Here is a 57513-nt window from a genome sequence, read left to right on the forward strand (position 1 = left end):
TGCTCACGGTGTCCTACAGCGGCCGCACGATCCAGTGCCGCGTCAATGATCGCGGCCCGTTCATCCGCGGCCGCATCGTCGATCTCTCGGTGCCGGCCGCCCGCGAGCTCGGCATGATGCGCGCCGGCGTGGTGCGGGTCTTGGTGGATTAGGCCTCGAGGCGCGCTATAGTGCCGCCCAATGCAAAGGGGGCGCTATGGCAGGGATCAGGGTGGGACTCGTCGGCTGCGGCTTCGTGTCGGAGCTGCACATGTATGCGTTCCGGCGCGTCTATGGCGTCGACGTCGAGGTCGCGGCGGTTGCTGCCCGCGGTGACAGGGTTGTCGCGTTTGCCCGGCATCACAATATCCCGCGAGTTTACCGGAGCTTCGCCGACCTGATCACCGACCGCGATCTCGACGTCGTCGACATCTGCACCCCGCCCAATCTTCACGCCGAGATGATCATTGCCGCCATGCAGGCCGGCAAGCATGTCATCTGCGAAAAGCCGTTCGCCGGCTATTTCGGCCGCGAAGGCGATCAGCAGCCGATCGGCAAGCACGTGCCGAAGGCGCTGATGTATGAGCGCGTGATCGAAGAGATGGACAGGACGCGCGCCGCAATCGAGCGCACGGACAAGCTCTTCATGTATGCCGAGGACTGGATCTACGCGCCGGCGGTGACCAAGACCGCCGAGATCATCAAGGCGACCAAGGACAAGATCCTGTTCATGAAGGGCGAGGAGAGCCATTCCGGCTCGCACGCCGCGCATGCCGCGCAATGGGCGATGACCGGCGGCGGCTCGCTGATCCGCATGGGCTGCCATCCGCTCTCGGCCGTGCTGTATCTGAAGCAGGTCGAAGCCAGGGCGCGCGGCGAGCGCATCCGCGTCGCCAGCGTCACTGGCGATGTCGGCAACGTCACCGCCGGGCTCAAGCCGGAGGAGCGCAGCTACATCAAGGCCAATCCCCTCGATGTCGAGGACTGGGGCACGCTCACCGCCACTTTCTCGGACGGCACCAAGGCGACCGTGTTCTCCGGCGACATGATCATGGGCGGCGTGCGCAATCTGATCGAGACCTATACGAGCGGCGGCTCCCTGTTCGCCAACATCACGCCGAACGATCATCTGATGAGCTATCAGACCAGCGAGGAGAAGCTCGCGGGCGTCTACATCACCGAGAAGGTCGACCGCAAAACCGGCTGGCAATATGTCTGCCTCGAGGAGGAATGGACTCGCGGCTATTTGCAGGAGATCCAGGACTTCATGGAATGCGTCGCGACGGGCCGCCAGCCGCTGTCGGACCTCGCGCTGGCCTATGAGACGATCAAGGTGAACTACGCGGGATATTGGGCGGCGGAGGAGGGGAGAAGGGTGGTGTTGTAGGCGTGGATGAAGTCACCGAATTGACCTCAGGCACGCTGCTAATCCTTCGCCCCTTGTGGGAGAAGGTGGCGCGAAGCGCCGGGTGAGGGGTCTCTCTCCGCGGGCTCAAATGTGAAAGAACGTTCGCGGAGAGAGACCCCTCACCCGTCTCGCCGCTTTCGCGGCGAGCCACCCTCTCCCACAGGGGGAGAGGGTGCACCGCTCGTGGAGCGTGACTTCGCTACGCCCCGTAGGTCGAGCCCTTCGGCAGCGGGAAGACTGGGTCCTGCGTGCGGATGTTGGTCGGCCACACCACGGAGATGTGCGCGCCGGCGTTCTGCATCACGACCGGTGTCGAACGTTCGTTCTGGCCGGAGAGCGGCGTGCCCGGCGGGAAGAATTTCACGCCATAGCCCTGGATCGTGCCGCCCGCGGGGATGTCGACGTCGAGCGCCGCTTTCCGGATCGCCTCGGGCTCGAAGCTGCCGTACTTCTCCTTGGCGACCGGCAGCACGTTGTTGAGCAGCACCCAGGTCTGGTTGAAGCCCATCGAGCAATGCGGCGGCACGTCGGTGGCGCCGGTCTTGGCCTGGTAGCGACTGACCATGGTCTTGATCAGATCGCCCATGCCGGGCGCGAGCTTGGCGGGATCGAGCAGCTGCGCCGGCACCGGGTCGATGTTGCAGAAATTGTCGATGTCGGCGCCGAAAGTGGCGCGCAGCTTGTCGAGCTGGCTGTAGCCGGCGCCGGCGCCGAACAGCATCTTGAAGCGCAACCCGCTCTCGCGCGCCTGGCGCAGGAACAAGGTGATGTCAGGGTTGTAGCCCGCATGCGAGATCACGTCGGCCTTGGCGCGCTTGATCTTGGTCACCAGCACCGACAGGTCGGGCGCCGAGGCCGAATAGCCCTCGCGCAGCACGACCGGGATGCCGGCCTCCTTGGCATAAGTTTCATCTGCAGACGCAACGCCGACGCCATAGGGGCCGTCCTCGTGGATCAACGCGACCTTGACCTCCTTCGGGTCCATGCCGAGCTTGGCTTTGGCATGCTCGGTGAGGAAGCTCGCAAAGGCCTGGCCGTATTGATCCGAATGGATCTGCGCGCGAAACACGTATTGCAGGTTCTTGTCCTTGAACACGGCGGTCGAGACCGCGGTCGTGATCCATAGGATCTTCTTCTGCTGCTCGACCTTGGCCGCGAGCGGCACCGCATGCGAGCTCGCATAGACGCCGTTGAGGATGTCGATCTTCTCCTGGTTGATCAGGCGTTCGGCCTCGTTGATCGCAACGTCGGGCTTGCTCTGCGAATCCGCGGCGATCGGAGCGACCTTGTATTTGCCGCCGACACCGCCTTTCTCGTTGACGAGATCGATGGCGATCTGAGCGCCGATCGACGAGGCGACGGAACCGCCGGCGGCGAACGGGCCGGTGAGGTCGTAGATCAGGCCAATGCGTATGTTCTCGGCTTGTGCCTGGGCGCGTGTCCAATCGAGGCTGAGTGCGGCGGCGGCAGCCGCCGAGGTCTTCAGCAGCTGCCTGCGTGAAGTCGGCATCCTATCCTCCCTCAAAACCGTCGTTCGATCTTGTTGTTGTTCGCGAAGTATGGGGAGCGGGACGGCGGAAAGTCAACAGCGCGAAAGTCGAGGTCCGTCCTCCGCGGGCCGGGAGTGCAATTGCGAAAGGGACCCCCCGCACACCCGCGATCACTGCTCCAAGCGCCGCGCCAGATAGCGCGCGGTCTTTCCAACGGCCTTGGCCAGCTGATGCGGCGTCCCCGATGCGACGATATTGCCGCCTTCGTCACCGGCGCCGGGCCCGAGATCGATGATCCAGTCGCTGTGCGCCACGACGTCCATGTCATGCTCGACCACGATCACGCTGTTGCCACCGTCCACGATCCGTTCGAGCTGCGCGATCAGGCGCTCGACGTCGCGCGGGTGAAGGCCGGTGGTCGGCTCGTCCAGGACATAGAGCGTGTGGCCGCGTTGCGGACGCATCAGCTCGGTCGCGAGCTTGATGCGCTGGGCTTCCCCGCCCGACAGTTCGGTCGCGGACTGGCCGAGACGGATATAGCCGAGCCCGACCTCGCGGACGACCGACAGCGACCGGTTCAGCGTGGAATCGCCCGCGAAGAACGCGAAGGCCTCGTCGACGCGCATCGCCAGCACGTCCGCAATGGATTTGCCGTTGATCTTCACCTCCAGCGTCTTGTCGTTGTAGCGCGCGCCCTTGCAGGTCGGGCAGGGCGCGTAGACGCTGGGCAGGAACAAGAGCTCGACGCAGACGAAGCCCTCGCCCTCGCAGGTCGCACAGCGGCCCTTGGCGACGTTGAAGGAGAACCGGCCGGCGTCGTAGCGGCGCGACTTTGCCTGCGGCGTCGCCGCGAACAGTTTTCGCACGTGATCGAACAGGCCGGTATAGGTCGCAAGGTTGGAGCGCGGCGTGCGGCCGATCGGCTTCTGGTCGACGACGACGAGGCGGCTGACCTGGTCGAGACCGGCAACGATCTTGCCGCCGAGAGTCTCGACCGCCGGAGCCAGGCTGTCGTCCTCAGTGTCAGTGGCAAGCGTATGGCCGAGATGCGCGGCCAAGGTGTCGACGAGGAATTGGCTGATCAGGCTCGACTTGCCGGAGCCCGACACGCCGGTGATGCTGGCGATGACGCCCAGCGGAATATCGACGTCGAGGCCGCTAAGGTTGTTGCGGGTCACGCCCCTGAGCTTCAGATGCCCCCTAGGCTCGCGGCGGACCGTCGGCAGCTTCTTTCGTGGATGGGCGAGATAGCGGGCGGTGCGCGATTGCTCGATGTCACCGAGCCCCGCCGGCGGCCCGCTATAGAGGATGAGCCCGCCGCCGTCGCCGGCGTCGGGGCCGACGTCCACCAGCCAGTCCGCATGCTTGATCACCTCGATCTCGTGCTCGACGACGAAGATCGAGTTGCCCGCGCGCTTCAGTCGGTCCAGCGCCCGCAGCAGCGCCTCGGTATCGGCGGGGTGTAGTCCTGCGGACGGCTCGTCGAGCACGTAGACGACGCCGAACAAATTGGAGCGGACCTGCGTCGCCAGGCGCAACCGTTGCAACTCCCCCGGCGACAGCGTCGGCGTGCTGCGCTCGCAGGCGAGATAGCCGAGGCCAAGGTCGAGCAGGACGGCGAGACGCGCCGACAGATCCTCGCAGATGCGCCTGGCGACAACGGTCTTCTCGGATTTGTCCGTTGATGCTCTTGCGAAGGGCTTGATCAGTTCGTGCAACTGCTTGAGCGGCAGGTGCGACATCTCGGCGATGTTGAGCCCAGCGAACTTCACCTTGAGCGCCTCCGGCTTCAACCTTGCGCCGTGGCAGGTTGGGCAGTCCCGCGTGACCATGAATTGCGCGACGCGGCGCTTCATCATCGCGCTCTCAGACTTGGCATAGGTCTGCATCACGTAGCGCTTGGCGCCGGTGAACGTGCCCTGGTAGCTCGGCTCCTCCTTGCGGCGCAGCGCCCGCTTGACCTCGGCTGCGTCGTAGCCGGCATAAACAGGCACGGTCGGCTGCTCCTCGGTGAACAGGATCCAGTCACGGTCCTTCTTCGGCAGCTCGCGCCAGGGCTTGTCGACGTCGTAGCCGAGCGTCGTCAGGATGTCGCGCAGGTTCTGGCCCTGCCAGGCACTCGGCCAGGCAGCGACAGCGCGCTCGCGGATCGTCTTGGTGTCGTCCGGCACCATCGACTTCTCGGTGACGTCGAGCATCCGGCCGATGCCATGGCAGGTCGGGCAGGCGCCCTCCGGCGTGTTCGGCGAGAACGCCTCCGCATACAGCATCGGCTGTCCGCGCGGGTAATCGCCGGCGCGGGAATAGAGCATCCTGAGCAGGTTCGAGATGGTGGTGACGCTGCCGACCGATGATCGCGTCGTCGGCGCCCCGCGCTGCTGCTGGAGAGCCACCGCGGGCGGCAGGCCTTCGATGTCGTCGACCTCCGGAATTTGCATCTGATGGAACAGCCGCCGGGCATAGGGCGACACGGATTCGAGATAGCGCCGCTGCGCCTCGGCGTAGATCGTTCCAAAGGCGAGCGAGGATTTCCCCGAGCCGGAGACACCGGTGAACACGACGAGGGCATTGCGCGGGATCTTGACGTCGACATTCCCAAGATTGTGCTCGCGCGCGCCCCGGACGCGGACGAAGCCGTCATCCTGCATCAGGTCGGGTTGTCTTGGCCGATCGTCCATCTGGCTGCTCCGGGCCGCGTCGGGGATAACGGCAGGATCGCAGGATGGGTCCGTTGATGCCGGCGGGACGGTTATGATCTGACGAAGCCGAAAGCGTTCAGATTTCGATGGGCATGCGCTCACAACGCAGGGAGCGAGTCCTTATGACCACTGCCTCCGCGGCACATCAAGTGGCGGAAGGCGGGCCGGATCGAACGGCGCGAGGTCGACGTTGCGTGTCGCGCCTTCGACAATCAACTCCGCGAGTGCTTCGCCGGTTGCAGGGGCATTGAGGATACCCCAGACCCCATGGCCAGTCGCAACGTAGAGCGCTTCTTCCTGCGGCACGCGGCCAATCAACGGGGAGCCATCCGCTGTCACGGGGCGGTAGCACGCTTGTTGGGCGATGATCTTCTCCGGTCGGAACAGCGGCGAAAGTCGCTCTGAGATCTGTTGCAGCCTGTGCATGAGATTTGGCCCGGGCTCCACACGGGCCGGATCCGTAGGGAAGGTGTCTGTGTCGGGACAAGCGGTCACATAGGTGGTGCCGTCCGGGCGGGGGAACACCTCGATAGGGGTGACTTGGCCGCGAATCTCCATCTCGAGAAACAGGGCGTCTGCGGATACATGTGTGCCCGTGTCGTAGACAATGCTGGGGCTGCGTTGCGCATACAGGGCGGGCAGACTCATCCACTTCGTGGCGAGCAGGGACCATGGACCCATTGCGATCACCACGGCGTCGGCCTCGATGATGCTATCGCCCACCCCGATGCCCTTGACGGTCGTGCAACCCGCCTCGCGCAGGATGCCCGTGAAGAGGCCATGGCGCAGCTCGGCGCCTTGCGCGATCGCCGCATTCATCATGGCCGATGTGAACTTCTGGGGATGAACGATGGCAGTCGTCTCGGTCGTGCCGATGCGCTGCGCGATGTCGATGCCGTTGCTGAGCCAGTCGAATGTGGAGCGCGTGTTCCGGCGCGGATCACCTTCGGGAACGACCCGGCCGCTGTATGCGCTCATCGGCCGGTAGTCCCAATGCCCGGGAAGCTCCAGGGGCAGTTGCGCGTGAAGCTTAAAACTGTGACGTGCCAAGGCGTCGAGGGGCGTGCCCGCGCACCAGTCGCGCGCCAGAAAGCCGCCGGCTTTGCCGGAGGCTGCAGCCGCCACGGCGGTCCGTTCGACGACGATGACATCGACACCATGCCGGCGGAGGAAATAAGCAGTGCAAGCTCCGATGACGCCGCCGCCACAGATTACAACACGCATCGCCTACTTCCTCACGGAGCCGATCGTTGCGGCCACAATCCGGCTCGCATAGCATACAGCCGCTGCTATTGCGATGCCTGCGGCGGCAGCATGGGATCGAAGGCCTCGTCGCTGTTCTTGTGAATGACTGCTTCTCATGCGAAGGCGTCGACGCCGGCGCCTCTCGCAATTTCACGTAAATCTCTCAGGGTCGTAGGGTGAGCACCATCTCGTTCCATATCGGAGGGAGGGGTGGGCGCGCTTCGCTTGCCCACCCTACGCTAGCGGTGCACTCTTCGCTCAGCCCGGCCCTGCGCCCTGCGTCGCCGTATACACGGCGTAGAGCGATTGGCTCGCCGCCATGAACAGGCGGTTGCGCTTGGGGCCGCCGAAGCAGACGTTGCCGCACACTTCCGGCAGACGGATGCGGCCGAGCAGCTTGCCCTCCGGCGACCATACCGTGACGCCGCTGTAGCCGACGGCGCGTCCGGCGTTGCTGGAGGCCCAGAGATTGCCGTTGACGTCGCAGCGCAGACCATCCGGTCCGCACTTTACGCCGTCGATCACGCAATCGGTGAACTTCTTCAGGTTCGAGAGCTTGTTGTCGCTGCCGACGTCGAACACGAAGATCTCGCCCTTGCCGCCGGGGCCGGTGTCGCCCGGTCCCTTGCCCGTCGAGGCGATGTAGAGCTTCTTGTAGTCGGGCGAGAAGCAGAGCCCGTTCGGGTCGGGCACCTGGTCTTCGGTGACGACGAGGTCGATGCGGCCGGAGGGATCGATGCGATAGCAATTGGTCGGAAGCTCGCGCTTGCCCGGCACGAAGCCGGCCGGCTGTCCGATCCGCGGATTGAGCTTGCCGCCGGCGTTGCTCGGGCCACCCGCGACGTCGGGCTCGCCTTCGTAGAGCTGGCCGCCATAGGGCGGATCCGTGAACCAATAGCTGCCGTCGGGATGCGCGGCGACGTCGTTCGGCGAGTTCAGCTTCTTGCCCTGGTAGGACTCGGCGAGCACCGTGGCGGTGCCGTCGTGCTCGTAGCGCGTCACCCGCCGCGTCAGGTGCTCGCAGGAGAGCTGGCGGCCCTGGAAGTCGAACGAGTTGCCGTTGGAATTGTTGGAGGGCGAGCGGAACACGCTGACGCGGCCGTCGTCCTCGGTCCAGCGCATTTGCCGGTTGTTGGGAATGTCGCTCCACAAGAGATAGCGGCCCTGTGCACTCCACGCCGGGCCTTCGGCCCAGAGCAGCCCGGTGTAGAGACGCTTGATCGCGGTGTTGGGCTGCGCGAGATCGTTGAAGGACGGATCGACCGCGATGATGTCGGGGTCCCAGAAATAGGTTGTCGGCGCGCCGCCCGGACCGAAATCGCGCGGCGGCGTCGTGATCGTCGTCGGCGGTGCGGCGGGCCCGGTCTGGGCCAGCGCGGGGCCCGCCATCGTGGCTGCGGCGCCGAGCGCCAGCCCCCGGACCAGTGTTCGTCGTGAAAGCGCAGCATCGTGCGCACGCTGCTCCTGCTCAGGAGCCTCCTGGCGTGTCATCGTATCCTCCCGGTCATCTTCGGCTGGCCGGTTGATCCGGCCAAGCGAGGCGAAGGTTAGTCCGGTCCGCGTCCGGTTGCGAGGGGCAGACTTGAAACCGCGGCGTGATCGCGGGCCGCAATTTCGTCACCTTCGGGTGCGTTTGGATTGCAGGGGCGCTAGCGGGGATAAAGCCGGAGCTCATTGTGCAAGTCGTCATCCTGGTCATCCTTCTCTTGTTTGCCTTTGCGGCTGGCTATTTCACGCGAGATTACGTCTCCCGGAAAAGGCGCGCGGAGGCACGCCGCTGGCGCGAGTACACGGAGCCGGACTGGCTCTCGGCCAATACAGCGGCGAACACCAACGAGATCGCGAAGACCGGCACCGCCGCGCCCACCGGCGAGCTCGGCCAAATGCTGAACCGTTGGGAGAACAGGGCGCGCGCCCGCCGCACCGGCACGGGATAGGTGTGTCCCCATAGATCTCGGCTGGAGTGGACGCGAAACCCACGCGGCGAGGATCGATCCAGAGGTCTATAGGTCACGTATGTTGACCATCTTTTGGCGTTGCAGTTGCGGCCATTTCTCGTCTAGAAACGGCCGCATCGAGCTTCCCGGAAACCAACCGTCAACGGTTTTGACCGAGGATTTGAGGCTCAACAGGGTCCGGCAATGCTGATTCGCGGCCAAATCGAGGGGATTTCGGGGGAGGTGGCTCTGGCCGCCGCCGCGATCCCGGCTGCCCTGCTGCCCACCCTCCTTATTGGCGGCCTTCTTCTTACTTGCCCCTGAGGGCCGGCTGGGCGCCATGCGCCTGGGCGCTCAGGGGTTGGTCGAGATCACCGGACACCTCAAGCGCCAAGAGACTGAAACGGCTCTGAACGGCGCCAACGCTCAAAAGGAAATCTAGTCATGGCTACCGCGAACAAGTCCGAGAAGGACCGCGTCATCATTTTCGACACCACGCTGCGCGACGGCGAGCAGTGCCCCGGCGCCACCATGACCTTCGAGGAGAAGCTCGAGGTCGCCGAGCTCCTGGACGAAATGGGCGTCGACGTCATCGAGGCCGGCTTCCCGATCACCTCCGAAGGCGACTTCCAGGCGGTCAGCGAGATCGCCCGCCGCTCCAAGAACGCCGTCATCGCCGGTCTGTCGCGCGCCCATCCCGCCGACATCGACCGCTGCGCCGAGGCGGTGAAGTTCGCCAAGCGCGGCCGTGTCCACACCGTGATCGCGACCTCGCCGCTGCACATGCGCGTGAAGCTGAACAAGACCCCGGAGCAGGTGATCGAGACCTCGGTCGCCATGGTCGCGCGCGCCCGCAACCAGATCGACGACGTCGAATGGTCGGCCGAGGACGGCACCCGCAGCGAGATGGACTTTTTGTGCCGCATCGTCGAGGCCGTGATCAAGGCCGGCGCCACAACGGTGAACATCCCCGACACCGTCGGTTATACGGTGCCGGAGGAATACACCCACTTCATGAGGACGCTGATCGAGCGCGTGCCGAACTCGGACAAGGCGGTGTTCTCCGTGCACTGCCATAACGATCTCGGCATGGCGGTCGCCAACTCGCTGGCCGGCATCACCGGCGGCGCGCGCCAGGTCGAGTGCACCATCAACGGCATCGGCGAGCGCGCCGGCAACGCCGCGCTCGAAGAGATCGTGATGGCGATCAACGTGCGCAACGACAAATTCCCCTACTGGAACAAGATCGACACGACGCAGCTGACCCGCGCCTCGAAGCTGGTGTCGGCGGCGACGTCATTTCCGGTGCAGTACAACAAGGCGATCGTCGGCCGGAATGCCTTCGCGCATGAGAGCGGCATTCACCAGGACGGCGTGCTGAAGGACGCTTCGACCTACGAGATCATGCGCCCCGAGATGGTCGGCCTGAAGCAGTCCTCGCTGGTGCTGGGCAAGCATTCCGGTCGCCATGCCTTCGTGCACAAGCTGGAGGAGATGGGCTACAAGCTCGGCCCGAACCAGCTGGAAGATGCATTCACGCGGATGAAGGCGCTGGCCGACCGCAAGAAGGACATCTACGACGAGGACATCGAGGCGCTGGTCGACGAGGAGATGGCGGCCTCCCACGACCGCATCAAGCTGACCTCGCTGACCGTGATCGCCGGCACCCATGGCCCGCAGCGCGCGACCATGAAGCTCGACGTCGACGGCCAGATCAAGATCGAGGAAGCCGAGGGCAACGGCCCGGTCGATGCCGTGTTCAACTGCATCAAGCGCCTGGTGCCGCACGAGGCCAAGCTCGAGCTGTACCAGGTGCACGCGGTCACCGAGGGCACCGACGCGCAGGCGGAAGTGTCGGTGCGGCTGGCGCAGGACGGCCGCTCGATGACGGCGCGCGCGGCGGATCCGGATACGCTGGTCGCTTCCGCGAAGGCCTATCTCGGCGCGCTCAACAAGATCGTCATGAAGCGCCAGCGCGACACGGTGACGACGGCGGCGGCGAGCTGACGCCGTTTGCTTCGCCTCTCCCGCTTGCGGGAGAGGGAGAGCGCAGTGGTGCGGGCAGCGTTCATCATGAACAGCTGCCCTGCTAAGGGCCAATAGCGGCGGTGTCGGCGAGCCGCTATTGATGCAGCCGGCATAAGATTGGCCACCCGGCGCCGCCGGCTGGCTCAAACAAACGATAGGGAGAGACTATGCGCACCTTGGCGATCGCCGCGTCCATCGCGGCTCTGGCACTTGGTTTGACCGGGCCGGCACTGGCTCAATCACCGATCATCATCAAGTTCAGCCACGTCGTCACCACCGACACGCCGAAGGGCAAGGGCGCGGAGAAGTTCAAGGAGCTCGCCGAGAAATATACCGGCGGCAAGGTGAAGGTCGAGGTTTATCCGAATTCGACCCTCTACAAGGACAAGGAAGAGCTCGAGGCGCTCCAGCTCGGCAGCGTGCAGATGCTGGCGCCGTCCAACTCCAAGTTCGGCCCGCTCGGCATCCGCGAGTTCGAGGTGTTCGATCTGCCCTACATCCTGCCCGACCTGAAGACGCTGCGGAAGGTGACGGAAGGGCCGCTCGGCACGAAGCTGCTCAAGCTGCTGGATGCCAAGGGCATCACCGGCCTTGCCTATTGGGACAACGGCTTCAAGCAGATGAGCGCGAACAAGAAGCTGATCACGCCGGCCGACTATCAGGGCGTGAAATTCCGCATCCAATCCTCGCGCGTGATCCAGGCCCAGTTCAAGTCGCTCGGCTCGCTGCCGCAGGTGATGGCGTTCTCGGAAGTCTACCAGGCACTCCAGACCGGCGTCGTGGACGGCCAGGAGAACACCTGGTCGAACATCTACACCCAGAAGATGCACGAGGTGCAGAAGTACATCACCGAAACCAATCACGGCTATATCGGCTACGTCGTGATCGTGAACAAGAAGTTCTGGGACGATCTGCCGGCCGACATCCGTGACCCATTGTCGAAGGCGATGAAAGAGGCGACCGAGTTCAGCAACGCGCAGTCGCAGAAGGAGAACGACGACGCGCTGGCCGAGATCAAGAAGAGCGGCAAGAGCGAGATCATCAAGCTGACGGCCGATCAGGACGAGGCGATGCGCAAGGCGATGGAGCCGGTCTACAAGGAGGCCGCGGGCCGCATCGGCCAGGGGCTGATTGACGAGTTCCTGAAGGAAGCCAAGAGCCCGACGAACTGACCGCCACGGGCGACCAGCGAAGGGCTTCCGCGCACCGCACGGAAGCCCTTTCTGTTGCAAATCATTTCAGTTTGCATCTGAACGGGCATTCACGGCGGTTACATCTCGGCAAGAGCGCGCTTCCTGTCCAAGTTGTAAGTTGCGCGTCAGCCCCCTCGCGCTCATCCTCACGGGCATCGCTTCCAGAGGAGGTCAGGATGAAGAAATTCACCATCGCCGCCATTGCCGCGCTCAGCATCGCCGGCTCGGGCGCGGTCTATGCCCAATATCATCGCCCGTGGATGGAGCACGTCCGCCACATCCGCATGAACCCCGAGGACCGCGCCGCTTTCGTCGATGCGCGAATCGCCGCCGTCCATGCCGGCTTGAGGCTCAACGCCGATCAGGAGAAGCTGTGGCCGCCGGTCGAGGCGGCCGTGCGGGAGTTCGCCAAGCTGCGCATCGACCGTGCCAATGCGCGGATGAATGCGGGTCCAGGTGACATGTCGAGGGATGCCGACAGACCGGAGGATCCGGTCGCCCGCCTGCGCCAGCGCGCCGAGGACATGGGTGCGACTTCCGCGGCCCTGAAGAAGATCGCCGATGCCGCCGATCCGCTGTACAAGACCCTCGATGAGGGCCAGAAACGGCGCCTCGCCGTGCTGACCCGGCACCGCGGCCCGTTCGGTGGCGGCGAGGACGGCCCGCGCCACCACCACTTCATGGAGCGCATGGACCGCATGATGGAACGGGGCATGGACCACTTCCACCATGACCGCTTCGACCGTGACCGCGGTCCCGACCGGGACCGGGAGGGCCGGCTCTGAACTGGCCGGTTCTCGCGCCGCGGGCCCTGGCGAAGCCGCTGGAATCCAGCGGCTTTTCGCATTTCCGGGCCTGTGGACGAGACCTTGGAAAACTTGCGTCCGATCGCTTGCCAGACCCGGATCGCTTTGCTAAACGACCGGCCTCGCAAGGCCTTGACCGCCTTTCGGGCGCATAGCTCAGTTGGTAGAGCAGCTGACTCTTAATCAGCGGGTCCCAGGTTCGAGCCCTGGTGCGCCCACCAATAACACCGCAGAATCATAAACTTAGAGACGGTTATGACCCGGCAGCGGCGTCCGTGGGCCGCTTGGGTCACACCTGGGTCTCGCAATTGCCGAGCATCCTGCGGATCCTTGCATCGCTCGACCTTTCCACCGGGTATTCGGAATCCTCGGGCGTGCGTTCGTCAAAATGCTCGCGATCATGCGAGGGTTCGAAGATAGCATCATCAACTCTGACCGAATGCTTCCTTCACATAGCCCTCGTGACCGGTGAAACGGCCCGGCGACCACGTGCTGAAATCTCGAACTCTCCGTGGCTCACGCGGTGGCAGGCCGCATTTCGCCGCACCGAATGCCTCTCGTTCTTTGAGCTGAGGCTGCGCTTCGTGAGCAGCATCGTCGGTGGAAGGAGCAGCAATCCCAGCACGTGCCGAGCCACATCTGAGCGCGTTCCAAGGGCATGGCTTGACCGTGCGATAGCGCGGCGAAGGCATAGCATCGAGCCGTCCGAGAAACGATCAAGGTCAAACAATTGCTATTCGGATTCCGGTATTGAGCAGGTCCAATTATTCGCTTGGCTGCGCGCGCCTGACGGCGGGATCGGCATGCCGCGGCGCCGCGGCGGCATCGAAGGGCAGATGCGCGCCGAGAACAGGTCCAACGTCGTCGCGCGTAGCTGTCGAAATCCTGCGCTATCTCAAGTCGCGAGAAACTGCCACTCAAAAGCTGATTGCGGTGGCGGCCGCCACCACCAGCGGCGCAACCCGACGTTCGAAGTCGTCGAGTTGCCACTCACCCAGAGAGCCGGCAACATGTATGGCGCCAAACGGCCGCCCATCCTTATCTGTAAGAGCTGCCGCGACCGCCAGCTCACCTACATAGACTTGCTCGAGTGAGGTCGCGTATCCCTTTTCGCGCGCGCGCTTCACGTGGTCCAAAATCTTTGGGATTTCTGTCGTAGTTCGCGGCGTCAGCTTCCTTCGGTCGGAACGGCTGAGGATGTCGCGGGCTTCCTCATCGGAAAGAAAGGCCATGACGGCGCGCCCCCCAGCCGTGCAGTAGGTGGGAATGCGGCGCCCAATTAGGTGCGCATAAAAGGAATCCCGCTTGCTTTGAAGTCGGACTGCGTACAGCAAAGTCAGATCCTCGAAGAAGCTCATGTCGACCCTCTCCGTCACGTTCCGGCGCAGTTCGGTGAGGATCGGCATTGCGCGGCCGACGAGCGGATTGGCCCGCAGGTAGTCGAAAGTGCGGTCCAAAACGCGGCTGCCTGGGACGTAACCGCCGGCTTTATGCTCGAGATAACCGAGATTACGCAAAGTGTGTGCGATGCGCTGAGCGGCACTCTTGTCCAAACCGCTCGCAGCAGCCAGCTGTGCAAGCGACCGTGGTTCGGCCGTCTCCGAGTACGTCTCAAAATGCGCGGCCAATGGCCTCCACGAAGAGGCGGTCTTTCTTTGAGGATTGCTTCGATTCTTCGGTCTGATTCATCCGCGATTTCGTTTCTCCCGGGGGCACGAGTTTTACCACCCTTCGCAGTTGACAACGCATCCTCTCCGAAAATAGTCTAAAGAGAAATTCATTCGTATTGCAATACGATACGAATGAAGCTTTTCTGTGAGGCGCGCAATGTCGAAGAACCCGCTGTTCAACTCCAACAAGCTGAAGCTTGGAATTTTTGGCACGAACGGCAAGGGCGGCGCCCAGACCTTGGCCCCCGAACAGTACAAACCGACGTGGAAGAACTCCGTCGACACCGCAACGATGGCCGATCGTGCGGGCTTCGAGGCGATCGTCGCCTATGCGAGATGGAAAGGGTACATTCCGGGGCGTCCGAACCACGCGAGCGGAATCGTTCTCGATCCCTTCACTTGGGCCGCGGGCGTCGCCCAAGCCACGAGTTACTCCGCGGTATTCGCTACATCACACGCGCCGACCATTCATCCGATCACATGTGCCAAGCAGTGCGCCACCATCGATATTATTTCGGGTGGGCGGTTCGGATTGAATGTAGTCGGGGGATGGAATCGCCCGGAGCTCGAAATGTTCGGCGCTCCTCTGAAGGAGCATGATGCCCGATACGACCATTTGGGGGAATGGCTCGAAGTCATCCAGCGGATGTGGAACGAAGAGGAAGAATTCGACTTCAACGGCGAGTTTTACAAGGTTATCCGTGGTGCCTCGATGCCAAAGCCTCTGCAGCGTCCACGGCCACCGATCATGAACGCCGGTGGCTCGCCGCGTGGAATGCGCTTCGCGTGCGAACACGCCGATATGGCTTTCGTGATTTTGCGTTCGAACGACCCCGAGGTGTGCCGCAAGCAAATTGACGAATACAAGAAGTTGGCCAGGGAGGAGTTCGGACGGGAGATCCAAGTCTGGACTTATTGTCCGGTTGTACAACGCGACACGCGGAACGAGGCCGAGGCCTATCTACGGCACTATGCCGTCGATCTCGAGGACAAGGAAAGCGTCGACGCGTGGTCGAGAGGTCTCGCCACCGAAACGAAGATCGTCTCACCCGAACAGATGCGTGACTTCCGGATTCGTTTCGCTGCGGGCGCCGGCGGAAACATTCTGTTGGGCACCGCTGACGAAATCTCCGATCAGCTCCAGGTCTTCAATCAAGCGGGACTTGATGGTGTTCTCTGTACTTGGGTCGATTTTCACGACGGAATCGCGCGATTCGTCCGCGACGTCCTTCCGCTTCTGGAAAGCCGCGGACTTCGTAAGCCCCATATCCAAGCCGTGCAATCATAGGCGGATTGCGAAGTAGCAACTTTACGAAGTTCTGCTGTCGATAAGTTGCTACGAGTTGCGACCAGATGGCGCTCGACTGCTCAATCAGTGATCTTGGCAGCTCGTACGGTGCCAGATATCGTCCAGCCTTCGCTTGGCCGTGAGCCAAGGCTAAATTTGTGAGGACATCATGATCGAGCTCACGGTCAATGGGACCAAACACCGGGTCGACGTCGTCCCGGAGATGCCATTGCTTTGGGTGCTCCGCGACGAGCTTGGTATCACCAGTCCTAAATACGGCTGCGGCGTCGCGCAATGCGGCGCCTGCACCGTCCAGATCGACGGAATGGCGGTCCGATCCTGCCAGGCGCATATCGGCGAGATCGCGGGCAAGTCGGTCGTGACGCTCGAAGGGCTCGAGAAGCGAGACGAGCACCCTGTCGTGCAGGCATGGCTCGAGCATCAGGTCCCGCAATGCGGCTACTGCCAGACCGGTCAAATCATGCAGGCGATCTCGCTCCTCAATCTGGTCGCGAAGCCGACCGACAAGGACATCAACGAGGTGATGTCGGGCAATCTCTGCCGCTGCGGAACCTATCCCCGCATTCGAGCGGCGATACATGCAGCTGTGAAGAAGATGGCGGAGAAGTGAGATGCATACGATTTCCCGCCGCGCTTTCGTTTTCGGCTCCGCGGCCATAGCCGGCGGGATCGCATTCGGCGCCTTTGGTGATGTCGCGCAGGCCGCTGCCGCCAGCGACAATCCGCTTTCGTCCGGGCTTGGCCCGAACGCCGTGACCTTCAATCCCTGGGTCGAGATCAGGCCGGACAAGATCACCCTGATTGCGCAACACACCGATATCGGCCAAGGCGTCGGTTCACTGCAGCCGATCATGATCGCCGAAGAGATGGACCTCGATCCCGGCCAGTTCGAAATACGCTTCGCGGGCCCCAGTCCGGCCTATTTCAACAGCGGCTTCGCGGAGGAATTCGCGCCTTTTGTGGCCGCGGACCAAAGTCCGGCGGCGGAGGAGGCCCGGGCTGCCGCGCTTGAATATCTCAGGAAAACCGGACTGCAGATGACCGGCGGCTCGAGCACGGTGCCGGACACTTACCAGAAGCTGCGCGTTGCCGGCGCAGTCGCACGCGAGACGCTAAAGGTCGCGGCAGCCAAACGTGCCGGTGTTGCCGTCGCCGACGTGCGCACACAATCCGGCAACGTTATCCTGCCCGATGGGAAGAAGATCGCCTATGTCGATCTCGCCGCAGACGCTGCGAAGATTCCGCCGGTGCTCGATGCCAAACCGCGCGATCCGTCGCAATGGCGCATGCTGGGCAAGCCGATGGTGCGCCTCGATGTCCGCGCGAAGGTCCTGGGCAATCTAAAGTTCGGAATAGATATGAAGATGGACGGCATGCTCTATGCCTCCGTCAAGCTGAACCCGAACAAGGGACAGCCGCTCAAATCATATGACGCGAGTCAGGCGCGGACGATGCCGGGGGTCAAAAAAATCCTCGAAATCAAGAATGGCGTCGCCGTGGTCGCCACGAACAGTTGGTACGCTATCAAGGCCGTTGAGACCATCAACTGCGAGTGGGCACCCTCGACCTACCCCGCCGAGCAGGCCGACCATTGGAAGGTTCTCGAATCCTCGTTCAGGCCGGAATTCCTCGGCAAGGAGTGGAAGAAAGTTGGTGACGTCGAAACCGGGTTGAAGACCGGTACTGGCGTCGTGGCCGAGTATCGTGCGCCCTATTTGGCGCATCAGCCGCTGGAGCCCCTAAACGGTCTTGGTCTCGTCACCGAAAAGGGGATGGAAATCTGGGTCAGCCATCAGAGCCCGCAATTCGTGCAGTCCATCGCGGCCGCGGCCATCGGCCTCAAGCCCGAACAGGTGACCTTCCACAATCAGTGGGCCGGCGGAAGCTTTGGCCATCGTCTCGAGTACGAGAACGTCCGCGTTCTCGCCGAGATCGCCAATCAGATGAGGGGTACGCCGATCAAGCTGGTGTTCTCGCGCGAACAGGATTTCCTCCAGGACATTCCGCGCCAGATCGCCATCGCGCGGCACCGGGGCAGCGTCGAAAGGGGCAGGATCGTTGCGGCTGATCTGCAACTGGCCTCCACGGCTCCGCTCAAGGGATTGCTCGAACGGTCGGGTGCCCCCTCGAAGGACCCGGACGGACAATTGGCTGCTGGTCTACGGAACGTCTACTACGACATCCCAAACTTCCGGGCGACGAGCTACGAGGCGCAAGGGCTGTCGCCGAGCACCACGTGGCGGTCGGTCGGCGCGTCGACATCGGGCTTCTTCACCGAAAGCTTCATGGACGAACTGATTCACGCGGCGGGCCTCGATCCGATGAAGGCGCGCATCGCAATGTGCACCGTGCCGCACTATCGCAAAGTGCTGGAAACGGTCGCGGAGATGTCGGACTGGAAGGGACCGCTCGGCAACGGCCGGGGGCGCGGCGTCGCGTTCGTGGAGTCCTTCGGTACGCCGGTTGCCGAGGTTGTCGAAGTGGCGAAGACCGAACAAGGTATCAGGATCGAAAAGGTGTGGGTGGCTGCCGACGTGGGCAAAGTCATGGATCCCATCAATTTCGAGAACCAGGTCCAGGGCGCCGTCGTCTGGGGACTGGGCCATGCGATCAACTGCGAGCTGACTTACGCGAAAGGTGCGGTCCAGCAGACCAATTACAATCAGCATGAAGCTATGCGCATCTATCAATGTCCTGCCATCGAGGTTCGCGGCCTCGAGAACGATCCGAAAGTAAGGGGCGTGGGAGAGCCGCCTGTCCCGCCGGCCGCACCAGCGCTCGCGAATGCGATCTTCGCGGCCACCGGACAGCGCATCCGTGAAATGCCCTTCAACAAGTTCATTGATTTCGTCTGAGGCGGGCCATGAGGAGCTCCCTGATCGCATTCGCTCTCGCCGCTTCCGCAATCGCCGGCCTCACCGGGATCGTCGCGGCCAAGGACGAGGCGAAGAAGGACGTCCTGCCTCCGGGCAGCGTCAGCCGCGCCGAGGGGCTGGAAGCCTGGAAGCGCATCGAGGCCGTGGTGACGCACCCGAGGTGCGCCAATTGCCATGTCGATGCCAAGGCGATTCCGATCTGGACGCCGGCCGGCGAAACCAAGCCGCGCATTCATGGCATGAACATCCATGGCGGCGACAGCCGAATCGGGGCCGAGAAGATCGCCTGCTCGACCTGCCACATGACCTCCACCCAAGCCAACGAGCCGGCCCCGTCGCCGCCGCGCGCGGGCATCGACTGGCAACTCGCCCCGGTCGAGTTCATCTGGTTCGGCAAGAGCGGCGCCGAGATCTGCGCGCAGCTCAAGGATCCCAAGCGCAATGGCGGACGCGATGCCGTTGGCCTGCTCGAGCATCTCCGGCACGATGCATCGTTGAACGGTTTCATCCCGCGCGGATGGGCGCCCGGCGCCGGCCGCAGCACGCCACCGGGTACTTTCGAGGATCACGTCAAGGACATGGCTAAGTGGGGTGCCGCCGGCCAACCCTGTCCGAATTGAATGTGGTGACAGGCAAGGCGACACAATCGCTGCTGCAATCTGTCAAGAGAACGCGTCTCAGGCGACGACTGATGCCGCGCGGCTAGTCAAAGCGGGATTGCTGCGAGCTGGTCGAACGAAAGGTCGTCGGCAACCAGCCCGTCGCAGCCGATCGCCACTCGGCAATGCTTAGCGATGAACTCGCCGGCTTGTTTCAAGATCGAGATTCCGCGTCCGAGGAGCTTCAGCGCGTCCTCTCCATGCATCGTCTTAGAGTCTGGTTACCCTTTGCGAGCGAACCGATCCAGCAATCGCCCCAAACTTCGCGCCGCGAAGTTCATGATCCGATCGACGAGAAGTCGACTGGTCAAAAATTGCGCTTGACCATACACCGTCTGCTACATGACAATTGCAATATGATGGTATCGTATAGCGATACGACGTGTTCTCGACTTCATTGGGTGCAGGTTTGAGCGGAACTGAAAAAACGGGCGATACGTTCACCGGAAGGTTCGCCGGAAAGACCGCGATCGTGACCGGTGCGGCACGCGGCATCGGAGAAAGTATCGCGCGGAGGTTTGCCGCCGAGGGCGCGAAAGTCCTTCTTGTGGACGTCAATTCAGACGTGGACGCGACGGCACGTCGCTTGGGCCAAACGGCGCTGATCAAGAGCGTAACGGACGCTGACGCGGGGGCGAAGATCGTTGCTGCTGCCTTGGAAGTGCTCGGGCGAGTGGACATTCTCGTGAACAATGCCGGTATCGGCGGCTCAAAGCGGCTGCAAGATACCGACGACGAACTCATCGACAGATTCCTTCAAACCAATTTGGCATCCCTTCTCAGGATCACGAGGTCGGTGCTTCCCCATCTCACGCGCCCCGGCGGGCGTATCATCAACATATCGTCGATCTTCGGCCTGACCGGCTATCCCGGCACCACGGCCTACTCCGTCGCCAAGGCCGGCGTCGCTCAATTCACCAGGCAACTCGCCGGCGAACTCGGTCCCGATGGAATCCTCGTGAATGCAATCGCACCGGGAGTCATTGCCACGCCGATGACCACCGGCCGCCAGCAGAACGCTCTCTATCAGCGACTCATGATCGAAGGGACACCATTGGAAAGAGTGGGGCAGCCCGAGGACATCGCCGGTCCGGTCGCGTTCCTGGCCTCTGAGGACGCAGCCTACATCACGGGTACGGTCCTGCCGGTCGACGGAGGAATACTGGCGGCTCGGCACGGGAAAATCTGAAGGAGGCGAAGATGCACGACATGAGTGTTCGTTGGCCGAATGGCGCGCAGTGCGCCGTCATGCTGACCTTCGACTTTGACGCGGAGACACTTTGGACGGGCCGCGACCCGGACAATGCCAAGCGGCTCGGCGTGCTGAGCCAGGGCCGCTATGGCGCGAAAGTTGGCGTTCCGAAGATCCTCGACACGCTGCGCGACGAGGAGCTGAAGGCAACGTTTTTCGTCCCCGGCTGGGTAGCGGAGAATCATACGAGCCGCGTCGAGATGATCGTGAAGGAGGGGCACGAGGTAGGGCATCACTCGTACTCGCATCGATGGGTTGCCGATGATCACGAGGCAGAGATCGAGGAGATGGAGCGCGGTCTCGAAGCCCTCAAGCGCCAGGTCGGCGTCGTGCCGAGGGGATACCGGTCCCCCGCGGGCGAAGTCTCAGAGGGACTCTTCAGGCTGCTTCAGAAGCACGAATTTCTGTACGACTCCTCGCTAATGGACGACATCAATCCCTATCGTCATCGCTTGCCCGACGGCTCCAAGGGGCCGGTTGAGCTACCTTGGCATTGGAGTCTGGATGACGCGCCGTTCGCTCTCTTCTCAGTCAAGTCTCCGAGGCCGATTTTCACCAATGAGCACATGCTTTCCGTCTTCATGGAGGAATTTCGAGAGATCTACCGGTGGGGAGGGCTCTACGACATCATCTTCCATCCTCAGGTCAGCGGCAGGCCCAGCCGGATCACCCTCATAAGAGAATTGATTGCTTTCATCCGCACGTTTCCCGGCGTCTGGTTCGCCACCGGCACCGAAATCGCCGAGCATTGGGTCAAGGAATACGAGAAGACGAGCGGCGCCTGAAAGGTCGCCATCTGGATCGAGCGTCGAGACAAAGAATAGCAAACACATCGAAAGGATATGGTCATGAGGGGGTTTTCTCGCAGAGTGTTCTTGGCGGCGGCCGGTGCTTCTGTCTTAGCACCGCACATCGTACGTGCTCAGTCGGCCGCGCCTATCAAGATAGGCGGAATGCTGCCGATGTCGGGGCCGGCCAGCATCGAAGGTCGCCAGATACTTCTCGGCCTGCAGTTCGCGGTCGAGGAAGTCAATGCCAAGGGTGGATTGTTCGGAAGCAAGATCGAACTCGTCGTCGAGGACGACGAAAGCAACTCGACCAAGGGCGTAACAGCAGTTCGCAAACTGATCGAGCGGGACAAAGTACCATTCATCGTTGGCACATACGCTTCGGCCGTCGTCGTTGCCGCCGTCAAGGTTGCCGCGGAGTACAAGGTTCCCATGCTCTCGGGCGGCTCGACCGCTGCGGCAGCAACGGATCAAAACACTCCAGGAGATCCATGGTTCTTCCGGTCGTGGCCCGACAGCAATAGGCAAGGCGAGGACACGGCAAAGGCCATCGTGGAGAAGTTCAAGAAGACGAAGGTCGCCATCATTCACGACAATACCAACTACGGCGTGACGCTGGCCGATCAGGTCACACGAGTAGTCACGGGAGTAGGCGGCGCGATCGTCTCGCGGGACAGCTACAACGCCGGCGAACAAGACTTTTCGTCCATGCTGACCAAGGTTCGAACGCTACGGCCCGAGGCGGTCTACATCGGGGGCTGGGCGGGTGACGGTGCGAATATCGTCCGTCAAGCCGCCGAGATCGGCCTTCGAGCGCAGTTCGTGGGATCCGGATCGATGCTGTCGGACGACTTCATAAGGCTTGCCGGTCCCGCCTCGGAGGGGTTCGCCGTCGCGACGGTCTTCGAGCCCTCGACGCCAAATCCGGTCGGGCGAGCGTTCGCCGAACGCTTTCGCGCACGCCACAATCAGGATGCGAACACGTTCTCCTCGCTCGGCTTCGATTCGACGTCGATCGGCCTTGAAGCGATGCGCCGAGTTGGGAAACCAGATGGGCAGGAAATTCAGAAGATGATCAAGGGGGGAATGAAGGATTTTGCGCTCGTGCAGGGGCCGGCTGGGACGACCGCCGCTTTCAACGAGAAGGGAAGCGTCGATTTTCCCGACTTCATTGCCGTGATCAAGGACGGCAAACGGAGGCTGGAGGTCTAGGGAGCGAGCGCTGATACCATGGATCTGCTCTTGCAATATCTCGTTAACGGCATCGTGACGGGAAGCACGTACGTTCTCGTCGCGGTCGGCCTTACGTTGATCTTCGGCATATTGGGCGTAGTGAACTTCGCTCATGGCGAGTTCTACATGATCGGAGGGTATGCCGGGATCTTCGCGATCACCGTTCTCCATCTGCCCGTGCTGCCTGCAATCTTCCTGGTTCTGGCCGTCGCCGCGTGCGTCGGCCTGTGCGCAGAAGCCATTCTTCACAGACCCATGAAGAACCGTGATGCCACCAGTTCCATCGTTTCATCGTTCGGACTGGCGGTCGCACTGCAGAATGCGGCTCTGATCGTCATGGGTCCGCAGCCGCAGCGGCTGAACCTTGATGCCTCGAAGATGCCTCTTCTTTCCGATCTGCCCACCGAAATCGGGTCGGTGTTCTTACCGCATCAGCGGATGCTTATTCCTCTGACGACGGTGGTGCTGATCGCCGCTCTTTATGCAGTGCTTCGATATACCTGGACCGGACGAAGCCTGCGAGCGATGGCGCAACATGCGACCGTCGCCAGGCTTTGCGGCGTTCACGTCGAACGCGTGGCGCTGGTCACCTTTGCGACAGGGGCAGCGCTGGCTGGAATAGCCGGGATGCTGATGTCTTCGGTCTTCCTGGTCTATCCGATCGTGGGGAACATGATTGCATTGAAGGCATTCACGGTCGTGATCCTCGGTGGAATGGGAAATGTCGCCGGCGCAGCGGGCGCCGGCATCCTTCTCGGTGTCATCGAGTCTCTGACCTCCGCATACATCTCCAACTCCATGCGAGATATAGTCGGATTCATCATCGTGATCGGCGTTCTGCTGCTACGGCCGAACGGTCTCTTCGGTAAGGCGGTCGAGAGATCATGAAGAAGTATATCGCCGCGTTGGCATCGGTCGCTCTACTTGCGATGGCGCCGCTTGGTCTCGGTGGATACGAGATCAGCGTGCTGCTGATGATCCTGTTCTATGTCATTCTGGCGCTGGGACTCGACCTCGTCACCGGCTATTGTGGGCAGTTCTCATTCGCTACGGGCGCCTTCTACGGGATCGGGGCATATACGGCCGCGATCATGAACAGGGACCTCGGCACGTCCATTTGGCTGCACTTGCCCGCCGGGGCAATTGTGGCCGGTTCGTTCGGGTTGATCCTTGGCATCCCCGCCCTCCGCTTGACCGGGCATTTCTTGGCGATCGTAACGATCGCCTTTCAGACGATCATGTACTTGGCAATCTCTCAGTGGACGTCGTTCACCGGGGGGCAGGTCGGTCTGTCTTTGCGCGGAACAGACCCGTTAAGAATATTCGGGGTCGAACTATTCGAACTGGGAACGCTAAAGTCCTATTATTGGATGACGCTCGCGGTGACTGCTTTCTGTGCGCTCATAGCTTGGCGCCTTGTGAATTCTCGCCTCGGGCGCGAATGGATGGCCATACGCGACGACGAAACGTTGGCCTGCGCCGTCGGGCTCAATACGACGTTCGGCAAACTCACAGCCTTCGTGGCTTACGCGGCCTTGGCCGGCGTCGCGGGGGTCGCTACAGCGCATGCTCTCCGCGGTGTGACGCCGGACGACTTCACGATCTGGATCTCGGCGACGGTGGTGGCGATGATGGTGCTAGGGGGACGGGGCACCTTTGTTGGTCCGATTATTGGTGCGACTGTGCTCGCACTCCTACCAGAGTTTTTGGGAAGATATGCAGAATACAAGATGCTTATCTACGGCATCGTGCTTGTTGTCGGCATGACATTCGTGCCGGAGGGGATAGTCGGCCGGCTTCGTCGGAGTATGGCGCCATGAGCGGAAACATCCTGGAGATGCGGCAGATCGCAAAGCGCTTCGGGGGCGTTACGGCAGTCAACGGTGCGACCTTGGCCGTCGGGACGGGGCAGATCGTCGGATTAATCGGCCCCAATGGTTCCGGGAAGTCCACCATGGTCAATCTCGTGAGCGGAGAGCTTCTGCCGGACGAAGGCGAGATCTCTTTCAACAGCGAAGTCGTGACGCGCCTTCCATCTTATCGGCGGGCTCGGCTTGGCATGGCACGGTCGTTCCAATTGCTTCGCTTGTTCAATTCACTCAGCGTAGAAGACAACCTCGTCCTTGCCAATCACATGCGGATGAATGCGGGGTTCGTCGGTTCTGTGCTTGGCCGCAAGAATGCCCGCTCAGAGGAAGCGGCCGCAAGGACGCGAGCCCGCGAGCTGTTGTCGTGGTTCGACCTCCAGAAGTTCGCGTCGCAGCCCGTTGCTGCTCTCTCCATCGGCCAACAACGCATGGTGGAGATAGCACGCGGTATGATGAGCCGACCCAGCCTGTTCGTGCTGGATGAACCCGCCGCGGGCCTTTCGCCGCCGAATGTCGACAGGTTGATTGATCTCATTCGGCGGTTGAGGGACGAGTTCGGGATCTCGATTCTACTGGTCGAGCACGTGATGCGAGTGGTGCGGAATCTTTGTGATCATGTGGTGGTGTTGGACGCCGGTCAGAAGATAGCCGAGGGGCCCCCTGAGGACGTCGTGAACGATCCGATCGTGGTCGAGGCATATATCGGATCTGGGTGGAAGCGCCGTGCTCAAGCTTGAGAACGTCATCGCCGGTTACGGCCGTACCCGAATCCTGCACGGGGTCAACATGAACGTGCCGAAGGGAGGACTAGTTGCGCTTCTGGGTGGAAACGGCACCGGGAAATCGACAACCCTGAAATCGATCGTTGGCCTCGTTGCCGTGCAGGAGGGAGAAGTCATCCTGGATGGCAAAGTCATCAACGCGGTTCCGCCCGAGCAAAGGGTGTCTCATCGGTTATCCATGGTGCCCCAAGGTAAGGAAGTGTTCGGCGCAATGAGCGTCGAAGAAAATCTTCTGATGGGCGCGTTTCATAGACGTAAGGATCGAAGAGAAATAGCCGAAGATCTGGAAGGCGTGTATCGCCGATTCAAGCGACTAAAGGATCGTCGAGCCGTGAGTGCCGGGTTGCTGTCTGGGGGTGAGCGGCAGATGCTCTCGATCGGACGATCTCTGATGGCCCGGCCCAGTGTGCTGTTGCTCGACGAGCCGTCTGCCGCCCTTGCTCCTCGCGTGGTCGAGGAAATCGCAGAAGCCATACTCGATCTGCGCTCCCTGGGACTCACTTTGCTTCTCGTCGAGCAGAATGTCGGTATGGCGCTCGATATCGCGGATTACATCTACGTCATCCGAGGCGGTCGTATAGCCTATGAGCGAGAAGTCGGTAGCGGAATAGCGATGGATGAGCTCCAGGAATTCTATCTTGGAGGCGACAAGCATTGAGGCCGCCGGCGACACACCGGCTGGACGATGACGGTGAATGGAGCGCGCATGGGTATGAGTCTACGTGCGAGATTTGAAGGACGGGTGACTGTGATTACGGGCGCCGCCGGTGCACTTGGGCGCGCCTGCGCGGCATCGCTTGCCGGCGAAGGTGCAAGATTGGTGCTCTTCGATCGTGATGCGGAGGGACTGTCGGAGACGGCGAAATGTTGTCCAGGCTCGGTGATTGTGACTGGCGATGTGAGTTCCGCTGCGGACGTAAAGCGTGTCGCGGACTTGGCGCGCGATCGATTCGGTCTCGTGGAGATGCTCGTCGCGGCTGCGGGTGTCGCAGGGCCCTCGAAAGCGGCCATAGACGTGGAAGAAGACGAGTTCGACCTGCTCTTCGATGTCAATGTCAAAGGTAGCTGGCTTTCCGCGAAGTATATTATTCCGCACATGCGCGAACTAGGACGCGGCTCCGTCGTGCTGTTTTCGTCAGCGGCCGGCCTCCGTGGCTCGCCCGTACTGCCCGTCTACTCGGCAAGCAAGGGAGCGGTCACGCTCCTGACGAAGAGCCTTGCACTAAATCACGCGACCGAGAATATCCGCGTCAACTGCGTGTGTCCGGGAACGATCGAGTCTCCCATGGTTCGCCTGTCTATTGAGGAGGCCGGGGATGCGGTGGCGCAAGCCGCGCGTGAGAGCCTGCAAAAATCCATGCATCCCATGCGGCGGTTCGGTAAACCTTCGGAGGTGGTCGGGGCTGTCCTTTACCTGCTGAGCGATGAGGCCGCATTTACGACTGGCGTAGCCTTACCGATCGACGGTGGGCGACTAGCATAGGCGTCCCGGCTGATGCGCGAAAGGCTGGTTAAATTCCGTGTTCAAGTGCAGCGCCAAGTCCAAACCGGTAGGCCCGACGAAATGCCATGACTGTAAGCTCCTGCTGCGGGCGGTCGCGGCGCTGCTCGCCAACGCCGCCAACGTCATCGAGATATCACACGAGTGGATGCTCTCGAACCTCCGGCAAGCCCGGCGCTGCTGCGGCTCTGCGAGTGTCGCGTGAGAATATTGTCGCGCAGTCAAGATTGTGCGTGGCCCAGATCGGCAGGCAAGGTGGAACGGAGCTCAAATTGTTCACGAGCAGTCGCGATGAACACTCATCAATTCGCAAGATTGCCGCGGGGTTGGGCAAGTTCCTGCGCAACGTTTCCAAAGATTCCTTCGCGATATTTGCCGACGGAGGAGGTGTGTTTACCTTCGACGAGAGACCAAGATCGCAGGATCCGTGTCAGGATCATGCGGATGTCGAGGTAAAGTAGAGAGGAACGAGCAGATCTGCTCTCAAGGCGCAGTTGGCATCTTTCTTGCGACTCGATCGGGAAACCCTATCAAGCTGGAGGTTGTGATGGAATTTCGTCAGCTTCGCTCGTTCTGTAAAATCGTCGAGCACGGAAGCTTCACCCGCGCCTCAGAAGCTCTGAGGATTACGCAGCCGGCTCTGGGCCTTCAAATCAGAAATCTGGAGGAAGAACTGCGGGTGCCGCTGCTGGTGCGCCATTCGCGAGGTGTTGAGTTAACCCCCGAAGGGAAGATCCTTTTCGAGCGCTCGCAAGTCATACTCAGCAATGTCGATCAAGCCGTGCGGGCCGTAGGCGACTGTAGAACTCTCGAGAAGGGAGAAGTCAGGCTCGGTCTCGCACCAAGCATGGCCGCGATGATGGCAATTTCCCTGGCTCGCAAGGCCAGCGAGAAGCTGAGGCATATGCGTTTTGAGTTCCTGGAAGCGCCCACACCGATATTGGCTGATTGGGTTTCGGCAAAGCGAGTGGATTTCGCCATCGCCTGCGAGGGGCCGCTCGATTCCAACATCATAAGAGAAGAATTGCTCCACGAATGGCTATATCTGGTTCAGAAGCCCGTTCCCGGTCAACCAATGATCGGCCCGCCTATTCCGTTCCGGGAGCTTTCAACGATACCGCTCGCCATCGCGGATCCGATGCTGACCAAGCTTCTCTACCGCAAGCTCGTCGCAGCCGCCGAAATCGAAGGTATTTCGTTGGATATCCAGAACGTGCTCCCGTCGACGGATCTAGTTAAGACGCTCGTTGAAGAGGGGCATGTCGCGACGGTGATGGCATATGCAAATGTAAGGCGCGAATGCCAGCAAGGAACGCTGCGAGTGCGGAAGATTGCGGGCCCGACACTAACTCGAAACGCATATCTGCTTTCACATCGAGAGGGCTCTTCGAACAAGGCCGTCAGAGAGCTGATTCGAGATGTCGTTGCGGAGGAGATCCGAGACATGCCGGAATGCGCGACTTTGCCGGAAGCGGCGATGTAGCGGCCTCGCAGGAGTTCGGCGAACGGTCTTTTGAAGCTCCGCCGAGACGGCGACGTCCGTCTCTTTCGGCAAAGCGTAGCCCGACTCGACAATTGCCTTCGCCGTGACGCCTATTCTGTCGAGATGTGCGGCAACGATCTTCTCGGCGGCTTCCTCATCGCCGGCGACGATCGCATCACTAACCTACAACGTCGGCCTCGGTCAGAAGGTCGCGACGTATGGTCGCGATCGGGCCGGAATGATGAAAGCGCTCGACCGGATACCGTGTGATGGCGGTCGCCGCGGGCGTTTTGCGCGTCGATCGTGGCTCGTCTTTCACGACATGCGCGGCGTCAAAAGTTTCGCTTACCGCAGACAAAAGGATTTCGGATTGGATTCGTATTCCGACAATCCATAGCGTCGGGCATCCTCAACGAACGGGAATGCCATCATGAGCGATACCGCCCGCAGCTTGGAACCGTGGCAATGGCCGGAGAAGCATTGGCGGGGGCTCGTCTCCAGAGTTCGCGCCGGGCGGTCTCTCAAGCCGAAGCAATGGAAGGGCGGCGCGAAATGCGCCGTCGCTCTTTCGTTCGATTCCGATCACGACACGAGCGAGCTGAGGGATGGCGGCAAGTCGATCGGACGGCTGGCTTGGGGGCAATACGGCAACCGTGTAGGAGTACCCAGGATCCTGTCGCTGCTGGAGAAATACGAGGCCGCAGCGAGCTTCTACGTGCCTGCCGTCACGGCCATGCTGTATCCGGACGAGCAGAAACGCATCGTGGACGGCGGTCATGAGCTCGGCATTCACGGCTGGATTCACGAGCTCAATTCCGTCCTGCCGATCAATGATGAGCGAGATCTCATGCTCCGCTCAATCGACACCATCGAAAGAATAGCGGGACAGCGCCCCTATGGCCTGCGCAGCCCATCCGCCGATTTCAGCGAGAACACCCTACGACTGTTGCAGGAGACCGGCCTCGAATACGACTCATCGTTGGGCGCCGACGACGATTGCTACGAGCTACTGCTCAACGGCGAGCCCTCGGGAATCGTGGAGGTGCCGTTCGAGTGGGTGCGCGACGATGCGGTCTACTTCATGATGAACCGCTTTCAAGGTCTGCGTCCCTACACGCCGCCCGCCGACGTCTTTGATATCTTCAAGCGGGAGCTGGACGCTGCATACAGCGAAGGTGGCATCTTCAATCTCACGATGCACCCGCACATCATCACTTATAGGTCCCGGATCTGGATCCTCGAGGAGATCATTCGGTACGCCAGGTCGCTAGGCGATGTTTGGTTCGCCTCGCATGGTGAAGTCGCTCGTTGGGTGCGCGACAACTCATGAGGGTGCTCCTGACAAATCGGACGGTCAGCGGAACAGCGCGAGAGCAGCCGACTAGAGGGGCCGCGATCGCTGCCGCCGAAGCGGCGTTGGACGACGGGACCTTATTCGAGGATCTGGCGCGAGCCATAGCCTGCCGTACCGAGAGCCAAAGGTCCGATTCTCGGAGCAGCCTTGTCGCGTATCTGACGGAGCTTGTCGCCCCGTACCTCGAGGACATGGGATTTGCCTGTCGCATTATTGAGCATCGGCACGCAAAAGGCCCTTTCCTCGTCGCGCGAAGGCAGGAGCATGAGTCGCTTCCGACCATCATGTGCTACGGACATGGCGATGTGGTGGAAGGGCTGGACGGCTGGCGCGACGGACTGGCGCCTTGGAGGCTGACTGCCGCGGACGGGCGCTGGTACGGCCGAGGTGTCGCTGACAACAAGGGCCAGCACTACTTGAACATGGCCGCGATGCGAGCGGTACTGGAGACCCGCGGATATCTTGGCTTCAATTCGGCATTTCTGATCGAGACCGGCGAGGAAGTCGGATCGCCCGGCCTGCGTCAGATGTGTGCTGAGAACAAGGATCTTCTACAGGCGGACATCCTCATTGCCTCGGATGGCCCGCGCATCTCGGCCGATCGGCCGACCATTTATCTCGGCGCGAGGGGGGCGATTAGTTTCAAGCTCTCTATCGAGGCGAGAAGCGGCACCTATCACTCCGGCAATTGGGGCGGATTGCTCAGTAATCCGGCACTTCAGCTTGCTCACGCCCTTGGCTCGATCGCCTCGGCGACCGGTCAGATCAAAATCCAAGAGTGGCTTCCCCCTGAGATTCCGGAGGCTGTTCGCGCCGCGCTCCGCGAATGCGTCGTTCTGGACGATGAGCAGAGTCCGAAGATCGACCCGGGTTGGGGCGAGCCGGGTCTGAGCGCCGCCGAGAAAGTCTACGGTTGGACGTCGTTCGAAGTGCTGGCCTTCGAAGCTGGGCGTCCCAGGTCGCCGATGAACGCGGTTCCGGCCTCCGCCTTTGCGGTTTGCCAACTCAGGTTCGTGGTTGGCGTGGATGAGGATCGGATACTTCCTGCACTTCGGGAGCATCTCGATCGTTGCGGGCTGGACATGATCCAGGTCTCGCAGACGGACGACGAGGTGTTCCACGCGACCCGTCTCGATCCTGGCGATCCCTGGGTTGGCTGGGTTCGCGAGTCGCTCGAACGATCGATCGGAAAGCCGGTCGCCGTCCTTCCGAATGTCGGTGCTTCGCTGCCCAACGACATTTTCAGCAACTTGCTGAACATGCGGACGATTTGGATACCGCATTCCTATCCGGCCGCCGCAAACCACGGCGTCAATGAGCATGTACCCACCTCCGTGATCCGGGAAGGGCTACGAGGAATGGCGGGATTGTATTGGGATCTTGGAGAGGGCGGGGGCCTTCCTGCGACCGCGGCCAACGAGAGGAGGATCTGATGAGGTTATCTGGACTGAGTTCTCGATCCAAATCGATCAACAGGCGCACTATCCTCAAGGGACTCTTGGCGTTGGGGGCCGCGGGAAGTGATCTTGCGACCTTTGCAGAAGCACTGGCGCAATCGTCCTCCGAAGACGTGAGCCAACTGACGATCCTCATTCAGGGTGGACCCGTAGCGGATACCATCAACAACGTCGCGTTGCCTATTTTCAAGGGCCAATACCCCGGAGTCGGAATTCAACTGGAAGTTTCCGCCAACGCCGCCGCATATCCGAAGATGCTGGCTCAGAGGAACAATCCGGTGATCAGCGGTGGAATGTTCAACGATCTATTCTCCGCGCGAGGGTCGATCGACAAGATGTGGGCCCCCATCAACACGGACTTCATGCCCAACGCGAAGCGCGTTCCGAAGGATCTCCTGCTACCCGGGGGCGAGGGTGTCACGTTCCAGCAGACTCCGTTCGGGATCATGTACAACCCCGATCGGGTCGCGCCGCCGACGTCCTGGACGGATCTCTGGAATCCGAAGCACGAGGGTCGCGTCGCGATGTGGGACGCGTATTTCGATGCATATGCAATGGCGGCCGTCGCGATCGGCAAGTCTCCGTCCGTGGAGGACGGCATTAAGGCTTGGGAGCCCTACCGCAAGAATATCGGCGTATGGTCGACGTCGCCGATCGCGGAAGAGGATCTGGTCCACAGGGGCGAAGTCTGGCTCGCTCCTCATTGGGGGGCTTGGTGTGAGCAGGCGCGTCTTCAAGGAAAGCGCGTCGCGTTTGCCTTTCCGAAGGAAGGCGCGACATTATGGTCCAATCAGTTGCAGTCCTGCGCGGGATTCTCGCCGAAGGTTACCGAGCTCGTTCAGCGATATCTCAATGTCTGGCTGTCCGACGAATGCCAGGCGGCCTGGCTGAAGAACGCTCTCATTTCGCCCGCCATAGGATCGTTGGCAATTCCGCCTGGACTACAGACCAATGCCGCAGTGATCTCGGCTGCAGACGCGGGCAAGAGACTTATCAGATTGGATGCGCGGCAAGTCGCCACAAAGTTTGCGGCGACGAAGGCACTCATCGAGCGAACATTGAAGTCGTAAGACGATGATGCACGGAAAAATCGCGATAGCTGCGCTCAGCGTTCACGCCGTTGTCAAGAGTTTCGGAGGTGCGAGGGTAGTCAAGGACGTTTCTCTTGCTATCAAGCCAGGCGAGTTCATCAGCTTGCTCGGTCCCAGTGGTTGCGGAAAAACGACCCTACTTCGCATGATCGCGGGTCTAGAACTGCCGGATTCCGGGACCATTGCGCTTGGAGGCAAGGACATCACCAGCGTACCCGTCTGGGAACGCAATATCGGCGTGGTCTTCCAAAACTACGCTCTGTTCCCGCATATGACGGTAGCCCAAAACATCGCTTTCGGGTTGCGAACGAGAAAAACTCCAAAGAGCGCTATTGAGACCAAGGTTCGAGATGCGCTCAAGCTCGTCCGGCTCGACGGTTTTGGCCCACGATCGACCGAAAAGTTGTCGGGAGGTCAAAAGCAGCGGGTCGCTCTGGCCCGGGCCCTTGTGACCGATCCCAAGCTGCTTCTGCTGGACGAGCCTCTGGGGGCACTTGATCGGAAGCTACGCGAGCAGATGCAAGTCGAATTGAAGATGCTTCAGCGGGAGATCGGCGTCACCACCCTGATGGTGACGCACGACCAGGAAGAGGCGCTCACGCTTTCCGACAGAATCGCCGTCATGAGTGACGGGAGAATCCTGCAGGACGATAGTCCGCGAGAGATCTATGAACGTCCTCGCGACGCGTTCGTCGCCGACTTCATAGGGATGTCGAACTTCATGAAGGGCCGGGTCGTGGATCTCGACGGGAACAAGCAGCTCGCGGTCTCAGAGAACGTGATCTTAAAGTTGCCTCCCGACGCGAGGGATGCGACGGAAATCTCGGTATTCCTCAGGCCGGAGAAGTTGACGCTCGCTGAACTGCCCGGTGCTGCGGGAAGTTCGCTTCCGGGAAGGATCGTGCACGTGTCTTATTCCGGCTCGGTGACCCATTGCTTCGTCGATGTGGGTCTTCAGAAGCCCCTGACCGTGTTGATAACGAACAGGTCGAACTATGACCATGCAGGGCCTCGGATCGGTGAACCGATCTGGGTGCACTGGGATGCGCGCAACATCGTGATGCTTTGAGCATCCGTCGATATTCGGATCCGATCGCGGCTGGACGCCGTAAGAGAGTTAGAGATGATCAAGCCCACCTCTGAAAAGCCGGTTGCCGTAGTCACCGGCGGAGCCAAAGGGATCGGTTTTGCCTGCGCCGCGCGATTGCTGGCCAGCGGCTTCCGTGTCGCCATCACCGATATCTCGGAGCCCGATCTGAAGAGCGCGTCGGCTTCTTTGGGTGCCGGGCAGGGCGACCTTCTGGCGCTGTGGGACGACGTTCGATCCTTTGACGGCGTACAGTCGAACGCAAGCCGGATCCTGGATGCGTGGGGGCGGTTCGATGTCCTGGTCAATAGCGCCGGCGTTTCCCAGCCAAAGGGTCTACTCAGCATTACCGAGCAGGAGTGGGACCTGGTGATAGCGGTAAATCTGAAGGGGACGTTCAATTGGTGTAAAGCCGTGGCGTCGCACATGGTCGGAGCCGCGGCAGGGCGCATCATCAATATCTCCTCGGTGAACGCGCACACCGGTGGCACGCCATCGGCCGTGAGCAAATTTGCGTATGCCGCCTCCAAAGCCGGGATTTTGGGTCTGACGCGCGGTTTGGCCAAGGAGCTTGCGCCGGACGTTTCCGTAAATGCGGTCTGCCCTGGTCTCATCGAGACCGCGCTGACTCTCAAGATGATCGGCGAACAGGGGAAGGAGATGATCGCCCGAGGCATCCCCTTGGGACGCATCGGAACACCGGATGACATCGCGGTCATCGTTCAATTCATCGCGACGGTGCAGCCCAGCTATTTGACTGGTGAGATCATCGACGTCGATGGCGGCGCCTTCATCAACTGAAATTGCGGCTATGACTACAGCAATCAAGGACACCCCACTTTCGATATTGCTGATTCCGGCGTCGGTGATCGGCTGCCTGATGGTGCTGTCCGCCGCGTTGATGCTGGGCATCTCGGTTCTCGACAGCTTTCCAGGGTGGACCACTCTTACCTTCGAACATTATCGCGAATTCTTCGACAACCGATTTCTCCTTCAGGCAGGCTTGCGAACAATTTCGCTCGCCGCGGTAGTGACCCTCGTCTGTCTGTTGTTCGGCTATCCCGTCGCCTGGTTTCTTGTCCTTGGCCGCTCCAGAATCGCGCATCTCGTGTTCCTGGCCGTTCTGACGCCGCTGATCGTCAGCATCGTGGTTCGGATGTTCGGTTGGACGATCCTGCTCGGTAACGAAGGACTGCTCAACAAGTTGATGGTCGGGCTAGGGATCGTCGCTGCACCTGTGCAGATGATGCGCAGTTTCTGGACAGTCGCGGTTGGTCTGGTCCACATCTTCCTCCCGTTCATGATCCTGTCGCTTACCTCCACGCTCGGCCGGATCGACCCGTCACTGGCGGAAGCAGCGGCAACTCTGGGTTCGCGCCCCGTCCGGTCCTTTTTTCAGATCATTCTTCCCCTTTCGGCGCAGGGCATCGCTACGGGAAGCATCATAGTATTTTGCCTGGCAACGGGTGTGTATCTCACGCCATTCTGGTTGGGCAGAGGCAACGTGACTGTCCTCGCCACTGCAATCCAGCAACAGATCCTTGAGACCGGCGATTGGCCCACGGGCGCGGCTTCCGCGATGCTTCTTACGTTCTTCACGTTGCTTCTCGTGGCGGGATACAGCGTCCTGATCCGTCGATTGTGGAGGCGCTGATGATGGAGACCGCTCGCTCACTTCCGTCCATTTGGAGGGTGATCAATCTTTGGATCGTCTGGATCGTGCTAATCTTCTTGTTGCTGCCGATCCTCATCGTCATTCCAAGCGCGTTCAACACCGAATCAACCGTAACGTTTCCGATCCACGGCTTTACGTTGAAATGGTTCACAAACGCGGTCTCTCGGGCCGAGTTTATCAGATCGTTTTTTCTGAGCGTCTCCGTTTCCGTTGTCGCAACCCTCATATCGCTCGCCGCCGGCGGGCTGGCCGCCTATGCAATGGTACGCCGCTCGTTCCGCGGAAAAGGGCTCCTCGAGCTCGTACTGCTCTCGCCGCTGATCTTCCCCTCAATCGTGCTGGCGATCGCGCTGACGATGGTTCTGGGCTCGCTTGGCCTCCTACGCACCTTTCCCGGATTGGTCGTTGCGCACACGATCGTGACCCTTCCTTATGCCGTTCGAGCGATGATCGGCACCTTTCACAGTATCGACCCGAGCCTGGAGGAAGCGGCGGCCGTTCTGGGAGCGCGTCGAATATTCGTTTGGCGTGAAGTGCTCGTGCCTCTGCTTCGGCCAGGGCTTCTCGCGGCGGCGATCTTCAGTCTCATCATGTCCTTTGACGAGTTCGCAGTGTCGTTCTTCGTCGTCGGTCCCGGCATGACGACGCTGCCGATCGAGCTCTTTAACTACACGGAATTCTATTCGGATCCGACGATCTGCGCCGTATCGACCATCCTGATCATTTTATCGGCTCTGGCGGTGGTCGCGATTGAACGGTCGGTGGGCCTGGCGAAGCTGATGAGCTGAGCTCGGGATCTCGACTCTTCAGAACCTCAAGGAGGATAGAGTGACAAATTCAACTCAGCCCGGCGCTCTGGAAAGTGGCGCGCCTCAGCGCAATTCGGACGCGTTTCGCCGAGCGTTAGGCCACTTTGCCACCGGTGTAACAATCATAACAGCCGAATCTGACGGCGTGCGCGCGGGTATCACGGCCAACTCATTCAATTCGGTCTCGCTCGATCCGCCGTTGGTCCTTTGGTCCGTCAAGAAGACGTCCACCAGCTGGCCGACCTTTGCGAAGGCAAAGTCGTTCGCCATCAACGTCCTTGCTTCGGACCAAGCGCCCTTGGCCTCTCAATTCGCGAAGTCTGGGACAGACAAATTCAAGGCCGTCGATTGGAAGCCGGGAGCAATGGGTGCGCCCCTGCTGGGTGGGGTGACCGCACATTTCGAGTGCGCTCGCCGTGTAGAATATGAGGGCGGCGATCATCTCATTGTGGTCGGCGAAGTTGGCTACTTCGCTCGTTACGAACGTCGGCCGCTTGTGTTTACGCAGGGGCGGTTCAGCCTTGCGATCGACAACCTGGACGCCGCGTCAACCAGCGCCGACCCTCGCGATTCGCCGTATCCGACTTTCCTTGCCATGCTTCGGCGTGCGTTCTTACAGAGGGCGTCTGAGTTTCGCGAAGAAGCTCACTCCGTCGGCTTCACGATGAACGAGAGCCGTTTGATGTACCACCTCGAACTTAGTCCAGGCCTTCAGCTCGAAGGGTTGGCGCGGGTCTCGCTCCTGGATCTGGATGCGGCAAGGGATGGAGTAGCGTCTCTGGAGCGCAAAGAATGGATCGGTCGTGGCTCGGACGGCTCGCTGCACCTTACCGTGCTCGGTGTCGAGCAGAATGCGAAGCTTGCTCGCCTGGCGCACGGTGCTGAAGCCAGTAAGTTGATACGCTTCTCCGCAGCGGAGATCAGTAAGGCGCGGGAGATCATTGAGGCGTTTGGCGGGAGGCTGGACAATGTTCCGGCCTATCGAGAGCCGCAATAGGAAACACACGCAAGGCAGCGGAGTCGAAGCGAATGACAAATCCTCTCTGGAACAGCAACAAGCTCAAACTCGGCATATTTGGGACGAACGGAAAGGGTGGGGCGCAAACGAGGGTGCCCGAGCTCTACCAACCGACATGGCCAAACTCCGTTCGGACCGCCCAAACGGCCGACCGCGCCGGTTTCGAGGCGATCGTCGCCTATGCGCGGTGGAAAGCTTACATGCCCGGCAAGCCCGATCATACGAGCGGTATTGTTCTGGATCCGTTTACCTGGTGTGCGGGTATCGCTCAGGCGACCAGCTATTCGGCCGTCATGCCGACGTCGCATGCGCCGACGATCCATCCGATAACCTGCGCCAAGCAATGCGCGACCATTGATATCATTTCGAACGGCCGGCTTGGGTTGAACGTCGTTGGCGGGTGGAATAAGCACGAGCTGGAGATGTTCGGCGCGCCCATGCGCGAGCATGACGAGAGATACGAACAGCTCGAAGAATGGCTGACCGTCATCAAGAAGATGTGGATCGAGAAAGAGGAATTCGACTACGGGGGAAAGTTCTACCGGGTGTCGCGCGGAGCGTCCATGCCGAAGCCGATACAGAAGCCGCACCCACCTATCATGAACGCCGGCGGGTCGTCACGTGGCATGAAGTTCGCTTGCCAGCACGCCGATCTGTGTTTCGTCATCCTGCAATCCGAAGATCCGGCCGAGTGGAAACGGCAGATCGACATGTACAAGAACACCGCACGTTCCTTCGGGCGGGAAGTGCAGGTTTGGACCTATTGTCCCGTCGTTCAGCGTGACACCAAGGAGGAGGCTGAAAAGTATCTTCATCACTATGCGGTAGAAATGGAAGACGTCGAGAGCGTCGATGCCTGGTCCGCTGGGGTAGGCGCGCAGTCGCAGATTGCGTCACCGGAGAGAATGAAGGAGCTCCGAAAGAGGATCGCCGCTGGCGCCGGTGGCAACATCCTCGTCGGAACTGCAGACATCATCGCCGAGAAGATGGATGGCCTGTGCGCCGCGGGCCTTGATGGGGTCCTGTGTTCGTTCGTCGACTTCGACGACGGGCTTCATCGTTTCATCTCCCAGGCGCTTCCACTTCTCGAGCAACGTGGCTTGCGCGTACCGTTCAAGCCGAAGCTGGGACGCGAGGTCGCTGCATAACAGAGAGAGCGACGGCCTGCCGACCATTTAGCTGATCGGCAGGCCCGGACGTTCACGCAGCCGTAGCTCTCTCTGCGGTCAATAGGCTAACCGGTTGAGGGTAGCTCCCGACGAGCGTCTCGGGAAAGAGCACGTTTGGTATCGTTCTTGAAGCTCCAATTGAGCAGGCTGATGGCGCCGCGAGTTCAGAGATAGGCTCCATCCACCGGGAGGGCGACGCCCGAGATGTAACCGGCGCCCTCGGACACCAGGAATTCGACGGCGGCAGCCACGTCTTCAGATGACCCGGCGCGTCCCAACGGATAGCCTTCCAGCATTCGAGCCTGCTCATGGTCCGGCAACGCATCGAATCTTCCCCTCACTCGAGTTCCCGGCTGGCCGAGAATGAGTCCGGGCACGATGCAATTGACGGTGATGCCGTTCTTGCCGACATCCTTTGCGAGTTGAGCCGTGAGTCCGATTAGCGCCGCCTTAGCGGTCGCATAGGCAAGTCGGCCAGGGACCGTAGTAGGCGGTCCCTTCTCTCCGAACGCCAAAATGGAAGAAAAGTTGATGATACGCCCGAAGCCCTTCTTCGTCATCCCGGCCATCACGGCTTGGGAAAATAGAAAGGTGCTGGTTACGTTGAGGGCCATCACGTGATTCCAGAGATCCAGATCGATGTCTTCGATACCGAGAGTTTTCTTTGGACCGCCGCCGCCGGCGATGTTGATGAGCGTATCGACGGTCCCGAACGACGCGATGGCTTGGTCTACCGCACGCTTCACATCTCCGGGGCTGGTGACGTCCGCTACGCACGAATGGACCGCCGTGCCCGCAATGCCGCCGGCGGCTTCCTTCACGGCGTCCCCATCGCGGTCCACGAGCATGATCCCGAAACCAGCCGCCGCTAGTCGCGCGATTGTGGCGCGGCCAATTGCTCCGGCGGCCCCCGTAACGATCGCAGCACGCTCCATGTTTCCTCGCTCTCAAATGGGTTTCCCGAGAGAGGACCTTTCCACGGATCGGAGGTGTGGTCAAATTGTAATGCGAGTGTATCGCATTGCAATTTAAACTGCGGAAATGGCGCGCGCTGCGTGTACGGCGAGCGGGGCAAACCGCTTCTCGAAGTCGGATGGAGACCACTCGGCCAGGGATCCGGCGACGTGAACCGCACCGATTGGCTTTCCAGAATCATCGAGAATCGCGACGCCGCATGCGATTTCGCCGACCATCATTTCTTCGACAACGACCGCATAGCCCGCGTCGCGCGCCTCTTGAACACGAGCAAGGATATGCTCCTTGGCAATCGTGGTCTTAGGCGTCACTTTGACAAGTTCAGACCGATTCAGGATATCCTTGACCTGCTCGAGTGGAAGCTTCGACAATACCGCGCGTCCTCCTGACGTGCAGAACGTCGGAACGCTTCTTCCGCTGAGGTAGCCGTACAGGCTGTCCCGTTTGCTTTGCAGGCGGACGAGGTACAACATTGCCACATCGTCGAACAAGCTGAGATCGATGCGCTCCTGAGCATCGCGTCGAAGCTCGGCCAAGATCGGCAGGGAGTGCGTGATCAGCGGATGTCCGCGGAGGTAGTCGAACGATCTCTGTAAGAGGCGTCGACCCGGCCGATGGCCAAGACTTGTCCTCTCGAGATATCCCAGCTTGACCATGGTGTGGACGAGCCGTTGCGTCGCGCTCTTGTCCAAATCGGCCGCTTCCGCAAGTTCCGATAGCGACAGAGCGTTAGTGGAGTCGGCAAACCCCTCCAGAATTCTGAAAGCCTTGCCGACCGACTTTACGTAGAGTTTGTCCTCGCGATCATCCGATCGAACCGTCTGCTTTCGTCCGGTTGCACGCTTGGCCATTCTCCCGGTTCTCCCTGCTCATTTCTTTGAATTACAACTCGTGTTGGGGCGTTGACGCCGCGCGCCAGAACAGACATTATATAACGATCCAACCGTATCGTACTGCAATACGATTGAAAGGAAGAGAAGAGGTCGTCCATTGTGCGCGCAATATAATCCGGCCGAATTTCGGCCGCCCACCTTCCACGATGCGGTGCCGGCATTCAAGGAGGGACAAAGCAACCCACGAAAATATCTGGAGAAATGTCTGGAAATCATCGAGGCTCGCGAGCCCGTTGTGCGTGCCTGGGTAGAAATGAACCTCCCGGAGGCGAGGTCGGCCGCGGATGCTTCGACCAAACGGTATCAATCAGGACGTCCGCTCTCTTCCATCGACGGTATGCCTGTCGGCATCAAAGATCTCTTGATGACCAGGGATATGCCCACCCGCATGGGTTCACCCTTGTATGAAAACAATTTCCCAAAGCAGGACTCTGCATGCGTTCAAGCGCTTCGGAGTGCCGGCGCGGTCGTCTTGGGCAAGACGGTGACCACCGAACTGGGGATGTCCCATCCCGGGCCGACCACCAATCCCTTTAGCCCGATTCACACCCCTGGAGGATCCTCGAGCGGATCGGCCGCGGTTATTGGAGCGGGGATGGTGCCTGCGGCGATCGGAACGCAAGTCGTGGGCTCAGTCATCCGACCCGCAAGTTTTTGCGCCAACTACGCAATCAAGCCGACCATGGGCGCCTTGAACCGCGGCGAACGGCAAGGCTTCAGCCAAAGCCATGTCGGCGTCCACGCGGGCAGTCTCGCAGACATGTGGCACGTCTCCATTGAAATCGCGAAGCGTTCGGGCGGAGATCCAGGTTATCCAGGTCTCTTCGGAGGCACGGAACTCCACGCGGCGGAGCGTCCGACCCGGCTCATCGTCATGGAAGCGCAGGGGGGGCCAGAGCTGGACCAGGCAACGAGAGGTGCATTCGAGGGCCTCCTATCGGATCTCGGTCGTGCAGGCGTCGAGATCATTCGTCGCACCGACCATTCACTTGTCGAGGCTTTCGAGCAGGCGATCAGCCACAGCCTTGAGATCACACGGGACGTTTGCGCATACGAGATGCGCTGGTCTCTTGAGAATCTCGTGCAGCAGTTCGGCGGAGGACTTAGTGACAGCCTCACTTCGCGCCTGGAAATTGCGCGGCGAATGACCCAGGACGATTATCGGCTCGTGATCTCGAGACGCGAAGCAGCTAGAGCCGCCCATGCCACAATCGCCCATATCGCAGACGCCATCATATCCCCGTCTTCGATCGGGCCGGCGCCGCGACTCGATAACAAAGGCGTGGATTCGGGCGTCGTTCATACGACCGGTCTGCCCAACTACAATGCCGTAACTTCGCTGCTCGGAGCCCCTACGATCACCATACCTATGCTTGCGGTCGGCGGACTTCCCGTAGGGGTCCAGGTGGTCGGGCAGCCTCACACGGATGATCATCTCGCCGGTATCGCGCGTTGGATTGCGGAAACAATCCCGGCGCGTTCAGTCTGAATGAAGAGGACGTGCGTCCGGCGCACGTCATCTTTCGCTTCCGGCCGCAAGACTATGCGTCCCGCGCGCATCTCGTGCAGAGTGCGATCGGTTGGGGATCTCTCGCGATCCGCCGCCGGGAAAGCCTCCTGCGGTAAAACGAGGAACCCGAGCATTCCTCGTCCTCGCGTGAACCTTTTGTGTTGCAAGCAACACAGTGCTGCGATCTAATACGAATAAATGCGATCGTATCGCATTGCAATTCATGCGACGTGACGACCAGGACGATTGATGTCTGCATTAATGGAGGGACCAATGCGAAATCGTAGAGAGATCCTGGCCGCCGCCGCAGTCGGAATCGCGACACCGTCGCTGCTTCGACGAGCTTGGGCACAACAAGATGCAATCGAAATCGGCAGTCTGGTTTCTCTCTCCGGCACGTTCGCCAACATCGGAGAACAGGTGGACATTGGCAGCAAGATTGCCATTGATCACTACAAAACCGCGGCGGGGCGACCGCTTCGCTATGTCCAACTGGATGATCAAGGAGACCCGGGTCGAGCAGTACGGCTCACTCAAGATGCTATTCGTGACCGAGGCATTCGCTTCTTCATGAATTGCACCAATAGCGCAATTGCGCTGGCTGTCGCGAAGGAGGTCGCGAGCAGCGGAGGCGTCTACATCAATCAGGCCGGCGCGGACGAGATGACCGGCACACTCTGCAACAAGAATACCTTTCGATGGCCGGTTGCGACCTATAGTGCCGTGAACACGACCGTCCGTCCATTCATGAAGCAGTTCCCCGATGCAAAAAAATGGTACACGATCACGGGTCAATACGTCTTCGGCGATAGCCTTCTGAAGAATTTGAAGGATGTTCTCGGTGAGCTCGGCGGACAGCACGTTGGCAACAGCTATCATTCCCTGAGCGACCGAGAATACAGCGGCTTCATCACTGCGGCGATTGCTGCGCAGCCCGATGTGCTGTGCATTTGCAATTTCGGCAGCCAGACCACCGACGTGTTGCGGCAGGCCGTCAGCTTTGGGATGAAACGCAATACGAAAATCGTCGTCGTCTGGTCGACGGGACTCGACCAATTCCAATCGCTGGGCCCCGATATCTGCGAGGGCGTCTATTTTGGCGCGAACTATTGGCATGGCGTCGATGCGCCCGGCAACCGGCTGCTCACGGGAGTGATCAAAGACAAGTTGAAGGTGACTCCCAGCTATCTCCTGACGGCCGGGTGGGCCTGCACGCAGGCAACCGTCGAGGCCCTCAACAAGGCGGGGAGCGCCGAGGTGCCGGCGGTGATCAAAGCTTTCGAAACGCTTAGCTACGAAGGGCCGACGGGACTCGAGAAAGTCCGGGCCGAAGATCATCAGGTTCTGAAGGACTACTATCTCCTGTTGGGTAAACCCAAAGCCAAGATGCTCGACAAAGACGACTACGTAGACGTCATCTCGGCCCAGAAGGCATTTCTCCCGCCTGATAAAACAGGCTGCAAGCTGTAACTTCGCCCATGTCCGCTCAAGTCCTCATTTTCGGAGCGCTCAATGGCGTCGGCATAGGGATGATCTATTTCATCCTGTCTGTCGGGCTCACCATGATTTTCGGCCTCATGCAGTTCGTGAATTTCGCTCACGGGGCTTTCTACATGGTGTCCGCCTACGCGGCGTTTGCGATTGCGCAGTGGACCGGAAGCGTTCTTCCGGCCCTGCTGATCAGCCCGCTCCTGGCCGCCGCTTTTGCGCTCGCTTCCGAACGGCTGCTACTGCAACGCACGTACAGTCTGCCTCACGAGGCGCAGATCCTGATTACCTTCGCGCTCGCGATCTTGGCGCAGGAATCGGTCACCATGATTTTCGGGACCTTGGGAAAGAATGTGCCGGTGCCGGAGATCTTCAGCGGCGTCGTGATCTTCGGTGGGTTTGTGTACCCGTCATATCGTCTCTTCGTAGTCGGTATTGCCGTTGCGGTCGCGCTCGCAATGTGGCTCGCGATCGAACGCACTCGTTTTGGCGCCATGGTGCGTGCCGCAGCGGAGAACGCCGAAATGATGGGGCTCCTTGGATTTGACTCGCGCAAGGTCTTCATGGCGGCTTTTGCCTTCGGAGGTGCGCTTGCCGGTCTCGCCGGCGCTCTCGCGGCGCCACTACGCGGCGTGGAGCCCCTCATGGGACGTGAGGCCCTGGCTATCGCTTTCGTGGTCGTAATCCTCGGCGGGCTTGGAAGCTTCAGCGGAGCTCTCCTAGCCGCACTGCTGATCGGTATCACGCAGTCCCTCATGAGTATGATCTGGCCGGGAGGGGCTCATCTCATGATCTACGGAGTCATGACGATGATCCTGGCTTTCCGGCCGACCGGGCTCATGGGGCGTTCGTGATGACGACCGAAGGGCTCCGTTTTCCGAACGGGACCACCGTCGTTATTGCGGTGTTTCTCATTGCTCTGCCGTGTATTCTGCCCTCGTTGACATTGGCGAGCGAGATTTTGGTGCTCGCTACTGGGGCTTTGAGTTGCACTCTGCTGCTCGGTTCGGTCGGTCTTCTTTCATTCGGTCAAGGTCTCTATTTCGGCCTAGGCGCATACGTGTCCGCCATTCTCATTCGCGACTTCGAAATGTCTGCGTTGGCGGCCACAATAGCTGCTTCGCTGGCAGGGTGCCTGCTGGCAGCAGCTGCCGGGCTTTTGATCGTGCGACGGCAGGGCGTGTATTTCGTCATGCTCACACTGGCGTTCGCGCAGATGGGCTTTTTTCTCGCATTAGCCTTCCCAAGGCTCACCGGCGGCGAGAACGGGTTCGGAAACGTGCCACGGACGGCCATCGCGTTCGGACAATTCGCGTTGTCAAATCCCCTGCTGCTTTATGTTTTTCTCGCGATCCTTTCCTTTGCAGCGTTCGCGCTGGTGCAGAGAATAGTCGCGTCGCCGTTCGGAAGCGTTCTCAATTCGATCCGCTACAATGAGAGCCGTTCTGAGGCGCTCGGATATGACGCTCGGCGCTTCAAGCTGGCGGCGGTTACCATGGCGGGTGGTATCGCCGCCTTGGCCGGAGCGATGAACACGCTGATGCTCAATTTCGTGCCGTTGAGCGCCATCGACGTGGAAACGAGCGAGCGATTGTTGATAGCTTCTCTGATCGGAGGAGTCGGATCTCCCCTTGGTGCGCTCATCGGCGCGTCGGTCCTGAGCGCAATGTCCGATTTTCTTTCGCCCATTTGGCCGCGCTGGTCCATGGTCGTCGCACTCCTCCTGATAGTGACCGTGCTTTTCCTGCGTGACGGGCTCTTGGGGTTGGGAGGGGTGCTGCGGCGGCAAGGCAAGGAAATGCCGAATGGCTGAGATCCTCCTTACCGCGCAGGGCTTAGGCGTTCGGTTCGGCTCGTTCAAGGCAATCGAGGACCTGAACCTCTCGATCGGCCGGGGGACTCTGCACTCCGTCATTGGTCCTAACGGCGCCGGGAAGACTACGTTGTTCAACGCGTTGAGCGGTACGCGCATCCCCACGCAGGGCGAGATAAGGTTCCAGGGGCATCCAATCACGAACGTCCCCGCGCATAGTCGCGTACATCTGGGGCTTTCGAGGTCTTTCCAGCTGACCAATATCTTCAGGGACCTCTCCGTCGCTGAAAATATCCTATTAGCGCTGCAAGCCGTGGCCGGAAGAGAGGCATGGGCGTTCTGGCGCAATCGCGACCCATTAAAAGTATCCAAGAAACGCGCCGCGGAATTAGCGGACACGGTGGGTTTGTCGGCCCGCTTCGAAGCACGCGCGGGCGACCTATCCCACGGGGCCCAGCGCGCTCTTGAGATAGCCATGGCTCTCGCGTCTGAACCCAAGCTGCTGTTCTTGGACGAGCCTCTAGCCGGTATGGGTCTCGATGATGTTCACCGGACGAAACTCCTCATCAAGAGTCTCGCGCCGGAACGTACAGTCGTTCTGATCGAGCACAACATGAGCGTCGTTCTGGATATCTCGGATACGGTCACGGTGCTCGCCCAAGGAAAGAAGATCGCCGAAGGTTCTCCTCAAGCCATCAGGGCGAACGTCGAAGTAAAAAACGCGTATCTCGGATCTGCCGCATGACTGGACTTATCGTTCGTGATCTGCACGCCTGGTACGAGAAGAGCCACGTCCTGCAAGGCGTGGACGTGCAAGTTCAGCGAGGTCAAACGGTAGCTATTCTTGGCCGAAATGGCGCTGGGAAAACGACCACTCTGCGATCGATCATGGGCTTGGTCCATGCCCAGGGAACGATCACGTTCAACGGCAACTCGTTATCGGAGGTTGCTACGCACGAAATAGCCCGCCGCGGTCTCGCGTTCGTACCGGAAAACAGAGCTGTCTTCACCACTTTAGACGTACGAGAAAATCTCAGTATCGCCTTTCGCAAGGGTTCGCCTTGGACGCCCGACGCAGCCGCCGAGCTGTTTCCGTCGCTCAGAAGGAGATGGAAATCGGCGGCGGGCCGACTCTCCGGCGGCGAGCAGCAAATGCTCGCGATCGCGCGGGCGCTGATGACGAATCCAAGTCTCCTGCTGTTGGATGAGCCCACCGAGGGGTTGGCACCCGTGATTGTCGACGAGCTCGTGCAGCTCATGCTTTCCCTGAAAGCCCGTGGGCTCACCATTCTTCTCGTCGAACAAAGCATACAGGTCTGCCGCGCGGTCGCCGATACTCATGCCATACTGGACGAGGGACGCATAGTCTGGACTGGAACTACGGCGAGCTTGTCGTCCTCAAGCGAGGTTTTGGCGAAGCATCTCACTCTGGAAAGCGCGTAGCTAGACGGTCGAGAGTCAAATGGCGCGACAAATCGTACTAGGGCTCGCAGTCCTTCAGCACGACTTCCGGCCGAGCCATGCCGACGAGCTATCGACTGCTCGCGAGCGATTTCGGAGGTTGGCGTCGCGAGGGTATCTGGCGGCAGTTAGAAGTTACGGTCGGTCTAAGATAATTCGTGAGTTCGATTCAAGCGCCGAGGAGACGCTGTTCTTTCCTGGGCGTGCAGGCGGCGCAGCGTCGGTGGTCGGTCTGGCGACAACACTGATGCTGCTTTCAAGGAAAATGTGCCGTCATCGGGGGACGCCTCGGTCAGCATTCGAGCCGGAAACGCTCCTAAAGGATTGGCTTACTTCCGATCAGCTGGCCCAGTTCGAAGCTACGAGGACATTCGCTGTGGTCGGATGCAGCGGCGCGAGATATCGCATTTCTGCAGGACCGCCACCCTACGTCGTCAGCTTGGATAAACCAGGCGATGTCGATGGAGCGCGCCTTACCGGCGCGGTAACCCGCTCCGAACTCTGCATGCTGATATGGAAGATCGTATTGGAGGCAGGCGAGCCTGAGTTCATTGAACGAATGCAGACAGCAAGTAGACCGATAGTAGATTGTGTGCCGGTCCTGTTTCCCCCGGCATAAGTTGTCGGCCCATAGTCCGCTAGTCCGGTGCTTGCCGTCGTGCGCGCCGAGAGCTTCGACGCAGCAGCGGCGATCGGCCGGGTTTTTGCAAAGATTGTCGGCGCGGCTAGGATATTCTCGCACCCTCGGCGTTTCTGCGTCGATCAAGTAATCCGGAACTCGACCTCTATGTTGCCTCGTGTCGCTCGGGAGTATGGACAAACCTCTTCGTGCGTCACCCTGATCATCTCCTGGATCTCCGCCCTGTCGCGGTTCGGTACTGAAATTTCAAGAACAACTGCGAGTTCGAAAAACCCTTCTCCGTTCTTTCCAATCGCTACGTGAGCCGTGACACTCGATTCACGAATTGGCACTTTCCGTTCCCGCGCCACTCGCATGAGTGCATTCTCGAAGCAGGCTGCGTAGCCGGCAGCGAACAATTGTTCAGGGTTCGTAGCCACGCCCCCCGGGCCGCCCAATTCCTTGGGGTACGCGAGTTGCAGATCTAGAACGCCGTCCGACGATTTGACGCTCCCGGCCCGTCCACCCACGGCGGTAGCGGTTGCGGTGTAGAGAGCTTCCATGAGTACTCCTTGTCAACGGGAGATGCCTGTGGGTCGTCGAGGCGTTCAGAAATCGTCGGCCAGCTCGACCGCCCGCCGTTTGCCTTGAGTTCTTGTCTCCAGATCCACCTCGGATCCAAGGAGAGTCTTTTCGACGTTGATCTCACCAATGTCCGAGATTCCTATGAACCGGAGCCATAGGTCCATGTAGGGGCGTTGCAGGTCGTAAGACTCACGTGGAGTGATCGAAGATTCAGAGAGATAGTCGAGACCTCGGGCGTAGACCACGAGGGCCCGTTTGGCCTTCACGAGGCCGCCCATACCACGTTCATCAAAACTGAAAAGAATGTCCTTTTGAGTGATGAGGTCGATCAGCTGCTTCAATCGATATGGAATGGAGAAATTCCACAGCGGAACCGCAAACACCATCTTGTCGGCGTTTAAAAAGGGCGCCGCTAGGCGTCGAATGGTGTCCCACGCGGAGGCCTGTTCGTTCGTAGAGGGGTACCCGATAAGCCGGCGTACTTGGCGTTCAGAGCGGCCTCGCCAAAGGTCGGAAGGTCGAGTGACCAAACGTCTAGCTTCTCAATTTCATCAGAAGGGTTTTTCGAGCGGTAGGTCTCGATGAACGCCTCGCAAACCTCAATCGAGGCAGAGCGTTGCTTCCGTGGCGATGCTTCGACGTACAGAACCTTGGACATATTTCATCCTCCGGCGTCCTTCGTAACGCCGCCGAATTGACTTAACAAACGAATAAAAAGTGGTACATTGAGCGAAAAAATGGATCAATTGTCATGGCGTTCGAGCCAAGCTTGCTGCGAACCTTCGTCAAGGTTGCCGAAGGTCGCAGTTTCACACGCGCGGCGGAGGCTTTGAACTCCACGCAATCGACGGTGAGCGCCCAGATTCATCGACTTGAAGCCCAGGCCGGTCAGGCGCTATTCGAACGCAACACCCGGAATGTGACCTTGTCGCGGGCTGGAGAAACCCTCCTCGGTTACGCGCGAACGATCTTGCAACTGAACGAAGACGCGCATGCTGCCCTCGTTGGAAGCCATTTCTCGGGGCGATTGAAGATCGGTGTTGCCGAAGATCTCGTCGATGACTGGCTGCCGAAGATTCTCCAACGCTACACTCGCAAGCATCCTGCTCTCGCTCTAGAATTGGAGATCGGCATTGTCACGCAGCTACTTCAGAAACTTGAAGCCCGGGAGCTTGATCTTGCAGTCGGCTCCATTTGCGACGCGAAAATAGCTGGTTGGCGCCTTTGGCAGGAGCCGCTGGTTTGGGCTTTTGCCGAGAAGCGAAGCTTGCCTGACCCGCTGCCGCTTGCATTCTTTCCAGAGCCTTGCCCGTATCGCGAGCTCGCGCTGCGCGCGCTCGCCAAATCGGGCTGTCCTTGGCAGTTTGCGGGCTCGTCTCCGAGTCTCGCCGGCATGCGCGCTATCGTGAGGGCGGGCCTTGCCGCAACGCCATTGCCGCGCGGATTGGTTGGCGCCGGCCTACGTGTCGTTGACGGGGAGAAAGGCCTGCCAACACTGCCGGATGTTGAGTATGTTGTCCATATCCGAAGCGACGATCGAAGAGAGGCCGTGACGACGTTGGCGGGCCTTATACGAGACGCGGCCGGTCGCACGTAAGCACCGGCGCCAATGGTCAGTGACGCAATTTGCAGTCACCTGGTTTCTGCTTGTCGACGCGTAAGCCGGGTCGAGTAGGTATATCTTTCGGCTGGATGTACGCTGAGCGACACCTCAGCCATTTCATTTGAGCTGAAAAAATACTGACGGCGGATCGAGAGCGCGTGTGCGCCCGGTGTGACCTTCAGGGGGTCAGCCAGGTCGCGGGAAACCCCTACTGCGCTTATATCTTGGCGGATCTCGATGAAGCGGCGGCCCGAAATCTTCTCCACGAGAGTACCGAAGATGTCCGGATGGCTGTCCATCCTCGATCGGACCTCCCGGGCAAAAGTGTCGTCTATGTAAACATCGGTCCAGCAGATCGGCTTCGAGTCACCCGGGACCATGCGGAGAAACGAGATGCGTAGCCAGCGGCGACCGGGCTGGCAGCCGAGCGCTCGCGATAACTTTTCATCCGCGACGATCTCCGAAACGCGCTGAACATGGCGTTCCGTCTCGACGCCAAACTGCTGAACAGCTTCTATCGATTCGAGGGACTGGGTGAATCCCCTCGCGCTGCCTTGCGGCGAAGATGCCTCGACCCTCGTTCCTGCGTTTCTCTTTCGGCTGACGATCCCCGAGGCCTGGAGTTCTCGCATCGCGGCTCGCACGGTGGACCGGCTAACAGCGAATTGCTCGGTGAGCTCAAGCTCGTTGGGTAGCAGAGAGCCTACCGGATATCGACCATCGGCGATAGCTTCCATGAGGGCCCGAGCGACGTGGGCGTAACGCGTGACCACCTGAGGCTCCTATTCCGCAATACCCTCGGTCATTCAGGCTGAGCTTGGTCGGCCTCGGTCAGTGGCAAGGCGACTATTCTCCCGTCGAATTGGGAGCGCTGCCGCGACTGTTCAGCATCAATCCAGATAGCAGAGTCGCGGTCGATCGAAATCGCTGTCTCAACCGCCGCTTCGCCAGATACCCAACCCCTTATCGTCGGGCATGCGACCTTCCTGCCGCGCGGTCGCCTTTGCGTTGATCTCAGTTGACCCCGATCGACCGGCTTCCAGGGCAAAAAGGAGCTTGACGAATATGTTCGTACATATTTATATGTTCGAACATATTTGAAGGACAGAGGGATGGGAAGCACAGTTTTCGATTCCATCTTGTTTCGTGAAATGTTCGGGACTGCCGAAATGCGGGACGTTTTCGCTGACGACGCCCTGATAGCTCGCTATCTCGAAGCTGAAGTTGCGTTGGCCAGGGCCCAGGCCCGATTGGGCGTCGTGCCTGCCGAAGCCGCTGACGATGCCCCAAAAGCGCAATCCCATTTCCAGCGAATTGATGCTGGCAGCCGCAAAGGCCGTCCGTCAGCACGTCGCGGCGATGCTGGATGGCATGATCCACGACTTCGAGCGGGCGACCGGCCCTTGGCATCTCGAATGGATATCATTGCCCGAGAGCTTTCTGTTGACGGCCTCATCTCTCGCCAACGCCAAGTTCATGCTCTCCGGCCTTCATTTGCACGAGAACCGAATGCAAGAGAACTTGCACTTGACGCACGGCCTGATCGTAGCCGAAGCGGTGATGATGGCCGCCGCGCCCAAGCTCGGACGTCAGCGCGCCCATGACCGGGTCTATGAGGCTTGTCGCCAATCGCTGGACGACGGCGGCGATCTCGTCGAGATCCTGTGCGGCATGCCCGATATCGTGGAAGCGCTGGGCGGACCTGCCGCCGTGCACAGTCGTTGCGATCCGATAAACTATGTGGGTCTCGCGCCGCAGATGGTGGACCGTATGCACTAGCGGCCTACCCGGAACTGAGCTTCAAGAAACGGTAGAGGAGGTGGTCATGAGCAAAATATGGGTCGGTATCGCATTTGCCATCGTCGCCGCGACCGGTGGCTTCGCTTCCGCCCAGGACTATCCGTCGCGTCACATCACGATGGTCATGCCGTTCTCGGCGGGAGGGCCTGGCGACACGATAGCCCGCCTGCTCGCGCAAGGAATGAGTACCTCGTTGAAGCAGCAGGTGATCGTCGATAACACGTCGGGGGCCGGCGGTTCGATCGGCAGCGCCAAGGTCGCCACTTCTCCCGGCGACGGTTATAGCCTTCTGCTCATCCACATCAGCCATGCGACGAACCCGGCACTGTATCCCCATCTTCGATACGATCCGGTCAAGGACTTCGAACCGATCGGTCTCGTGGTCGAACTGCCTTCCGTCTTCGTGGCTAAGAAGGATTTGCCCGCTGCGAGCTTCGCCGACTTGATCGCCTATGTGAAGGCGAACCAGGACAAGGTAACCTACGCCCATGCCGGAATCGGCTCGGCGGCGCATCTGTGTGGGTTGCTCTTCCAAGCCGCCACAAACACCAAGATGACGCAGATCGCCTATCGCGGCGCAGGGCCTGCCATGAATGACTTGATGGGTGGGCAAGTCGACCTCATGTGCGACCAGATCGTCAACGTGGTCGGCAACGTGCAGGGAGGAGCGGTCAAGGCTTATGCCGTGACGGGAGGAGAGAAAGCGGCGGCGCTGCCGTCCCTTCCGGTGGCAAGCGAATTGGGTCTTCCGAACTTTAACTACAAGGTTTGGTACGGCCTGTTCGCCCCAAAAGGTACACCGAAGCCGGTCATTGACAAGCTCGCCGACGCTCTGAAAGCGGCGTTGGAGGATAGTGTGGTCAAAGAGCGCCTCGCACAGCTAGGCGCAGAGCCCGTGTCCACCGAACGGGCCAAACCAGGTGCGCTTGCCGAGCACCTCCGGGCCGAAATCGACAAATGGGCGCCGATCATCAAGGCCGCCGGCGTGACGGGCGCGCAATGACGATGTTGGAAAGCCCGGTGCGCATCGAGCGAGATGTATTCGGGGAGATCGATATCCCGGCGGACCGATATTGGGGTGCGCAAACGCAACGCGCTCTGGAATTGTTTGCGATCGGGGAAGAGCGGTTTCCCGCTTCTCTGGTGCGCGCCTTCGGACTACAAAAGCTCGCAGCCGCCCGTGCAAACCGACGTCTGGGCGCGCTCGACGTCGAGATTGCCGACGCGATCGAGGCCGCCGCTGACGAGCTACGGCAGGGGAAGTTCGATATGCACTTCCCGCTTACGATTTGGCAGACCGGATCGGGCACGCAAACGAACATGAATGCGAACGAAGTGATCGCGAACCGCGCCAACGAGCGACTCGGTCGACCGCTCGGAACCAAATCGCCAGTGCATCCGAACGATCATGTGAACCGCTCGCAATCTTCGAACGACAGCTTTCCGACCGTGATGCATCTGGCGAGCACGCTTGACTTGCGGGATTTGCTGATACCTGCATTGATCGAGTTGAGTGCCGCGCTTGCGGCGAAGGCCGCCGAATTCGAAGACGTCATTAAGATCGGTCGAACGCACTTGATGGATGCCGTCCCCATGACGGTGGGCCAGGCCTTCGACGCCTTTGCGCGGCAAGTTGAAAACGGGATCGGGCGGCTCGAGAATACGCTGCCCCGCCTCGCCCGGCTTCCCCAGGGCGGGACGGCGATCGGGACAGGACTCAACGCCCCGGCGGGATTCGACGTGGCCTTCTGCGAGGAGGTGAGCGCGCTGATCGGCATGGATTTCTCTCCGAATCCAAGCAAATTCGAGGGGATGGGTGCTCATGACGCGCTCGCGGAGGTGTCTGGAGCGCTGAACGTCGTTGCGGTCTCTCTCGTCAAGATCGCCAACGACATTCGTCTTCTCGGCTCTGGTCCGCGCTGCGGTCTTGCTGAGCTCGTCGTGCCCGACGACGGCTTGACCTCGTCCATTATGCCGGGGAAGCGCAACCCCACTCTTGCCGAAGTACTCGCGCAAGCGACCTATCAGGTGGCGGGAAATCATGTCACGGTCACGATGGCGGCAGCTGCGGGTACCTTCGAGCTGAACGTCGCGAAGCCCGTGATCATCTATAATGTCCTGCAGTCGATCCGCATTCTGGCCGACATCTGTCGAGTGTTCTCCAGAAGGCTTGTGAAGGACCTGGCGGTCGATCGGGAGCGGCTCGCTGCCAACGTTGCCAATTCCCTCATGCTTGCGACGAGCCTCAATCCGGTTCTCGGATACGACAAGGTAGCTCAGATCACTGCACGTGCTTCGGAGGACGGTTGTACGCCGCGGGAAGCTGCGCTCGCGCTCGGTCTCCTTTCCGGCGAAGAATACGACCGGCTCACTGATGCGCGGCGAATGATCCGGGTGAGCGGGACGGCCGAAGTCGCGGCCGATTGGCGCAGTGGACGGGAAGAGGTGATACCATGACCATCAACGGGACCAAGGTCTCAAGTCTGAACGCTCGCTTAGCCAACCTGCGGGTTGACGGGGCGTTTGCTCTGGGGATTGAGGTAAAAGAGGGCGTCCTCAACTTGTCGGCGACGGCTGCAGCGTACGGGTTGGCGGCTCCCCACGACGTCGATGATCTTCTGCAGAACCGCCGTGCCTTAGACGTGGGTGCTGTCCTCGACGCCGTCGAACGCGACAAGAGCAAGGCTATAATCGTGCCGATCGCGGAGGTCTCGTTCGCGCCTCTGGTAACGCGACCAGAAAAGATCATCTGCGTTGGCTTCAACTATCGCGAGCACGCCGCAGAAACGAACACGCCCATCCCGGCTGCGCCACCCTTGTTCAACAAGTTCAACAATGCTCTCAATGGTCACGGGGGAGTTGTGCATCTCCCAACGAGAGTTGCGCGACAATTCGATTACGAGACCGAGCTCGTGATCGTATTCGGCGAGGAATGTCGGGACGTTCCGGAATCCGACGCGCTCGATGTCGTGGCCGGCTACGCGACGGGCAATGACATCAGCGCTCGCGAACTGCAAACCAGGACATCGCAATTCCTCGCGGGCAAGACTTCCGATGGCTTCGGTCCGGTGGGGCCCTGGCTGGTAACAAGGGACAGGGTGTCGGATCCAAATGCCCTTCGCCTACAAACTTGGGTGAATGGCAAAGTCCGCCAGGATTGGAATACGCGAGACATGATTTTCAACTGCAGGCAGTTGATCAGCTATGCATCGGGGATCATGACGATCAAGCCTGGCGATATCCTTTTCACGGGCACCCCTCAGGGCGTTATTTTGGGCGAGAAAGCCCCCCGAGAGGAGCGACAATGGTTGAAGGCCGGCGATGAGATCGTCTCATCGGTCGAAGGCCTCGGTGAGTTGCGTGTGAGCTTGGCCTAGACCATGCGAAGGGAAAGCGCAAAAATCGAGCAAATTTTCGTCCTCGACGGCGGAATCGCCAAGGTCGAAGACGGATCGATATATTCGCCCGGCATCAATGTCGGCGTGCCGATGACGCTGAGTTGCAACGCCTATCTTATCCGCCACAGGGACAATTGGCTCCTGTGGGACACCGGAACGCAAGACGAGCTTGCTCGGGAGCCGGAAGGTCGCATCGTAGCCCACGGTATCCGCGGAATCGTTCGGAAGACAATGGCCTCCCAACTGGACGAGATCGGCGTGAACGCAGACGACATCGGGATAATCGCGATTTCCCATGCTCACTTCGACCATGTGGGCAATTGTCGTCAGTTCCGGAAGGCCAAGTGGGTCGCGCAAAGGGCTGAGTACAAGGCAATGTTCGGCCCGAATCCCGAGGAATTCGGTTATCTGCCGGAACTATATGAGACCATGAAGCAGAATGACGTCGAATTGGTGGATGGCGATCATGATGTATTCGGGGATGGCGCAGTTCGTCTCATCTTCACGCCAGGACATACACTGGGGCATTGCTCGCTCCTGGTCCAACTCCCGGAAAGCGGTCCGATATTGTTAAGCGGCGACGTAGCTCACAATCGGGAGAACTTTAAGCACCGTCGTGTACCGTCGTTCAATGCGGATCGGTTGGCAACAGCTGTCTCGATGGACAAAGTCGATGCGCTTCTGAGGGCCGAGAAAGCGACTATGTGGGTAAATCACGACACCGCTCAGAGCGAGACGCTGGTGCACGCGCCAAAGTGGATTGTTTGATGAAATCGAAATTATGGGTATTCTGCCAGTGACGGCGGTAAGGTCCGTCCTCACGCCTCGACAGCGTCCAAGGTGCTCTGCTTGACTGCTTATTCGATCTCAAAGGAGAGCTTGACGTGCAGAAGCGTCGTCCCGTCCGCGCGAAGCACTTCCAGTCGCGATCTGGGCTGGACGTCCTTATTGGTTGATCTCCACGTCGGGCTGAAATCCAACGAACCTTATACGTCCATCCGCACGCCGGACGCCAGAATCGGTGTGTCTGTCTCCGGGCGATATTCCTGCGAGTTCTTCAGCCGGAGTCGATGGCGCTTCGATGCGCATTCGCCAGGATCCATATGCCTTCACCGAAATGAGCACCAGAGCCGGTACCGCTTTCCTGTTCCGGAGGACAGCGACTTCAAATGGGCAATGATCTATCTGCCCGTCGGCCAGTTGGCGTCGGCAGCGGAACATCTGCGACGCGCCGGCCAGCCGGATAATCTGCCGACGTTCAATTCGTTGGTGGATCGCGATCCGGCCATTGCGCACATCACGGTTGCCCTTCTGCGTGCGATGACGAACGGAGAGGGCAATCTTTACGCGGAGACAGTTGCAGCTTGGTTGGCCGTTCACCTCATCTCTCGCCATGGATCCGGGGCCTGCATCGAAGATCGTAATGCTGGTGCGATTTCCGACGCGCGGTTAAGTCGGGTAGTCGAGTTCATGTCCGCCCATTTCGCCGAACCACTTACGCTGGAGCAGCTCGCCGGCGAGGCATGTATCAGCAAATATCATTTTACCCGGCTTTTCAAATCCAAGGTCGGCCAGACACCCTACCAATTCCTGGCAGATCTACGCATGAATGCTGCCCGGCAAATGTTGATATCGACGGACCTCTCGGTGGCACAGGTGGGTGCTGCCTGCGGCTACTCAACATCACCTCATTTCTCGGCCGCCTTCACGGCAAAGTTCAGCATGACTCCTTCCGAGTTTCGCGGTTCGCGCTTGGGAATCGCTGAGATGGATGACCCTCGGGCGGATGACTCGGCCAACCAATAAGAAGAAGCCACTTCTCTCAAGGCGCGGTCCGCGCTCGAGCCAGTCAATGCGCATTGTGGGCAGAGCGGTCGTGCCGACGTAAGGCTACCAGTCTTTACGCCGCGATCTGGAGCCTGCTCTTGGCGTTCTTGATGTCCCGTACCGGCGGAGCGCCGAAGAACCGGCCATATTCGCGGGTGAACTGGGGGACACTCTCGTAACCTACGGCATGGGCCGCACTGCTTGGAGACGTGCCTTCGGAGAGCATCGACCGGCGCGCCTCGATCAGCCGCAACTGCTTTTGGAACTGGAGTGGGGAGAGCGACGTTGCGGCACGAAAGTGCTGATGAAAAGAGGTGGGACTCATTCCCGCGGCTTCGGCCAGCCGCTCGATGCGCAGCGGTCGCGCGAATTCTGCCCGTATGATGGCAACTGCACGCGCAATGCGCCTGGCGTGGCTCTCTGCGACGCCCAGTCCTCGAATGGCCGCGCCATGACGTCCGACCAGAAGCCAGTAGTGCAACTCGCGCAGCAGGTGCGACTGAAGCAAGGGAATTGACGCGGGGCGATCGAGCAGACGCATCAAACGCAGAGCCGCGTCAGCCACCTCGGCCTCAGTCGGGTCTATGCGCATCGGACCGGTTCCTCGGTCGGCTTCGACGACATCGATTTCTCTCGTCAATGCCTCGATGACTGCCGAATCCAGCTTTAGCACGAACGAATAATAGGGCTTGCCCCGATCAGCTCTGGTGATCTGGCTGATCGTCGGTACGTCAGCCGCAATGAGCATCGACTCTCCGGCGCCAAAATCGAATGTATCGCTGCCGATGGTCACGCGTTTGGAGCCTTGGACCACCAGGGCGACGAGCGGTCGCGAGATATCGTATGCCAAGGCACTGGGCGTCGTTGCTCGGACAACGAACAATCCGGGTATGCAGGTGCGGGCGATGCCTTGGGCATCGGCGTTGGCATCCGCATAGCGGCGGATCGTATCGAGTAGCTTGTCCGACATATTGCTCAGATTAGATCTGGCCGACGTTCACACAACCCGGTTGGTACAAATAGGCAAGAATACGAAAGCATTGAGCAATCCGCCGAAAGTCACCAGTCGGTAGGAGACCAGTAACGACTGCTCACGCAAGCGCTTCGTCGCCTTCAGTTGTTTCCTGGCCTGGGTGAATTCCGTAGGAATAAGCAAGGAAGGAGAACGACCCGGCAACCGCTGAGGGACGGATTCAGGTCCGCCTTGTTTCTCAGGTCCGCGGCGAATCAAGGCGCGTCGCCAGCTGGTCCAGCCGAGCCTCGTTGCGTGCGAAGAGAATGAGGTCGTAGCCCCGGCGAGCCAGCCGGTCGGCATAAACCGCACCGATCCCGGCGGAGGCGCCTGTAATGACTGCGACACCACGACGTCGCACCGATATGGAGGCGAAAATGCGTGCTTTGACCCTGGCGATGGCCCGGCGCAATTGCTCGGCGATAAGGTCCGAGGTCGTCCCTCTGCCGGTCGCCCTAGCCACGGCTCGTCTCGTTAGGGTCGCGATCGGCACCGTTGGCACTAATCCCTGCGGAGCTTCGCTTCATAGCCTCAGCTCAACGCGTGTCCGGCTAGCCCGCACACCCACGGCTCATCTTCCTTTCGGTTCAGGAATCGCCGGCCCTTGGATATCGTCGTGACGGTGTCGGTCATTCCAAGGCGGCTCTGTTGAAGGAAGTCGGC

53 protein-coding genes, 1 tRNA gene and 3 pseudogenes (1 of these 57 only partly in view) are annotated in these 57513 nt (G+C 60.4%); 43 read left to right on the forward strand and 14 right to left on the reverse strand.

Annotation, left to right across the window (positions count from 1 at the left end):
• Both P0R31_RS22925 and P0R31_RS22930 read left to right on the forward strand, forming a co-directional pair.
• The coding region (locus P0R31_RS22925; protein ID WP_275516592.1) for a septal ring lytic transglycosylase RlpA family protein at window positions 1-152 on the forward strand (152 nt) is incomplete at its 5' end.
• Window positions 153-196: 44 nt separating this feature from the next.
• On the forward strand, window positions 197-1366 hold the full coding sequence (locus P0R31_RS22930) for a Gfo/Idh/MocA family protein (RefSeq protein WP_275516449.1): 1170 nt from the start codon (window positions 197-199) through the stop codon (window positions 1364-1366).
• Window positions 1367-1586: 220 nt separating this feature from the next.
• Here the strand turns inward: P0R31_RS22930 and P0R31_RS22935 are convergent, their stop codons facing one another.
• From P0R31_RS22935 to P0R31_RS22950, 4 genes are all read right to left on the reverse strand, one after another.
• Window positions 1587-2897: an ABC transporter substrate-binding protein gene (locus P0R31_RS22935; protein WP_275516450.1), complete on the reverse strand. Its 1311-nt coding sequence runs from the start codon at window positions 2895-2897 to the stop codon at window positions 1587-1589.
• A 150-nt stretch (window positions 2898-3047) separates the two neighbouring features.
• Window positions 3048-5555, reverse strand: coding sequence for an excinuclease ABC subunit UvrA (uvrA, locus tag P0R31_RS22940; RefSeq protein ID WP_275516451.1), 2508 nt, complete (start codon window positions 5553-5555; stop codon window positions 3048-3050).
• A 141-nt stretch (window positions 5556-5696) separates the two neighbouring features.
• Window positions 5697-6800: an NAD(P)/FAD-dependent oxidoreductase gene (locus P0R31_RS22945; RefSeq protein ID WP_275516452.1), complete on the reverse strand. Its 1104-nt coding sequence runs from the start codon at window positions 6798-6800 to the stop codon at window positions 5697-5699.
• A gap of 279 nt (window positions 6801-7079) precedes the next feature.
• Window positions 7080-8312, reverse strand: coding sequence for an SMP-30/gluconolactonase/LRE family protein (locus tag P0R31_RS22950; RefSeq protein ID WP_275516453.1), 1233 nt, complete (start codon window positions 8310-8312; stop codon window positions 7080-7082).
• A 182-nt stretch (window positions 8313-8494) separates the two neighbouring features.
• On the opposite strand from P0R31_RS22950, the gene P0R31_RS22955 reads away from it, so the two are divergent.
• The 5 genes from P0R31_RS22955 (at window position 8495) to P0R31_RS22975 (ending at window position 13006) form a co-directional block, all read left to right on the forward strand.
• Window positions 8495-8758: a hypothetical protein gene (locus tag P0R31_RS22955; protein ID WP_275516593.1), complete on the forward strand. Its 264-nt coding sequence runs from the start codon at window positions 8495-8497 to the stop codon at window positions 8756-8758.
• Window positions 8759-9202: 444 nt separating this feature from the next.
• The gene (locus tag P0R31_RS22960; protein ID WP_275516454.1) at window positions 9203-10765 is read left to right on the forward strand and encodes a 2-isopropylmalate synthase; all 1563 of its coding nucleotides are present in this window, start codon (window positions 9203-9205) and stop codon (window positions 10763-10765) included.
• Between the two features lie 188 nt (window positions 10766-10953).
• Entirely contained in the window at window positions 10954-11958 is a 1005-nt protein-coding gene (locus P0R31_RS22965) for a TRAP transporter substrate-binding protein (protein WP_275516455.1), read from the forward strand.
• A gap of 197 nt (window positions 11959-12155) precedes the next feature.
• Entirely contained in the window at window positions 12156-12764 is a 609-nt protein-coding gene (locus P0R31_RS22970) for a Spy/CpxP family protein refolding chaperone (protein ID WP_275516456.1), read from the forward strand.
• A gap of 166 nt (window positions 12765-12930) precedes the next feature.
• Window positions 12931-13006, forward strand: a tRNA-Lys gene (locus P0R31_RS22975).
• A gap of 696 nt (window positions 13007-13702) precedes the next feature.
• Here the strand turns inward: P0R31_RS22975 and P0R31_RS22980 are convergent.
• Window positions 13703-14413 carry an IclR family transcriptional regulator gene (locus P0R31_RS22980; protein WP_275516457.1) on the reverse strand — a complete coding sequence of 237 codons (711 nt, stop codon included), beginning with the start codon at window positions 14411-14413 and terminating at the stop codon, window positions 13703-13705.
• A gap of 199 nt (window positions 14414-14612) precedes the next feature.
• Here P0R31_RS22980 and P0R31_RS22985 point away from each other — a divergent pair, with 199 nt between their 5' ends.
• The 23 genes from P0R31_RS22985 (at window position 14613) to P0R31_RS23095 (ending at window position 37845) form a co-directional block, all read left to right on the forward strand.
• Window positions 14613-15743 carry an LLM class flavin-dependent oxidoreductase gene (locus P0R31_RS22985; RefSeq protein ID WP_275516458.1) on the forward strand — a complete coding sequence of 377 codons (1131 nt, stop codon included), beginning with the start codon at window positions 14613-14615 and terminating at the stop codon, window positions 15741-15743.
• A 169-nt stretch (window positions 15744-15912) separates the two neighbouring features.
• Entirely contained in the window at window positions 15913-16374 is a 462-nt protein-coding gene (locus tag P0R31_RS22990; protein WP_275516459.1) for a (2Fe-2S)-binding protein, read from the forward strand.
• 1 nt (window position 16375) lies between these two features.
• On the forward strand, window positions 16376-18619 hold the full coding sequence (locus tag P0R31_RS22995; RefSeq protein WP_275516460.1) for a xanthine dehydrogenase family protein molybdopterin-binding subunit: 2244 nt from the start codon (window positions 16376-16378) through the stop codon (window positions 18617-18619).
• A gap of 8 nt (window positions 18620-18627) precedes the next feature.
• Complete coding sequence (locus P0R31_RS23000) at window positions 18628-19260, forward strand: hypothetical protein (protein ID WP_275516461.1); 633 nt, start codon at window positions 18628-18630, stop codon at window positions 19258-19260.
• A gap of 421 nt (window positions 19261-19681) precedes the next feature.
• Window positions 19682-20488 carry an SDR family NAD(P)-dependent oxidoreductase gene (locus tag P0R31_RS23005; protein ID WP_275516462.1) on the forward strand — a complete coding sequence of 269 codons (807 nt, stop codon included), beginning with the start codon at window positions 19682-19684 and terminating at the stop codon, window positions 20486-20488.
• A gap of 11 nt (window positions 20489-20499) precedes the next feature.
• A complete protein-coding gene (locus P0R31_RS23010; RefSeq protein WP_275516463.1) occupies window positions 20500-21336 on the forward strand; it encodes a polysaccharide deacetylase family protein in 837 nt (278 codons plus the stop codon).
• Between the two features lie 63 nt (window positions 21337-21399).
• Window positions 21400-22551: an ABC transporter substrate-binding protein gene (locus P0R31_RS23015; protein WP_275516464.1), complete on the forward strand. Its 1152-nt coding sequence runs from the start codon at window positions 21400-21402 to the stop codon at window positions 22549-22551.
• A gap of 18 nt (window positions 22552-22569) precedes the next feature.
• Window positions 22570-23460, forward strand: a complete 891-nt coding sequence (locus P0R31_RS23020) for a branched-chain amino acid ABC transporter permease (protein WP_275516465.1) — start codon at window positions 22570-22572, stop codon at window positions 23458-23460.
• On the forward strand, window positions 23457-24392 hold the full coding sequence (locus P0R31_RS23025) for a branched-chain amino acid ABC transporter permease (RefSeq protein ID WP_275516466.1): 936 nt from the start codon (window positions 23457-23459) through the stop codon (window positions 24390-24392). Before P0R31_RS23020 ends, P0R31_RS23025 begins: the two co-directional genes overlap by 4 nt.
• Window positions 24389-25177, forward strand: a complete 789-nt coding sequence (locus P0R31_RS23030) for an ABC transporter ATP-binding protein (RefSeq protein WP_275516467.1) — start codon at window positions 24389-24391, stop codon at window positions 25175-25177. Before P0R31_RS23025 ends, P0R31_RS23030 begins: the two co-directional genes overlap by 4 nt.
• Window positions 25164-25880: an ABC transporter ATP-binding protein gene (locus tag P0R31_RS23035; RefSeq protein WP_275516468.1), complete on the forward strand. Its 717-nt coding sequence runs from the start codon at window positions 25164-25166 to the stop codon at window positions 25878-25880. Before P0R31_RS23030 ends, P0R31_RS23035 begins: the two co-directional genes overlap by 14 nt.
• 54 nt (window positions 25881-25934) lie before the next feature.
• Window positions 25935-26705 (forward strand): SDR family NAD(P)-dependent oxidoreductase, encoded by a 771-nt coding sequence (locus P0R31_RS23040; RefSeq protein ID WP_275516594.1) that lies wholly within the window; start codon window positions 25935-25937, stop codon window positions 26703-26705.
• A gap of 251 nt (window positions 26706-26956) precedes the next feature.
• Complete coding sequence (locus P0R31_RS23045; protein ID WP_275516469.1) at window positions 26957-27184, forward strand: hypothetical protein; 228 nt, start codon at window positions 26957-26959, stop codon at window positions 27182-27184.
• Between the two features lie 86 nt (window positions 27185-27270).
• Window positions 27271-28206, forward strand: coding sequence for a LysR family transcriptional regulator (locus tag P0R31_RS23050; protein ID WP_275516470.1), 936 nt, complete (start codon window positions 27271-27273; stop codon window positions 28204-28206).
• Window positions 28207-28636: 430 nt separating this feature from the next.
• On the forward strand, window positions 28637-29536 hold the full coding sequence (locus tag P0R31_RS23055) for a polysaccharide deacetylase family protein (RefSeq protein ID WP_275516471.1): 900 nt from the start codon (window positions 28637-28639) through the stop codon (window positions 29534-29536).
• On the forward strand, window positions 29533-30993 hold the full coding sequence (locus tag P0R31_RS23060; RefSeq protein WP_275516472.1) for a M20 family metallopeptidase: 1461 nt from the start codon (window positions 29533-29535) through the stop codon (window positions 30991-30993). Before P0R31_RS23055 ends, P0R31_RS23060 begins: the two co-directional genes overlap by 4 nt.
• The gene (locus tag P0R31_RS23065; protein ID WP_275516474.1) at window positions 30993-32087 is read left to right on the forward strand and encodes an ABC transporter substrate-binding protein; all 1095 of its coding nucleotides are present in this window, start codon (window positions 30993-30995) and stop codon (window positions 32085-32087) included. The genes P0R31_RS23060 and P0R31_RS23065 overlap by 1 nt, the downstream gene beginning before the upstream one ends.
• A gap of 4 nt (window positions 32088-32091) precedes the next feature.
• Entirely contained in the window at window positions 32092-33177 is a 1086-nt protein-coding gene (locus P0R31_RS23070; RefSeq protein ID WP_275516476.1) for an ABC transporter ATP-binding protein, read from the forward strand.
• 54 nt (window positions 33178-33231) lie between these two features.
• Window positions 33232-33996: an SDR family NAD(P)-dependent oxidoreductase gene (locus tag P0R31_RS23075; protein WP_275516477.1), complete on the forward strand. Its 765-nt coding sequence runs from the start codon at window positions 33232-33234 to the stop codon at window positions 33994-33996.
• A 10-nt stretch (window positions 33997-34006) separates the two neighbouring features.
• Window positions 34007-34849, forward strand: a complete 843-nt coding sequence (locus tag P0R31_RS23080) for an ABC transporter permease (protein ID WP_275516478.1) — start codon at window positions 34007-34009, stop codon at window positions 34847-34849.
• Entirely contained in the window at window positions 34849-35658 is an 810-nt protein-coding gene (locus P0R31_RS23085; RefSeq protein ID WP_275516479.1) for an ABC transporter permease, read from the forward strand. The genes P0R31_RS23080 and P0R31_RS23085 overlap by 1 nt, the downstream gene beginning before the upstream one ends.
• Before the next feature lie 40 nt (window positions 35659-35698).
• The gene (locus P0R31_RS23090; protein WP_275516481.1) at window positions 35699-36676 is read left to right on the forward strand and encodes a flavin reductase family protein; all 978 of its coding nucleotides are present in this window, start codon (window positions 35699-35701) and stop codon (window positions 36674-36676) included.
• A gap of 32 nt (window positions 36677-36708) precedes the next feature.
• On the forward strand, window positions 36709-37845 hold the full coding sequence (locus tag P0R31_RS23095; RefSeq protein ID WP_275516483.1) for an LLM class flavin-dependent oxidoreductase: 1137 nt from the start codon (window positions 36709-36711) through the stop codon (window positions 37843-37845).
• A gap of 185 nt (window positions 37846-38030) precedes the next feature.
• Here P0R31_RS23095 and P0R31_RS23100 read toward each other — a convergent pair whose 3' ends face one another.
• Window positions 38031-38801, reverse strand: coding sequence for an SDR family NAD(P)-dependent oxidoreductase (locus P0R31_RS23100; protein ID WP_275516484.1), 771 nt, complete (start codon window positions 38799-38801; stop codon window positions 38031-38033).
• Between the two features lie 93 nt (window positions 38802-38894).
• The gene (locus P0R31_RS23105) at window positions 38895-39692 is read right to left on the reverse strand and encodes an IclR family transcriptional regulator (protein ID WP_275516486.1); all 798 of its coding nucleotides are present in this window, start codon (window positions 39690-39692) and stop codon (window positions 38895-38897) included.
• 139 nt (window positions 39693-39831) lie between these two features.
• On the opposite strand from P0R31_RS23105, the gene P0R31_RS23110 reads away from it, so the two are divergent.
• The 6 genes from P0R31_RS23110 (at window position 39832) to P0R31_RS23135 (ending at window position 45988) form a co-directional block, all read left to right on the forward strand.
• Window positions 39832-41223 carry an amidase gene (locus P0R31_RS23110; RefSeq protein ID WP_275516487.1) on the forward strand — a complete coding sequence of 464 codons (1392 nt, stop codon included), beginning with the start codon at window positions 39832-39834 and terminating at the stop codon, window positions 41221-41223.
• Between the two features lie 294 nt (window positions 41224-41517).
• Window positions 41518-42714, forward strand: a complete 1197-nt coding sequence (locus P0R31_RS23115) for an ABC transporter substrate-binding protein (protein WP_275516488.1) — start codon at window positions 41518-41520, stop codon at window positions 42712-42714.
• 8 nt (window positions 42715-42722) lie between these two features.
• Complete coding sequence (locus P0R31_RS23120; protein ID WP_275516489.1) at window positions 42723-43586, forward strand: branched-chain amino acid ABC transporter permease; 864 nt, start codon at window positions 42723-42725, stop codon at window positions 43584-43586.
• Window positions 43586-44545: a branched-chain amino acid ABC transporter permease gene (locus tag P0R31_RS23125; protein WP_275516490.1), complete on the forward strand. Its 960-nt coding sequence runs from the start codon at window positions 43586-43588 to the stop codon at window positions 44543-44545. The genes P0R31_RS23120 and P0R31_RS23125 overlap by 1 nt, the downstream gene beginning before the upstream one ends.
• Window positions 44538-45290 (forward strand): ABC transporter ATP-binding protein, encoded by a 753-nt coding sequence (locus P0R31_RS23130; protein WP_275516491.1) that lies wholly within the window; start codon window positions 44538-44540, stop codon window positions 45288-45290. The genes P0R31_RS23125 and P0R31_RS23130 overlap by 8 nt, the downstream gene beginning before the upstream one ends.
• Window positions 45287-45988: an ABC transporter ATP-binding protein gene (locus tag P0R31_RS23135; RefSeq protein ID WP_275516492.1), complete on the forward strand. Its 702-nt coding sequence runs from the start codon at window positions 45287-45289 to the stop codon at window positions 45986-45988. Before P0R31_RS23130 ends, P0R31_RS23135 begins: the two co-directional genes overlap by 4 nt.
• Before the next feature lie 780 nt (window positions 45989-46768).
• Here P0R31_RS23135 and P0R31_RS23140 read toward each other — a convergent pair.
• From P0R31_RS23140 to P0R31_RS23150, 3 genes are read right to left on the reverse strand one after another with little or no spacing between them, the layout of a single operon-like run.
• Window positions 46769-47188, reverse strand: coding sequence for an organic hydroperoxide resistance protein (locus P0R31_RS23140; protein ID WP_275516494.1), 420 nt, complete (start codon window positions 47186-47188; stop codon window positions 46769-46771).
• A gap of 45 nt (window positions 47189-47233) precedes the next feature.
• Complete coding sequence (locus tag P0R31_RS23145) at window positions 47234-47740, reverse strand: FMN-dependent NADH-azoreductase (RefSeq protein ID WP_275516495.1); 507 nt, start codon at window positions 47738-47740, stop codon at window positions 47234-47236.
• Window positions 47623-47868, reverse strand: coding sequence for an NAD(P)H-dependent oxidoreductase (locus P0R31_RS23150; protein WP_275516496.1), 246 nt, complete (start codon window positions 47866-47868; stop codon window positions 47623-47625). Before P0R31_RS23150 ends, P0R31_RS23145 begins: the two co-directional genes overlap by 118 nt.
• A gap of 93 nt (window positions 47869-47961) precedes the next feature.
• On the opposite strand from P0R31_RS23150, the gene P0R31_RS23155 reads away from it, so the two are divergent.
• Window positions 47962-48807, forward strand: coding sequence for a LysR substrate-binding domain-containing protein (locus P0R31_RS23155; RefSeq protein WP_275516497.1), 846 nt, complete (start codon window positions 47962-47964; stop codon window positions 48805-48807).
• Window positions 48808-48842: 35 nt separating this feature from the next.
• On the opposite strand, the gene P0R31_RS23160 is transcribed toward P0R31_RS23155, so the two are convergent.
• Entirely contained in the window at window positions 48843-49586 is a 744-nt protein-coding gene (locus P0R31_RS23160; RefSeq protein WP_275516498.1) for a GntR family transcriptional regulator, read from the reverse strand.
• A gap of 505 nt (window positions 49587-50091) precedes the next feature.
• On the opposite strand from P0R31_RS23160, the pseudogene P0R31_RS23165 reads away from it, so the two are divergent.
• The 6 genes and pseudogenes from P0R31_RS23165 to P0R31_RS23190 all read left to right on the forward strand — a co-directional run.
• A pseudogene (locus tag P0R31_RS23165) lies at window positions 50092-50592 on the forward strand (3-carboxy-cis,cis-muconate cycloisomerase); the annotation flags it as partial.
• 46 nt (window positions 50593-50638) lie between these two features.
• Entirely contained in the window at window positions 50639-51616 is a 978-nt protein-coding gene (locus tag P0R31_RS23170) for a tripartite tricarboxylate transporter substrate-binding protein (protein WP_275516501.1), read from the forward strand.
• A gap of 2 nt (window positions 51617-51618) precedes the next feature.
• Window positions 51619-53070 carry a class II fumarate hydratase gene (locus tag P0R31_RS23175; protein ID WP_275516595.1) on the forward strand — a complete coding sequence of 484 codons (1452 nt, stop codon included), beginning with the start codon at window positions 51619-51621 and terminating at the stop codon, window positions 53068-53070.
• The gene (locus P0R31_RS23180; protein ID WP_275516502.1) at window positions 53067-53990 is read left to right on the forward strand and encodes a fumarylacetoacetate hydrolase family protein; all 924 of its coding nucleotides are present in this window, start codon (window positions 53067-53069) and stop codon (window positions 53988-53990) included. The genes P0R31_RS23175 and P0R31_RS23180 overlap by 4 nt, the downstream gene beginning before the upstream one ends.
• Window positions 53991-53993: 3 nt before the next feature.
• Entirely contained in the window at window positions 53994-54779 is a 786-nt protein-coding gene (locus P0R31_RS23185) for an N-acyl homoserine lactonase family protein (protein ID WP_275516503.1), read from the forward strand.
• Between the two features lie 180 nt (window positions 54780-54959).
• Window positions 54960-55817, forward strand: a complete 858-nt coding sequence (locus P0R31_RS23190) for an AraC family transcriptional regulator (protein WP_275516505.1) — start codon at window positions 54960-54962, stop codon at window positions 55815-55817.
• 94 nt (window positions 55818-55911) lie between these two features.
• On the opposite strand, the gene P0R31_RS23195 is transcribed toward P0R31_RS23190, so the two are convergent.
• From P0R31_RS23195 to P0R31_RS23205, 3 genes and pseudogenes are all read right to left on the reverse strand, one after another.
• Window positions 55912-56808: an AraC family transcriptional regulator gene (locus P0R31_RS23195; protein ID WP_275516507.1), complete on the reverse strand. Its 897-nt coding sequence runs from the start codon at window positions 56806-56808 to the stop codon at window positions 55912-55914.
• A gap of 259 nt (window positions 56809-57067) precedes the next feature.
• A pseudogene (locus tag P0R31_RS23200) lies at window positions 57068-57217 on the reverse strand (SDR family NAD(P)-dependent oxidoreductase); the annotation flags it as partial.
• Between the two features lie 164 nt (window positions 57218-57381).
• Window positions 57382-57513: pseudogene (locus P0R31_RS23205) on the reverse strand (GNAT family N-acetyltransferase); its annotated part runs 82 nt beyond the window's last position; the annotation flags it as partial.

This window comes from Bradyrhizobium yuanmingense, from assembly GCF_029167105.1.
Classification (GTDB): Bacteria; Pseudomonadota; Alphaproteobacteria; order Rhizobiales; family Xanthobacteraceae; genus Bradyrhizobium; species Bradyrhizobium yuanmingense_A.

Excerpts from the sequence above, each read along its gene's own strand:
- P0R31_RS23150 (WP_275516496.1), bottom strand. The coding sequence starts at position 47,868 with ATGTCCAAGGTTCTGTACGTCGAAGCATCGCCACGGAAGCAACGCTCT.
- P0R31_RS23080 (WP_275516478.1), top strand. The coding sequence starts at position 34,007 with ATGACTACAGCAATCAAGGACACCCCACTTTCGATATTGCTGATTCCG.
- P0R31_RS23015 (WP_275516464.1), top strand. The coding sequence starts at position 21,400 with ATGAGGGGGTTTTCTCGCAGAGTGTTCTTGGCGGCGGCCGGTGCTTCT.
- P0R31_RS23180 (WP_275516502.1), top strand. The coding sequence starts at position 53,067 with ATGACCATCAACGGGACCAAGGTCTCAAGTCTGAACGCTCGCTTAGCC.
- P0R31_RS23085 (WP_275516479.1), top strand. The coding sequence starts at position 34,849 with ATGATGGAGACCGCTCGCTCACTTCCGTCCATTTGGAGGGTGATCAAT.
- P0R31_RS23135 (WP_275516492.1), top strand. The coding sequence starts at position 45,287 with ATGACTGGACTTATCGTTCGTGATCTGCACGCCTGGTACGAGAAGAGC.
- P0R31_RS23060 (WP_275516472.1), top strand. The coding sequence starts at position 29,533 with ATGAGGGTGCTCCTGACAAATCGGACGGTCAGCGGAACAGCGCGAGAG.
- P0R31_RS23055 (WP_275516471.1), top strand. The coding sequence starts at position 28,637 with ATGAGCGATACCGCCCGCAGCTTGGAACCGTGGCAATGGCCGGAGAAG.
- P0R31_RS22935 (WP_275516450.1), bottom strand. The coding sequence starts at position 2,897 with ATGCCGACTTCACGCAGGCAGCTGCTGAAGACCTCGGCGGCTGCCGCC.
- P0R31_RS23185 (WP_275516503.1), top strand. The coding sequence starts at position 53,994 with ATGCGAAGGGAAAGCGCAAAAATCGAGCAAATTTTCGTCCTCGACGGC.
- uvrA (WP_275516451.1), bottom strand. The coding sequence starts at position 5,555 with ATGGACGATCGGCCAAGACAACCCGACCTGATGCAGGATGACGGCTTC.
- P0R31_RS23025 (WP_275516466.1), top strand. The coding sequence starts at position 23,457 with ATGAAGAAGTATATCGCCGCGTTGGCATCGGTCGCTCTACTTGCGATG.
- P0R31_RS23040 (WP_275516594.1), top strand. The coding sequence starts at position 25,935 with ATGAGTCTACGTGCGAGATTTGAAGGACGGGTGACTGTGATTACGGGC.
- P0R31_RS22990 (WP_275516459.1), top strand. The coding sequence starts at position 15,913 with ATGATCGAGCTCACGGTCAATGGGACCAAACACCGGGTCGACGTCGTC.
- P0R31_RS23050 (WP_275516470.1), top strand. The coding sequence starts at position 27,271 with ATGGAATTTCGTCAGCTTCGCTCGTTCTGTAAAATCGTCGAGCACGGA.
- P0R31_RS22960 (WP_275516454.1), top strand. The coding sequence starts at position 9,203 with ATGGCTACCGCGAACAAGTCCGAGAAGGACCGCGTCATCATTTTCGAC.
- P0R31_RS23170 (WP_275516501.1), top strand. The coding sequence starts at position 50,639 with ATGAGCAAAATATGGGTCGGTATCGCATTTGCCATCGTCGCCGCGACC.
- P0R31_RS23155 (WP_275516497.1), top strand. The coding sequence starts at position 47,962 with ATGGCGTTCGAGCCAAGCTTGCTGCGAACCTTCGTCAAGGTTGCCGAA.
- P0R31_RS22995 (WP_275516460.1), top strand. The coding sequence starts at position 16,376 with ATGCATACGATTTCCCGCCGCGCTTTCGTTTTCGGCTCCGCGGCCATA.
- P0R31_RS23120 (WP_275516489.1), top strand. The coding sequence starts at position 42,723 with ATGTCCGCTCAAGTCCTCATTTTCGGAGCGCTCAATGGCGTCGGCATA.
- P0R31_RS23020 (WP_275516465.1), top strand. The coding sequence starts at position 22,570 with ATGGATCTGCTCTTGCAATATCTCGTTAACGGCATCGTGACGGGAAGC.
- P0R31_RS23130 (WP_275516491.1), top strand. The coding sequence starts at position 44,538 with ATGGCTGAGATCCTCCTTACCGCGCAGGGCTTAGGCGTTCGGTTCGGC.
- P0R31_RS23115 (WP_275516488.1), top strand. The coding sequence starts at position 41,518 with ATGCGAAATCGTAGAGAGATCCTGGCCGCCGCCGCAGTCGGAATCGCG.
- P0R31_RS22965 (WP_275516455.1), top strand. The coding sequence starts at position 10,954 with ATGCGCACCTTGGCGATCGCCGCGTCCATCGCGGCTCTGGCACTTGGT.
- P0R31_RS23010 (WP_275516463.1), top strand. The coding sequence starts at position 20,500 with ATGCACGACATGAGTGTTCGTTGGCCGAATGGCGCGCAGTGCGCCGTC.
- P0R31_RS22945 (WP_275516452.1), bottom strand. The coding sequence starts at position 6,800 with ATGCGTGTTGTAATCTGTGGCGGCGGCGTCATCGGAGCTTGCACTGCT.
- P0R31_RS22985 (WP_275516458.1), top strand. The coding sequence starts at position 14,613 with ATGTCGAAGAACCCGCTGTTCAACTCCAACAAGCTGAAGCTTGGAATT.
- P0R31_RS23030 (WP_275516467.1), top strand. The coding sequence starts at position 24,389 with ATGAGCGGAAACATCCTGGAGATGCGGCAGATCGCAAAGCGCTTCGGG.
- P0R31_RS23070 (WP_275516476.1), top strand. The coding sequence starts at position 32,092 with ATGATGCACGGAAAAATCGCGATAGCTGCGCTCAGCGTTCACGCCGTT.
- P0R31_RS23075 (WP_275516477.1), top strand. The coding sequence starts at position 33,232 with ATGATCAAGCCCACCTCTGAAAAGCCGGTTGCCGTAGTCACCGGCGGA.
- P0R31_RS23000 (WP_275516461.1), top strand. The coding sequence starts at position 18,628 with ATGAGGAGCTCCCTGATCGCATTCGCTCTCGCCGCTTCCGCAATCGCC.
- P0R31_RS23140 (WP_275516494.1), bottom strand. The coding sequence starts at position 47,188 with ATGGAAGCTCTCTACACCGCAACCGCTACCGCCGTGGGTGGACGGGCC.
- P0R31_RS23100 (WP_275516484.1), bottom strand. The coding sequence starts at position 38,801 with ATGGAGCGTGCTGCGATCGTTACGGGGGCCGCCGGAGCAATTGGCCGC.
- P0R31_RS23105 (WP_275516486.1), bottom strand. The coding sequence starts at position 39,692 with ATGGCCAAGCGTGCAACCGGACGAAAGCAGACGGTTCGATCGGATGAT.
- P0R31_RS23125 (WP_275516490.1), top strand. The coding sequence starts at position 43,586 with ATGACGACCGAAGGGCTCCGTTTTCCGAACGGGACCACCGTCGTTATT.
- P0R31_RS22930 (WP_275516449.1), top strand. The coding sequence starts at position 197 with ATGGCAGGGATCAGGGTGGGACTCGTCGGCTGCGGCTTCGTGTCGGAG.
- P0R31_RS23095 (WP_275516483.1), top strand. The coding sequence starts at position 36,709 with ATGACAAATCCTCTCTGGAACAGCAACAAGCTCAAACTCGGCATATTT.
- P0R31_RS22950 (WP_275516453.1), bottom strand. The coding sequence starts at position 8,312 with ATGACACGCCAGGAGGCTCCTGAGCAGGAGCAGCGTGCGCACGATGCT.
- P0R31_RS23195 (WP_275516507.1), bottom strand. The coding sequence starts at position 56,808 with ATGTCGGACAAGCTACTCGATACGATCCGCCGCTATGCGGATGCCAAC.
- P0R31_RS22970 (WP_275516456.1), top strand. The coding sequence starts at position 12,156 with ATGAAGAAATTCACCATCGCCGCCATTGCCGCGCTCAGCATCGCCGGC.
- P0R31_RS23175 (WP_275516595.1), top strand. The coding sequence starts at position 51,619 with ATGTTGGAAAGCCCGGTGCGCATCGAGCGAGATGTATTCGGGGAGATC.
- P0R31_RS23065 (WP_275516474.1), top strand. The coding sequence starts at position 30,993 with ATGAGGTTATCTGGACTGAGTTCTCGATCCAAATCGATCAACAGGCGC.